This is a genomic window from Fuscovulum sp. (assembly GCA_035192965.1).
Classification (GTDB): Bacteria; Pseudomonadota; Alphaproteobacteria; order Rhodobacterales; family Rhodobacteraceae; genus Paragemmobacter.
In genome coordinates this window covers 2,694,011-2,751,055 of the sequence record CP136571.1, presented here as the reverse complement: position 1 = coordinate 2,751,055, position 57,045 = coordinate 2,694,011, and the positions used below count along the sequence as shown (strand labels likewise).

The window sequence follows — 57,045 nt, the reverse complement described above, 5'->3', positions numbered from 1 at the left end:
TTGGGCGCGGACAGCGCATGTGCTGTTGCCGCGTGACTGGATCGTGGCGCGGCTGACGGGTGTGCTGGCCTGTGATCCGATGTCATCGGTGGGGTTGGTGACGCCGGGGCTGGACTATGCGGCGGGGCTGATCGACCTCGTGCCAGGGGCGGCGGGGCGATTGGTGCCGCTGGCCGATCCGCAGACTGTCGTGGGGCAGGTGGGCGCGGCGTGGCCTTTTGCCGGGGTGCCAGTCGTGCTGGGGATGATGGATGCCTGGGCGAGCCTGTTCGGCCTTGGCGTCGCGCGGCAAGGCGAGGGGATGTATCTGTCGGGCACGTCTGAGGTGTTGGGCGTGGTGTCGGCGCAGGTGGTGGCGGAGCCGGGGGTGATCGTCTTTCCCGATTGGCGCGGGGTGCGCTTCCATGCGGGGCCGACGCAATCGGGCGGCGCATCGCTGGACTGGGTGGCGCGGATGGTGGGGCGGGAGCCGGACGCGGCGCTGGCGATGGCGGCAGAGGTGGCAGAAGATGCGCCGCTGTTCCTGCCGCATCTGGCTGGGGAGCGTGCGCCGATCTGGGATGCGGCCTCACGCGGGGGATTTGCTGGGCTGAGTGGGGGCACCGGGCCGGCCGAGATGGTGACAGCGGTGCTGGAAGGGGTGGCGTTTTCGGCGCGGCTGGCCTTTGAGGCGCTGGAACGGTCCGGCGCGGCGCGGGTGGCGGTGATCCGGGCGGGGGGCGGCGGGTTTGCGTCGGACTTGTGGGCGCAGATGCGGGCGGATGTGTTCGGACGGCCCCTGTGCCGGGTGGCGGGGCGCGATCCGGGCGCGGTGGGGGCTGCGGTGATGGCGGGGGCGGGCATCGGCCTGATGGCGGATCTGGCGACGGCGGCGGGCGCCCTTGTGCAGACGGACCGGGTGTTCGAGCCGCGCGAGGAAGCGGCAGCGCGGGCCGAGCGGCGCTATGCGATCTGGCGCGGGATGTATGGGGCGCTGCGGCCCATCAACCATGCTTTGGTGGGGTGAAGTGCGCGGGCAGAAGGCCGGATCAATCGGAGGTACGGGCGTCTGCTGAACCGCGCAGATGGAAGAAGAAGCCGGTGACCACTTCGGGGCTGGCGCGGTCGATGGCATCATCGGCCACCTCGGCCTGTGTCCAAATCCAGGTGGCGGCGGGATCGTGTAGCATGGCCCAATCGGCGAAGATGCGGTCCTGCGCCGGTTCCGACACATGCAGCTTTACCTCAAGGTGGCGGTCGTCGCGGGCGATGCGGCCCAGCGTGTTGCGGACCTTTTCTTCGGGGCCTTCGAGCCATTGAAGATAGATGTCGGCCCGGCAGATCAGCGCGCCGGTGATACCGTCGCGCTGGTTCAGGCGGCGGGCCTGGTCGAGGATGCCGTGCAGAACCCCGGCGTCAAAGCCGAAGGGGCGCGAGCTGTAGATGGCCCGGAACAGGGTCATGGTGTCGCCTCTTTTGAAAAGGGTGGGGTCGGCGCGAAGGGTCTTGCGTCGGGAAGGATGGATCAGTCCCGCAGGCGGATGAGGCGATCCAGTTCGCGGTAGGCCGAGGGGGCATCGGTGAAGATCAGGTCGATATCGGCAAGGGTGCGCAGGCGTTTGGCGTCGACCGTGGCGGAGGGGGCCACGCCGATGATCGCCTCGGGCACAACAAGGCGCATGGCCACGACGAGCCGCACCAGCGCATCAAGCCGCTGTTCGGTGCTGAGCGAGAGGCCGATGATCAGGGGATGGGTGCGTTCCACATGGGCCATGAGCGCGTCATGGTTGGTGGCGGTTTGAAGGTCGATCTCCCATCCCGCGTCGCGGAAGATGTCGGCGGCGACGGTGATGCCGATGCCGTGGTCTTCGCCGGGGACGGTGGCGAAAAGGGCAGAACGGCGGATGTCGAACCGGACTCGCTGGGCCGATCCTTCGGCGCGCAGGGCGCGCATCAGGGCGTAAAGGTGGCCGGTGCCAATGGTGACCTGAAGGAAGGAGAAGCGGTCTTCTTCCCAGCCTTGGCCAAGATGGCGCGCGGCCCCGGTGATGTAGCCAAGATAGACGGCCTGGCGCGTGACGCCTTCGTCCCGGCGATCCTGAATGAAGCGGAGCGAGGCGTCGGAGCCGGGTTTGACCAGCGCGTCGCAAAAGGCGGCGATGCTGTCTTCGGCGATGACGGGGGCATCGAAGAGGGGGTCCTGCGACCGGAAATCTGCCAGTCGGCGCACGATATCCGTGGCCAGCGCGCCCACCGCATCCGGGGCGAAGGCACCGCGTTTCGCCGCAAAGAGCGACGCGGTGCGCGTGAATACCTCGGGGTCGAGTGACGCTTGCCGTCGTGCCATCGCAATTCTCCCCTAGGGGTTGAACATACCGAGGCAGGCCAACCGTTCAAGCGATTTTATGCCATCGCGGTGGTTCTTTTGGCGGAGGGTTGCAGGCGGCGCGGGGGGCGCCGCCTGTTGCTGCGGGGAAGGGAAATGGCGGGTCAGGCGGCGAGGCTGGCCGTCGGACCCTGGGGTTCCCAGTCAAGCCCCGGGCGGTAGCGGGCGGTGATCTGCCCGTCGGTGAGGGCAAAGAGGTGGAGCCAGCCGTTATCGAACAGCTGACGCAGGCCGTCATGCTTGCGCAGGATGGCGGTGATGGCGTCGGCGGGGGCTTCGACCATCACCGACAGGCGCAGCGCGTCATGGGCGGGGGCGTTGCCATCGTGGATGGTCTGGAACGGCAGGCCGGGGCGGAGGAGGCCGCCATTGCCTTCGACCACGCCGATGCCGCCCACGACATTGTGGATCAGCTTGTTGCCGCCGCCAAAGACCTGCGGCGCGACGGTGGAGCCGTAGTATTGCAGGCTGATCCAGCTGGCCACCACCACCGGGGCAGTAAGGATCAGTTCCAGCGTGGCGAAGCCCTGATCGGTGGTCCAGTCATAGCTGTGCAGGAAGGCGCGGCCGCCCAGATCGCGCCCAGTGGTGGCGCTGCGGGGGGCGGCGATGAAGGCGGCGCAACCGGCAAGGCCCCATTCGGGGCGCAGCTCGGCCCAGTCAGCGGCGCGTTTGGCGATGCTCTGCGCTGTGGCACCGGGCAGCCGCAGGGCGCGTTCGGCGCGGGCGAGGTGGCCAGCAGTGGCGAGCCAGCTTTCGGCCTGCGCCAGATCGGCGGTGTGATCGGGGGCGGGGGTGTCGCGATAGAGCGTGACCTTGTCCGTCACCGTATCATGCAGGCCTGCCACGAAAAGCGTGTCGGCGGGCAAGGTCAGCCCCAGTGCGGGCAGGCCTGCGCGGGTTTCGGGATCGTTGAGGAGGCAGGCCAACAGCCGGGCCGACACCTCGCCCGTCTGGCCGCAGCACGCGCCGCAGTGATAGGCGCTTTCATGCGGGTTGTTGGTCAGTTGTGCGCCGTGGCCGATGAGCAGGACAAGCCGGGCATGGCCTGTGGTCAGGCTCATGGCGCGCAGGACGGTGGCGGCGGTTTGCGCCTTTTGATCGGCGGTCAGGCCACCTTCGATTTGCGGCAGGGGGCCGGGGGGCAGCCCCTCTGCCCCCAGACCCAGCGCGTCGCGGACAAGCTTGCCGCCGTAAAGCGGACCGGCGGCTTCGACAAAGGCGAAGGAGGAGACAGCGGCCTGCCGGAACCGGCCCCAGGCACGTTTTGCCCGCGCGGTGATGCGGGTGGCGGATTCGCTGGCTGCGCCGGAGTGGCTGGTGGAGGTGAGGGCGGGGTTCAGAAGGGCGGGCAGATGGGCCTGCACCTCATCCGTGCCTTGCGGGCGGTGGGCGACGGGCAGGCCGAAGAACCCGGCGAAGCCGAGGGTTTCGGTGCCGCCATCGAGCGATTCCAGCGCGCGGCGCAGCACTTCGGACCGGACGTCGATGCAGAGGGCGGCTTGCAGTGCGGGGCGACCCGTTTGCAGGACCGGCCCCGACAGGAGCGCGGCAAGCTTGCGCTGATGCGCGCGTTCGGCGGCGTCTTGCAGGATGGCATCGACGGCCTGATCGGGGGTGGCGGCAACCTCGGCCGCATGGGCGGCGACGGTGGCGGCCCAGTCGGTGGCCACAATGGGGGCGTGGGCGAGCAGCGCCTCATCCCAGAGAAGGCGGATGGCCAGAAGATCGGTCAGCGTGGCATCGGTGCCGCCTTTCAACTCGGCCTGCCACAAGAGCCAGCGCGCGTGCTGCGGCCAGCCGCCCAGATCGACGAGCAGACGGTGGAAGGCGGTTTCAGCGGCGGGAAGGGTGAGGCCAAGCCGTTCGGCAGCGCGCAGGACGGCGCGTTCGGCGGTGTCGGGGGCCTCTGCCACGAAGGCGCTGAAGCCCGTCAGGCCTGCGATTTCGGGGGTGAGGTCATGGGTGGCCCATTCCCGCCATGCGGCAAAGGCGCCTTGGCCCGAGCGCGGCGTCCAGAGCGCCTGACCGCGATCGAAATAGCCTGCCGCCCAGAGGCCGAAGCTGCGGGCGAGGATGGCGGGCCAATCGGTGCTGGTGGCGCGGGCGGCCAGATCGGCGACGGTGGGCAGGGCATCCTGTGGGGGGGCGGGCAGGTGCATCCGGGCCTTGAGCCATGCCAGATCGAGCGGCTTGACCGGCGAGGGCGAGGCGATCAGGGCGGCGGCCAGATCGTCATCGGTGATCTCGCCCGCGGTGACCCGCGCGGCGAGGGCGGCACGGGGCAGCGTGAGGGGTGCGCCTGACACCCGCGCCAGCCGCGCAGATGCGGTGGCGAGATCGGTGTGGGTCTGGCCGAGGAAGGGGTTGACCGCCACGGTGGCATCCAGCGGAAAGGCCGGGGGGATGGCGCGGGCGGCGGATTCTGCCGCCGTGAGGAACTGTGAGGCGAGGGAGGGGGCAATCGCGGTATGCTTGAGGAACATGTCGGGTTTCCTTGATCGGTGTGTCCGAGGTGCAGAGATGTGGGGATCAGGATTTGGGGGCCGTGCGGAAGCCGCCGATCAGGCGATCCAGCAAGGCGTTGAGGTACAGGCCATTGGCCAGATGCACCCGCAGCCCGGCGGTGGCGGGGTGATGCGCCCAGAGCGGGAACAGCGCCTGCGCAAAGGCCACGAGGCCGAAGGTCAGGATCGCCAGCACGATGAGCGCCCATTCCAGCGCCCCGGCGACGGGGGTGGCGGGCAGCGACGCGCCCCAGATGGTTTGCGCCACGACCTGAAAGCCAAAATAGGCCAGTGCCGTGGCGACAGACGCCGCCATGGTGCGTTGCGTCAGGGCGGCGGGGGCGGCATCGGCCAGACCTTGCGCGATGAGGTAGGACACGCCGAAGATCAGCATGGCCCCGAGCGCCAGAGCCTGCGGTGATTTATCCCCGACCAGCAGGGTGAAGCCCGTGGCCACGACCCCATAGAGCACCAGTGCCAGCGCGAAGGAGCGTGCGACAGCGGCCAGTCCCGGCACGGCGACCGGCCCCGGTTTGCGGATGGCGTTCACCGCCTGCACCGCGCCGCCCGAGGACAGGAAGGCATGTGCCTTGTAGAGCGAATGCGCCACGATGTGCAGCAGCGCCAGCGCCCAGAGGCCAAGCCCACATTGCAGCAGCATGAAGCCCATCTGCGCCACGGTGGACCATGCCAGCGCCGTTTTCACCGCGCTTTGCGTGAGCATGACAAGGCCGCCAAACAGCGCGGTGAAGCCGCCGATAATCACCAGCGCCGCCATGGCGCCGGGGCTGTGCTGCACCAGCCCGGCGAGGGTGATCAGGAGCACGCCGCCGGAGTTGATGATACCTGCGTGGAGCAGGGCGGAGACGGGGGTGGGGGCCTCCATCACCTCGGTCAGCCAGCCGTGGAGGGGGAAGGCGGCGGTTTTCAGCGCAGCGGCAAGGACAAGAAGGGCTGCGGCGAGCTGCGCGGCGGGGGGAAGGCTGCCCATCTGGGTAAGTGCGGCGATGTTGAGCGTGCCGAAGCTGTTCCACAGCAGAAGTGAGGCGAGGATGAGGGCAAGGTCACCCGCGCCCCAGACGCGGATGAATTTGGCGGCGGCGCGCTGCGCCTCGGCCCGGTCGGGGTAGAAGAGCAGAAGTTGCCGCAGGACCAGCCCGGTGGCGATGAAGCTTGCCACCAGAACCGGCAGGCTGGCCGCGGTGACGAGCACGAGGACGGCGGAGATGGCGGCCAGCGTGAGGCCGTGGAAGCGGCCTTCGCGCGCCTCGCCATCCAGATAGCGGCGGGCGTAGCGGACCACGACCCAACCGACAAAGGACACAAGGAGTGCCATGGTGACGCTGATGGCGTCGAGCCGCAGGAGGGCGGTATCGCCCAGGGCCAAGACCTGCGCGCCGCCGGCCCAGAGCTGCGCCAGACCGGCAAGGGAAAGGGCGAGGGTGGCGAGGGTTGCGGCCTCGGCCAGTGCGGGCAGGTGGCCGGGGCGGCGGCCGGGACGGGCGAGGAAGGGCAGAACGGCCGCAAGCAGGATGAGCGGGGCGAGAGAGGTGAGGGGAAGGGATGTCATGGCAGGCTCCGGGTCAGGGATCATGGCGCCTGATCTAACGCTTGCCAAATATTTATAAAATTACATATATTATGGCTTAACGTTCGATAGGATAGAACAATGAGCCAATTGAACCTGCACCATTTGCGCCTGTTCCGGGCGATTGCCGGGGATGGCACGCTGACCGGGGCGGCGCGGGGGTTGAACCTGTCGCAATCGGCGCTGTCGACGCAGTTGCGCGCGCTGGAGGCGTCGCTGGGGCAGGATTTGTTTGAGCGGCGGGGGCGGGGGTTGGTGCTGACCGAGGCGGGGCGGATCGCGCTGGACCATGCCGAGGCGATCTTTCGCACGGTGGATGATCTGACGGCGACCTTGCGCGAAACCGGGCGGGCGCGGCGGGCGTTGCGGGTGGGGGCGCTGGCCACGCTGTCGCGCAATTTCCAGATGCAGTTCCTGCGGCCCCTGATCGGGCGGGGCGATGTGGAAGTGGTGCTGCGGTCGGGGTCGCAGGATGAATTGCTGCGCGGGTTGGAGGGGTTGGCGCTGGATGTGGTGCTGACGAACCTTGCTCCGGCTCGGGATGCGGCGAGCCAGTGGTTGGTTCACCGGATTGATGAGCAACCTGTCAGCCTGATCGGGACGCCGGGGCGGTTGGGGGCAGATCGTTTGGGGCTGCGCGAGTTGCTGGCCACGCAGCCATTGATCGCGCCGACGCGCGAGACGGGGTTGCGCGCGGCCTTTGACGCGCTGGCGGCGCGGCTGGAGGTGACGCCGATTCTGGCCGCAGAGGTGGACGACATGGCGATGATCCGTCTGCTGGCGCGGGCGGATGCGGGGCTGGCGATCATCCCGCCGATCGTGGTGCGCGATGAGTTGCAATCGGGCGCGCTGGTCGAGGCGGCGCGGCTGGACGGGATCAGCGAGACCTTCTTTGCTGTCACGCAGGAGCGGCGGTTTCCCAATCCCCTGCTGGCCGAGGTGTTGCATCGGTAAGGGATGTGTTTGCGCGGGCTTAGGCGCGCCGTCACCCTTCGTAGCGCTGTTGCAGGGAGCCTTCGACCTGGGCCGCGAATTTGGCGGCGGCGACGGGGAGGGTCCGGCCTCGGAGTTGGCACAGATAGAGGCGGCCTTCGGGAATGTCGCGGGTATCGACGGGGCGGGAGGTGACGCCTTCGGCGGAGGCGTCATCGGGCAGGCCGATGGGGATCTGGAAGGAGATGAGCTGTTCCTGCGCGGGGTAGCGGCGCAGGAAATCGAAATTGTCGGATTCCAGCATCGCGCGCAGGCGGATGGAAAAGCGCACGAGGGCGAGGTCGATCAGCGCACGCACGCCGTATTGCGCGGTCGGCAGCCCCACCGGAAAGGCTGCGCAGTCGCGCAGGCGGACAGTGTCGCGCGTGGCAAGCGGGTGATCGGCGGCCATCACGGCGTGGATCTGCTGGCGGACGGAGGCGAGGATCTGCACCTCGGACAGACGGATGGGTTCAAAGATGAGTGCGAGGTCGGCGTCATGGGCGACGAGCGCCGCCTCGGCGGCGGCGCGGTCGCGCAGGTGGACGGCGAAGGTGACGCCGGGATGATCGCGCCGGTAGCGGCCGATCTGTTCGGGCAGGAAGAAGGGCAGCAGCGCCTGTGAACAGGCGATGGAGACATGGCCGCGCCGGGCGCCGGCGAGATCGGCTAGCTGGCTGCGCAGGCGTTCGAAATCCGAAGCCTGATGGCGCAGGTGGGTGACGAGAAGCTCTCCCGCCGTGGAGAGGCGCACGCCGCGCGGTAGGCGTTCGAAGATGGGAACGCCCAGCTCCTCTTCCAGCGCCAGCACGCGGCGGTTGAGGGCTGTGGAGGTGATGGCCAGCGCCTCGGCCGCCTTTCGGATGGAGCCCGCGCGGGCGATCACGTCGATGAATTGATGGGGCGTGAGGTTGCGCATGAGTGATGCATTTCTTGCAGCGGTTAAGTGCAAACTTAGCACAAGACGGCATCGGTGCAATTCCGCATTCTGCATTGCAGAAACAATGGATAGGGCGAGTCGCGGTGGGAAACAGCCGGGACAGCACGCCCCCGAACCCCAACATGGAGAGTGCGAATGACCGATTTCCGCCTGACCTCCCGTCACCTTGCCACACCTGCGCTGCTGTCGCGGCGCGATCTGTTGCGCGGCACTGCTGCGCTGGGCGGGATGGCCGCCCTGTCCATGGCGCTGCCGGGGGCGGCGCGGGCGCAATCAGGGCTGACTGTGGGGTTCATCTATGTCGGCCCGCGGGATGATTTCGGCTATAACCAGTCGCATGCCATCGGCGCTGCGGCGGTGAAGGCGATGGAAGGCGTGACTGTGGTCGAGGAGGAGAATGTCCCCGAGACACAGGACGTGCAGAAGTCGATGGAATCCATGATCAATCTGGACGGCGCGACGCTGCTGTTTCCCACGTCTTTCGGCTATTTCGACCCCCATATCCTGACGCTGGCGCCGAATAACCCGGATGTGCGGTTCCAGCATTGCGGCGGCCTGTGGTCGGCCGACAAGCATCCGGCCAATGCGGGCAGCTATTTCGGCTATATCGGGATGGGGCAGTATCTGAACGGGATCGCGGCGGGGCATGCGTCGGTTTCAAAGAAGATCGGCTTTGTCGCGGCCAAGCCCATTCCGCAGGTGCTGTTGAACATCAACTCCTTCCTGCTGGGGGCGCGGTCGGTGGATCCGTCGATCACCTGTCAGGTGATCTTTACCGGTGAATGGTCGCTGGCAGTGAAAGAGGCCGAGGCCACGAACGCGCTGGTGGATGCGGGTTGCGACGTCATCACCTGCCATGTGGACGGGCCGAAGGTTGTGGTGGAGACGGCGGCGGGGCGTGGGGCGTTCGTTTGCGGCTATCACGCGGATCAGTCGTCGCTGGCACCCGAGAAGTATTTGACCGGGGCGGAATGGAACTGGGCCAAGGTCTATACGGATATGGTGACGGCCACGCTGGCGGGTGAGGCGATCCCGAATTTCGTGCGCGGTGGTCTGGCAGATGGATTCATCAAGATGTCGCCGCTGGGTCCGGCCGTACCGGAGGCGGGACGCGCGCAGTTCGAGGCGGTGAAGGCCGAGATCGAGAAGGGCGGGTTCAGCGTGATCAAAGGGCCGCTGAAGGACAATCAGGGCAATGTGGTGGCGGCCGATGGCGAGGCCTTCCTTGAGACGGATCCGGTGCTGGAGGGCATGGGATACCTTGTCGAGGGTGTGATCGGGTCGACGTCGTAAGGGGCCGGGGCGATGGCGATGGTCGAGGCGCAGGTGACAGGGGGCGGGGCCATGGCGGCCCTGCGCCGTGCGGAACCGGTGGTGATCCCGGTTCTGGCGCTTCTGGCGGGGCTGGCGGTGTTTGCGCTTTTCCTGCTGACGCAGGGCCGGTCGCCCATCGCGTTTTTCGGCTATGTCTGGCAGGGGGCCTTTGGTTCGGCCTTTTCCTGGATGAACACGCTGTCACGGGCGGCGCCGCTGTTGCTGGCGGCGCTGTGCGTGGCTTTGCCTGCACGGCTGGGCCTTGTGGTGATCGGGGGCGAGGGCGCCATCGTTCTGGGCGGGTTGGCCGCCGGGGCGGTGGCCCTGCCGCTCGCGGGGGTGCCTGCGGTGATCGGGCTGCCGCTGATGGCGGCAAGTGCGATGGCGGTGGGCGCGGTCTGGATCGGGATGGCCGGGGCGCTGCGCCATTACCGGGGGGTGAACGAGACGATTTCAAGCCTTCTGCTGGCCTATATCGCGATTGCGCTGATGAACCATCTGGTCGAAGGGCCGCTGCGCGACCCAGAAAGCCTGAACAAGCCATCGACTGCGCCGCTGGATGAGGCGCTGCGGGTGGGCATGATCCCCGCAATGGATGTGCATTGGGGCCTTGTTTTCGGGGCTATAGCCTGCGTCGTGGCCTGGGTTTTGGTGGAGCGGACGCGGTGGGGCTTTGCAGCGCGGATCGCGGGCGGGAACGTGCGCGCGGCAGAGGTGCAGGGCCTGCCCGTGGGGCGGCTGATCCTTGGGTTTACCGCGCTGGGCGGGGCCTGTGCAGGGTTGGCGGGGTTTTTCGAGGTGGCGGCGGTGCATGGGTCGGCCAATGCGTCGCTGGCGGCGGGATATGGCTATACGGGCATCCTGATCGCCTTTTTGGCGCGGCATAACGGGATGGCGATCCTTCCGGTGGCAATTCTGCTTGCAGGGTTTGATGCGTCATCGGGCCTAATCCAGCGGCGGATGGACCTGCCCGATGCCACGATGCAGGTGCTGCAAGGGATCGTGTTCATGGCGATCCTGATGTCGGACGCGGCCTATGGGCGGTTGGCGTTCTTCAAGGCAAAGGGGTAGGGCGATGGAGTATGACCTTGGCCTTTGGGCCGTGCCCCTGGCCGTGCTGGGCGGGGCGATCCGGGTGTCGACGCCGATCCTGTTCGTATCGCTGGGCGAGATGCTGACGGAACGGTCGGGGCGGATCAATCTGGGGTTGGAAGGCACGCTCGTCTTTGGCGCGATGGCGGGCTATGCGACCGCCGTGGTGACGGGTGACCCGTGGGCCGGGGTGGTGCTGGCGGCGCTGGCGGGCGCAGTGTTCGGGCTGGTGCATGGGCTGATCTGTTCGATGGCGAAGGTGAACGACATCGCCATCGGGATTGCGATGATGCTGCTGGGAACGGGGCTGGCCTTCTATTTCGGCAAGCCCTTCATCCAGCCGGTGGCGCCTGACCTGCCGTCGATCCCGTTCGGCTGGTGGTCGGAGGTGCCGCAGGTGCAGGCGGCGCTGAATGTGAATGTGCTGTTTCTGGTGGGCATCGCGGCGGCGCTGGTGCTGCATTGGGGGCTGCGGTCCACCAAGCCGGGGCTGATCCTGCGGGTGGTGGGCGACAGCACCGATGCGGCGCGGGCGATGGGGCTGCGGCCTGCGGTGATCCGGACGATGGCGACCGCGCTGGGCGGGGCCTTTGCGGGGGTGGGCGGGGCCTATCTGTCGCTGTTCTATCCGGGCAGCTGGAATGAAGGGATTTCGAGCGGGCAAGGGTTGATGGCGGTGGCGCTGGTCATCTTTGCGCGCTGGCAGCCGATGAACTGCTTCTGGGCGGCGCTTCTGTTCGGCGGGGCGGGGGCGCTGGGCCCGGCGCTGCAATCGGTTGGGGTGACCGAGGGGTATTACCTGTTCTACGCCGCGCCATACGTTCTGACGCTGGGCGTGCTGATCGCCACGTCTTCGCCCAACCGTGCGCTGGCGGGTGCGCCGGGCGAGCTTTCCATCACAAAATGAGGGGCAGGATGACCACGATAGACGCCAATCCCTATGCCTGGCCGTGGAACGGCGATCTGCGGCCGGAGAATACCGCGCTGGTCATCATCGACATGCAGACCGATTTCTGCGGCAAGGGCGGTTATGTGGACATGATGGGCTATGACCTGTCGATGACACAGGCCCCGATTGCGCCGATCAAGGCGGTGCTGGAGGCGATGCGGGCCAAGGGATACCACATCATCCACACGCGTGAGGGGCATCGGCCCGATCTGGCCGACCTGCCGCCCAACAAGCGGTGGCGCAGCCAGCAGATCGGGGCGGGGATCGGCGATCCGGGGCCGTGTGGCAAGATCCTGATCCGGGGGGAGCCGGGGTGGGATATCATCCCCGAGCTTTACCCCCTGCCGGGAGAGGCGATCATCGACAAGCCGGGGAAGGGGTCGTTCTGCGCCACCGACCTTGAGCTGATCCTTCGGACGCGGGGCATCGACAACCTGATCCTGACCGGGATCACCACGGATGTCTGCGTGTCCACCACCATGCGCGAGGCGAATGATCGGGGCTTTGAATGCCTTGTGTTGGCCGATTGCTGCGGGGCGACGGATGCGGGCAACCATGCGGCGGCGTTGAAGATGGTCACCATGCAGGGCGGTGTCTTTGGCGCGGTGAGCGACAGCGCCACATTGATCGGGGCGCTGGCATGAGGCCGCCTGTTACCGGCATCGGGGCCGAGCCACACGCCCCCGGCGCGCTGGAGGTGGAAACGGTGGGAATGACCATGCGTTTCGGGGCCTTTACCGCGCTGGAGGATGTGTCGATCCGGGTGGCGCCCGGCACGTTTCACGCGTTGCTGGGTGAAAATGGCGCGGGCAAATCCACGCTCGTGAAGTGCATCATGGGGTTCTACCACGCCACGGCGGGGCAATTGCTGGTGGGGCGGCGCGAGGCAGAGATTGGCGATCCGCGCGATGCGCGCGCGCTGGGCATGGGGATGGTTTATCAGCATTTCACGCTGGTGCCGTCGCTGAGCGTGGCCGAAAACCTTGTCATCTCGCGCGCGGATGCGCCGGTGGTGATCGACTGGGCGAAAGAGCGGGCGGGGCTGGAGGCGTTCATGGCGGCCATGCCCTTTCGCGTGCCGCTGGATCAGCCAGTGGCGCGGCTGGCGGCAGGGGAAAAGCAGAAGCTGGAGATCTTGAAGCAGCTTTATCTGGGCAGCCGGTTCCTGATCCTGGACGAGCCCACGTCCGTGTTGACGCCCGATGAGGCGGATGAGGTGCTGGGCCATGTGCGTGGGCTGTGCGAGGCGGGGCAGATTTCGGTGCTGATGATCACCCACAAGTTCCGCGAGGTGACGGCCTTTGCCGATGAGGTATCGGTGCTGCGGCGCGGGCGGTTGGTGGGGCAGGGGCATGTGGCCGATCTGAGCCATGCACAGATGGCGGCGATGATGATCGGGGCGGAAAAGGAACAGCGCCCGATGTCGCGCAGCGGCGCGCGCGGCGCACCCGTGCTGGAGGTGCGGGGGGTCAAGGCGGCGGATCGGTCGGGATTGAAGGAGATCGCCATTGAAAGCCTGACCGTGCATGCCGGAGAGATCGCGGGCATCGCCGGGATTTCAGGCAACGGGCAGATGGAATTGATGGAGGTTTTGACCGGGCAGCGCGCGCCACGGGCGGGCGAGATCCGGGTACAGGGTGTGCCTTACGGCGCGACGCGGGCCGAGGCGCAGGCTCATGCGGTGCGCTATCTGCCGGAAGAGCCGCTGCGCAATGCCTGCGCGCCGCGGATGAGCGTGATCGAGAATATCGCCTTTCGCAGTTTCGACCGGGATGGTGCGGGGCGGCGGTTCTGGCTTTCGGCCAACCAGATGCGGGCGGCGGCGCGCGATCTGATCGGGGCGTTCAAGGTGAAGGTGGCCGATCCGGACGGGCCGATTGCGGCGCTGTCGGGCGGGAATGTTCAACGCGCGGTGCTGGCGCGGGAATTGACCGGCGAGGTGAAGCTGCTGGTCATTTCCAACCCCTGTTTCGGGCTGGACTTTGCCGCCGTGTCCGAAATTCGCGCGCGGATCGTGGCGGCGCGCAATGCGGGGGCGGCGGTTCTGCTGATGAGCGAGGATCTGGACGAGGTGCTGGAACTGTCGGACCGGGTGCTGGTGATGTCGGAGGGGCGGATCACCTATGAGGTGCCCGCCGCCGAGGCGAAGATTGCCGAGATCGGGCATTACATGGGCGGGCATGCGGCATGAGCGGGATGCGGGTGATTGCGGCGGCGCAGCCGTTCCCTTTTGCCTTTGACCGGGCGAAGACGGCGGTGATCGTCATCGACATGCAGCGTGATTTCGTCGAGCCGGGCGGTTTTGGCGAGACGCTGGGCAATGACGTGACGCGGTTGCAGGCGATCATCCCCACGGTTGCCGCTTTGATCGGGGGGGCGCGGGCGGCGGGGGTGCCGGTGATCCATACGCGGGAATGCCACCGCCCCGATCTTTCCGACCTGCCGCCCGCCAAGCGGGACCGGGGCAATCCGCGCCTGCGGATTGGCGACGAAGGGCCGATGGGGCGTATCCTGATCGCGGGCGAGCCGGGGGCGGATATCGTGCCGGAATTGTACCCCGTGGCGGGCGAGGTGGTGATCGACAAGCCGGGGAAGGGGGCGTTTTACGCCACTGACCTTGGCGCGATCCTGGCGCGGCTGGGGGTGACGACGCTGATCTTTGCCGGGGTGACGACCGAGGTTTGCGTGCAAACCACCATGCGCGAGGCGAATGATCGCGGGTTTCAGTGCCTGCTGGCCGAGGATTCGACCGAAAGTTACTTCCCCGAGTTCAAGGCGGCGGCCATTGCCATGATCCGGGCGCAGGGGGCCATTGTCGGCTGGACGGCCACCACCGCCGAGATCGTCGAGGCGCTGCATGGATGATCCGCAGGCCTTTGCCGCGCTGTTGATGGACTGGCGGCGGCAAGAGTTCCTTCCCTTTCGCGAGGGTGTGGAAATCGCCGTCCTGCGTGCGGGGGCGCCGGGGGTGGCGCTTTTGCGCTATGCGCCGGGGGCGGGGGTGCCGCGCCATCGGCATCCGGCGCTGGAGACGATCCTTGTGCTGGAGGGGGTGCAGAGCGACGAGCGGGGGGATTATCCTGCCGGGTCGCTGATCCTGAACCCCGAGGGGACGGAGCATTCGGTGTGGTCCGAGACGGGCTGCACGGTGCTGATCCAGTGGAACCTGCCTGTGGAATTCGTGACCTGAGAATGATGATGACAAAGACAGACCTTTCCGACCTGCCGTTCGACATCGCGCGGCTGCATGAGGCCTATGCTGCGGGCCTGTCGCCTGTGGCGGTGATGGAGGAGGTCTTTGCCCGCATCGCGGCGGCAGAGGACCCGGCCATGTTCCTGCATCTGCGGGACAGGGATGAGGCGCTGGCCGAGGTGGCCGGGTTGCCGCCGTTTGATCCTGTTGCCCAACCGCTTTGGGGGGTGCCGTTTGCGGTGAAGGACAATATCGATGTGGGCGACGTGCCGACGACGGCGGGCTGTCCGGCCTTTGCCTATGTGCCGGGGGAGGATGCCTTTGTGGTGGCGCGGCTGCGCGCGGCGGGGGCGGTGTGGATCGGCAAGACCAACCTTGACCAGTTCGCGACGGGGCTGGTGGGCGTGCGGTCGCCCTATGGGGTGCCGCGCAACGCGCTGGACCCCGAGATTGTTCCCGGCGGATCGTCAAGCGGATCGGCGGTATCCGTGGCGCGGGGGTTGGTGTCGTTTTCGTTGGGGACGGATACGGCGGGATCGGGGCGGGTGCCAGCGGCGCTGAACAATATCGTGGGGTTGAAGCCATCGCTGGGCGCGCTGTCGGGAACGGGTATGGTGCCGGCCTGCCGGACGCTGGACACGATTTCCATCTTCGGGCTGACAGTGGCGGATGCCTGGGCGGCGTATCGGGTGGCCTGTGCCTTTGACGGTGTTGATCCATGGTCGCGGGTGATGCCAGCGCCCGCGCTGGCCGCAGTGCCGGTGGGGATGCGGCTGGGCGTGCCGGATGCGACAAGCATCGAGTTTTTTGGCGATGCGGTGCAGGCCGCGGCGTTTGCGGGGCAGGTGGCGGCGCTGCGGGCCATGGGATGCCATGTGGAGGAGGTGGATTTCACGCCGTTCTACGACGTGGCGAAGATGCTGTATGAAGGGGCCTGGGTGGCCGAGCGGATGGCAGCGGTGGAGCCGCTGTTCCGCGCGCAGCCGGAAGCTTTTCATCCGGTGACGGCCAAGATCATCGGGGGGGCGGATCGCCTGACGGCGGCGGATGCGTTTCGGGGCATCTATCGGCTTGCGGCGTTGAAGCGGCAGGCGATGGCGGCGATGGCGGGGCTGGACCTGCTGGCGGTGCCGACGATCCCGACCTTTTACACCCTCGCCGATCTGGAGGCCGATCCCATCGGGCCGAACAGCCGGTTGGGGACCTATACGAATTTCGTGAACCTGCTGGACATGTGCGGCATCGCCGTGCCGACCGGGCCACGCAGCGATGGGCGACCCGGCAGCGTGACGTTGCTGGCGCGGGCGGGGGAGGATGCGAAAATTGCGGCGCTGGGCGCGGCGATCCAGTGGGATACGGGTGGTCGGCTGGGGGCGACGGGATGGAGCATTCCGGCCACGCCTGCGCCGGTGGCAGAGGCGTTGCCGGGCGAGATGGCGGTGGTGCTGGTGGGCGCGCATATGACCGGGCTGCCGCTGAATGGGCAAGTTGCGGGGCTTGGCGGGCGGTTTCTGGAACGGACGGCGACGGCCCCCAAGTATCGACTGTTTCGGCTGCCGGGGCCGCCCCCGGCCCGACCAGGGATGATCCGGGCCGACGGTGGGGCCGCGATCGAGGTGGAGGTCTGGGCGCTGCCTTTGGCGCAGGTAGGGGCGTTTCTGGCGCTGATCCCCGCGCCGCTGGGGCTTGGGAAGGTCGAACTGGCGGATGGTCGGCTTGCTGTGGGTTTTCTGGCCGAGGCGGCAGGGGTGGAAGGCGCGCAGGAGATCACCCATCTGGGCGGTTGGCGGGGCTTTCTTGCCGCGCAAGGATAGGGACCGGGCGGGCGGGTTGTTGGGGTCTGGCCCCGGCTTTCGTTGCGCTATGCTGGTTCCTGTCCTGTGGTGAGACAGAGGACGTGTCGCGGGCCGTGGCCGTTCCGGTTCGGGGTGGTTTCCCTATCGCAAAGAGATCGGATATAGAGGCTGCAAATTCACCGAAGCCTTGCAGGGCGCGTTGGGGCGATCTGTGGGGCAGAAGCCTTGATCGATCACCGCCTCGGCCCTGAATGGGGCCAGTGTTTGCGCGTTGCACGGCACAGGGGCGCGCGCGGGGCGAACAGACGGAAGACGCTACACGAATGACGACGGACCAACCGCATAAACTGTCTGTTGCGCCCATGATGGATTGGACGGATCGGCATTGCCGGTACTTCCACCGCCTGATGACGCGGCGGGCGATGCTGTATACCGAGATGGTGACAGCGCCTGCGGTGGTGCATGGCGACCGGGAGCGGCTGCTGGGGTATCACCGGGCGGAACATCCGGTGGCGCTGCAACTGGGCGGGTCGGACCCCGCGGAGTTGCATGCGGCGGTGCGGTTGGCCGCGCCCTTTGGCTATGACGAGATCAACCTGAATGTCGGCTGCCCGTCGGACCGGGTGCAATCTGGCTGTTTCGGCGCCGTGCTGATGGAGCGGCCGCAGCTTGTGGCTGATTGCGTGGCGGCGATGCTGGAGGCCAGCCCTGTGCCGGTGACGGTGAAATGCCGGATCGGGGTGGATGACCAAAGGCCCGAGGAGGTGCTGCCCGATTTCCTGGACCGCGTGTCGGCGGCGGGGGTGCGGCATTTCGTGATTCATGCGCGGAAGGCCTGGCTCAAGGGGCTTTCTCCCAAGGAAAACCGTGAGATACCGCCGCTTGATTATGTTTTGGTTCAACAGATGAAGGCGCAGTTCCCGCATCTGACGATCTGCATCAATGGTGGGATCACGACACTGGATCAGGCAAAGGCCCTGCTGGCGGCAGGGCTGGACGGGGTGATGATCGGGCGCGCGGCCTATCACGACCCCGGCGCGGTGCTGATCGGGGCGGATGCGCTGTGGGGCGATGGGCCGGGGCTGGATGCAGTGGGAGCGGTTGAGGCGATGCGGCCCTATATCGCCGATCATCTGGCGCAGGGGGGGCGACTGCATCAGATCACGCGGCACATGCTGGGCCTGTTCCACGCCCGCCCCGGTGCGCGGGGCTGGCGGCGTGTTCTGTCCGAGGGTGCGTCGCGCCCCGGGGCAGGGTTGGAGGTGCTGGAGGCAGCCTTGGCCGAGGTGACGGGTCAGACCGTCGATCAGGCGGCCGTTGGCTGAGGCCGGGCGAGGGCGAGGCGCGACAGGATCAGCGCCAGCACCCCGCACAGCGCAATGGCTGCCAGCATGGGCGTGGCAGTGCCATCGAAGAACGGCCCTGTGGCGGCGATCATCAGACCGCCCGCAAGCATTTGCAGCGTGCCGCCCAGCGATGAGGCCAGACCTGCGCTGTCGCCGTGATCCTCTAGCGCCATGACCATGGTCGTTGGGATGATCAGGCCGAGGAAGGCATTGGCCAGAAACAGCCCCGCCACGCAGACGATCAGGCTGGCAAAGCCCAGCAGAGCAAGGGCAAGAAGCGCAGCCGTGGTGACGGCAAAGCCGAGCGTGGCCCAAGCCATCACCTTACGCGCGCCAAGCCGCAGGCCCAGCGGACCGGCCGCCTGCGATGCGGCGAAGAAGCCGATGGCGTTGATGGCGAAGGCGATGGAAAAGCCGGTCGGGGTTAGCCCGAAGCTTTCGGTATACACAAAGCTGGCCGAGGCGATGAAGACGAAGAAGCTGGCCATGCCGAAGCCGCCAAGGAACGTCAGACCCATGAAGACACGGTCCGTCAGCAAGCGGCGCGTTCCGCGCAAAGTGGACGCCATGTCAAAGGGTTGGCGGTCCTCAGCACGGAGCGTTTCCTGCTGCGCGAAGACGAGGACGGCAAGGCTGACCAGCCCGGCCACGACCAATGTAGCGAAAATCCCCCGCCAGCCGGTGACGGCCATCAGGCCGGAGCCCACCAGCGGGGCCAGCATGGGCGAGACCGAGATCACCAGCATGACCGCCGCCATGAGGCGGGTTGCGGCGTGGCCGGTATACATGTCGCGGATGATGGCGCGGGGAACCACCATCATCGCTGCGCCGCCCAACCCTTGCACAAAGCGCCCGGCGATCAGCCATTCCACGCTGGGGGCAAAAGTGCAAAGCACGGAACCAGCAAGGAAAATCGCAATGCCCGCGTAAAGCGGCGGTTTGCGTCCGGCCTGATCGGCCCAGGGGCCATAGATCAGTTGCGCCAGACCGAAGGCAATGAAATAGGCGGTGATCGTGGTCTGCATCGCGGGTACGGTGGTTCCCAGCGCCGTGCCGATATCGGGCAGGGCGGGGAGATACATGTCGATGGCGAAGGGGCCGATGCAGGAGAGCAGCCCAAGGATGAGGGCGGGGCGGAGGATACGATCAGACATGAAAAGGCCTGTGGCTGAAATGAAGGGGGTGGCATACGCCTTTTCGCCGGGCAGGTCCAGACTGCGTGGGTCGTTTTGGGCCGTTGGGTCTGGAATGGATTTGAAATTAGGGGCTTGTGCCATTGAATTGGAGTCCTGACGTGGCGGATCTGGGATGGCGGCGGGTGCAATCATCGGCCATTGCGCGTTGGGCAGCGGCAGCAGAGCCGGTGGCGCGGCGGATTGTGATGGAAAGCCAAGAGCCGTGGCGTTGCGGGGGGACGTGGTTCGTGGGGTTGGATGCCCTGCCGAGCGGGGTGGATGGTTCGGTCAGCAATGTGGAATTGCCGTGGGATGACATAGGCTTGTCGCCCGTTCCTCTGCACCCGGCGCAGATTTCGGTGACCCGGGCGGGATATCCCCGGCGCGATGAAGGTGAGAGTGAAAAAGCCTTCGATTTCCGTAGGGTGCGCGACGCGGCGCATCTTGATGGGCTGCTGCCCATGGGGCCGCAGAAACGGCGGATGGTGCAGGAACCGCATGGTTGGATCCTTGGGCTGCCGCTGAACCGGGCGGATGCGGGGGCATCGCCGCTTGTGGTGTGGGAAGGCAGCCATATCGTGATGGGCGCGGCGCTGCGTGCGGCCTTTGCGGGGCGGGCGGATGATCTGGAAAACTTCGATATCACAGAGGCTTATCAGGCGGCGCGCAAGCAGGTGTTTGACAATTGCCCGCGGGTTGAACTGCCGGGCCAACCGGGGGAGGCGGTCATCCTGCACCGCCACATGATCCATGGCGTGGCGCCTTGGGCGGATGGGGCGACTGCAGGGGCGCCGGGGCGGATGGTGGCCTATTTCCGGCCATTGCTGCCAACGGTAACGGCGTGGTTGCAGGACGACGCCTAACTCTTTGCGGGCGTTGGTTTAAACATCTGTTTTTCGGTCAAATGTCGGTGCAGCGCGTGGTGCAGATGGCTGTGCAGACGGGCGTATGCACGCAGCGAACGGTCAGGAAGCATTAAGGTTAACGCCCGGCGTGTGAGTCGCGGCAAGGGATCGGCGCGCGGCCCATGGGGGCCGCGCATTCCTTTTGTCTCGCCTGCGCGCCTTCGCGCTTGGCTCGGGGTTCAAGGGGCGTGTTGCCCCCTCTGTCGGCGCGTGCCGCGCCGCCATTCACCCCCGCTTGGGTATTTGGGCCAAGATGAAAGGACAGGCCATGAAAACGGAATGCTGCGCCTGCCCATTCACCTTGGCAAAAATACCCATCTTGCGACGCAAGCCAAAGGTGCTGTCTTCTGACGGCGACGAAAACGGGGGATCGGAGGGCCTGCTGGCCCCCTGCCATCGAGGAAATTGGTCAGGTCAGTCTTGCAACCGGCCCATGCGGCCGCCGCGGCGTTTGGCAAGGCGGGGGGCGCGGGTGGGAAGGTCGGCCATGATGGCGTGGCGGGCCTCATGCGTAAGGCGCGACCAAGAGGAGATTTCGTCGATGGTGCGGAAGCAGCCGACGCAGATGCGCTCAGCCGGGTGGATCGTGCAAAGCTTGACGCAGGGCGATTGCACCTCATCCCGCTGCCAGACATCATCCTTCACGTCTGCACCCCGTTTCCCATATGCCCCATGCGATCCAAGGCGCCTTGCAGGATATAGCCTGCGGCGACGGCATCGATCACCTCTTTCCGACGTTTTCGCGACGTATCCGCCTCGAGCAGTGCCCTTTCTGCCGCAACGGTGGACAGGCGTTCATCCCAGAAGGTGATGGGCAGGTCGGTCATCCGGGCCAGATTGCGGGCGAAGGCTTGCGTCGCTTGCACGCGGGGGCCGGTGGAGCCGTCCATGTTCAGGGGCAGGCCCAGCACGATGCCATGTGCGCCGCGGGTGGTGAGCAGGGCCAGAAGGCGGGTGGCGTCTTCGGTGAATTTCACGCGGCGCAGGGTTTCAACCGGGGTGGCCACCATGCGGCGCAGGTCGGAGATGGCGATGCCAATGGTCTTGTCGCCGAAATCCAGCCCCGCAATGGCGCGGTTGGGGGGCAGGGTGGCGGCGAAGGTGTCGAAGCTGTCGCAGATCACGGGGTAAGGCCCGCGTTCAGCGCCGCTTCGCGCAGGAAGCTTTGCTGCGAGGGGGAGCCGTCGAAGACCTCCAACGCCTCGGCATAGATTTCCTGTGCCTCGTCCGTGCGGTTGAGTGTGGCGAGGGAGGAAATCAGGCGGGCCCATTCTTCGACTGTGCCACCTTCGGTCGCGAGGCGGCTTCCCAACTGGGCGACCATGCCTTCGATCATGGCTTGGCGATCCTCTTCGCTCATCTCGCCTGCGGCGGTGAGTGCGTCGGCATCGGGGCCGGGGAGCGCGTCGGGCAGGGTATATTCGATCCCGGCGCGGGCGGCGACATCGGCGATCTGGGCGCGGATTGGGGCGATCCAGGGCGCATCGGGCGGGCTGTCGCGCAGAAGTGGTTCCCATAGGCCGAAGGTGCGATCAAACCGGCCCACCTGCGCGGCCATCAGGCCGTAGTAATAGCGGGCGGTGCCGTTGGTGGCATCGAGGGTGAGGGCCTGGGCCAGTTCGGCCTCGGCCTCTGCCGAGACAAGGCCGCCTGCGGCCATGATCATCAGTTCGGCCAAGGCGGCGTGGTCCCCGGCGGTGGCCGTGTCGCCCTTCAGGCGGATCAGCTGTTCCTGGGCGATCCGGGCCTCGGGCAGGTTGCCAAGGCGCGCCTCGTTCGTTGCGAGGAGTTCGAGGCCGCGCTGGTCATCGGGGCGTTCGGCCACGGCGGCGCGAAGCTGGTCCATCAACTGGGCGAAATCGGCATCGGGTGCTGCGGGGGCGGGGCGGGCGGCGGCGGCCTGCGCCTCCATTTCCGCCTGCGGGGCACGGTTGGCGCGCAGTTCATCCGACATGGCGAGGCGGGTTGCGAGGGGTAGGTCGGGGTAGCCCGGTGCGCCGAGGCGGATATAGACCCAATAGCTGCTGCCGATCAGGGCAAGGATCAGAACACCCGCCACGAGGATGCCGCGCGTGCTGGCGCTGCGGTCGCCGCTGTGCAGGGCGCGGTCAGCCTCGAGCAGGCGGCGGGACACTTCGGTGCGCTGGCGGTCGGCCTCATCGGCGGGAAGGGTGCCGCGGGCGAGGTCGCGGTCGATCTCGGCCAGTTGGTCGCGATAGACCTTGAGATCGTATTCGGCGGCGGAGGCGATCTCGGCCCGGGCGCGGATCAGAGCGAGCAGGAAGAGCGCCAGAATGGCGAGGCCCATGCCGCCTGCGGCGATCCAGAAGGCGATCATCTCCATGTCATCGGGCCCGTTTGTGGTTGGCGGTTGGGCGCGATGTAATCCTTCGGCGGGGCTGGCGGAAGGCGGAAACGCGAAAGTGACGGCTGCGACGCTGTCGCAGGGCGGTTCTGTCGCAAATTTCCCGATTGTGCCGCTTGTGGGTGGGGGATTATCTGCACGGCATATGAGAAGGACGGCACAGCGCTGTGCCGCGCGTCACGGGGGTTTGGCCATGAAACGCTATTCGGTCTTTGCGATTGCCCGCGAGGCGCTGCGTCACCACACGGGGTGGGAGCGGGCGTGGAAAAGCCCGGCCCCCAAGGCCGCCTATGATGCGATCATCGTGGGCGCCGGCGGGCATGGGTTGGCGACGGCCTATTACCTGGGCAAGAATTACGGCATCACCAATGTGGCGATCCTTGAAAAGGGGTGGTTGGGTGGTGGCAATACGGGCCGGAACACGACGATCATCCGGTCGAATTACCTGCAGGATTCCTCGGCTGCGATCTATGAGAAATCCCGCTCGCTGTATGAAACGCTGAGCCAGGACCTGAACTACAACGTGATGTTCAGCCCGCGCGGCGTGATGATGCTGGCGCAGACGCATCACGAGGTGCGGGGCTATCTGCGCACGGCGCATGCGAACGCCTTGCAGGGCGTGCAGACGGAGTTCATCACGCCGCAGCGGGTGAAGGAGCTGTGCCCGATCCTGAATATCGACGGGCCGCGCTATCCGGTGCTGGGCGCGCTGTGGCAGGCGCGGGGCGGCACGGGGCGGCATGACGCGGTGGCCTGGGGCTATGCGCGGGCGTGCAGCGACATGGGCATGGACATCATCCAGCAATGTGAGGTGACGGGGGTCCGGTCCGAGGGGGGCAAGGTCGTGGGGGTGGAAACCTCCAAGGGCTATATCGGGACCAAGAAGCTGGGCATCGTGGTGGCGGGGCATTCGGGACAGGTGGCCGAGATGGCCGGGTTCCGCCTGCCGGTGGAAGCGGTGGCGTTGCAGGCGCTGGTGAGTGAGCCGATCAAGCCCTGCATGGACATCGTGGTGATGGCCAATACGGTGCATGGTTATATGAGCCAGTCCGACAAGGGCGAGATGGTTATTGGCGGCGGGACGGACGGGTTCAACAACTATACCCAGCGCGGGTCTTTCCATCATATCGAGGAAACGCTGCGGGCGCTGATCGAGACCTTCCCGATCATCAGCCGGTTGAAGATGCTGCGGCAGTGGGGCGGGATCGTGGACATGACGGGGGATCGGTCGCCGATCATCTCGAAAACGCCCTTGGGGAATTGCTTTATCAACTGCGGCTGGGGGACGGGCGGGTTCAAGGCGATTCCGGGTTCCGGCTGGGCGATGGCCGAGCTGATGGCCAAGGGCGAGCCGGGGCCGCTGGCCGCTGAGTTCGACATGTGGCGGTTCAAGGAAGGGCGGTTCATCGACGAATCCGTGGCCGCCGGGGTGGCGCATTGATGGGCTGCGCGGGCGTGATGGGGAACCGGAGCGGGGATTTAGGCGTTGGGCTGTTGAACACGGCCTTAACGGAGACTGTCCCATGTCTGACTCACGCCAATCTGCCCCGCCGCCGCCGCCCAAATCCAACGGCATGCTTATCTTCATCGTCGGCGGTCTTGTCGTCGCGGTGGGGGTTGTCGCCTATATCATCACGGGCGGTTCCATGTCCGATGGGGATGCCGGATCGCCCGCTGTCAGCATCGAGAACAACACAACCGCGCCTGCGCCAGCCGAGCCGGCCGCACCTGCGCCCACGCCAGAGCCTGCCGCGCCTGCCGAGCCTGCACCAGCTGAGCCTGTCGCGCCTGCGCCTGCCCCGGCAGCGCCCGCTACGCCCTGATACCACCCTATCCTTTCTGATCACCGCCAGCGGCGGGCACAGTGTTGTGCCCGCCGTTTGCATGTCTGGAGATTGCCCGTGCTGACCCTGACCTGCCCCTATTGCGGCGTTGCCGCCGAGGAAACCGAGCTTTCGCCGGGATATGAGGCGCATTTGAAGCGGTTCGGTCCCGGTTCCTCGGATGAGGAATTCGAGGCCTATATGTTCGCCCGCAAGAACCCCAAGGGGGTGCATTTCGAGCGGTGGCGGCATTCCTATGGCTGTGGGAAGTGGTTTCTGGCCGCGCGTTGCACGGCGACGCTGGAGGTGTTCGGCACCTATCCCGCGCAGGTGGGCGAGCCGCCCGCCGATATCATCGAGAAGATCAAGGCCCGCAGGCCGGAGTGGAAGGGTTACAAATGAGCACCCGTCTTGCAAAAGGGGGCCGGTTGATCGACCGGTCGGCGGCGCTTGATTTCAGCTTCAACGGCAAGCGGATGAAGGGCTTTCGCGGCGATACGCTGTCGGCGGCGCTGCTGGCCAATGACCAAATGCTGGTGGGCCGGTCGTTCAAGTATCACCGTCCGCGCGGGATCGTGGCGGCGGGGGCGGAGGAGCCCAATGCGCTGGTCAATCTGGGGTCCGGCGCGCGGCTGGAGCCGAACCAGCGGACCACGGTGACAGAGTTGTTCGACGGGCTTGAGGCGACGAGCCAGAACCATTGGCCGAGCCTTGAGTATGATGTGGGTGTGCTGAACAACACGGCCGCGCGGTTTTTGCCTGCCGGGTTCTATTACAAGACCTTCATCCATCCGCGCCCGTTCTGGAAACATGTGTTCGAGCCGATCATCCGGCAGTCGGCGGGCCTTGGCAAAGCGCCGAAGGACCGGGATGCGGATCGCTATGAGCAGGCCTATGCCTTTTGCGACCTGCTGGTCGTGGGTGGCGGTATTGCCGGGTTGCAGGCGGCGCTGGTGGCGGGCCGTGCGGGGGCGCGGGTTCTGCTGCTGGAACAGAACGCCCATTGGGGCGGGCGCGCGCCGGTGGATGGCGATGTGATCGACGGTCAGCCTGCGGGCGCATGGGTCGATACGGCCGTGGCGGCGCTGGAGGGGATGGAGAACGTCACCCTGCGGGCGCGCTGCATGGCGGCGGGGGTCTATGACCATGGCTATGTGCTGGCCGATGAGAAGGTGGCCGATCACACGCCCGGCGACGGGCGGCCAAAGCATCGGCTGTGGCGTATCCGGGCGGGCAAGATCCTGACGGCCACGGGGGCGATTGAACGGCCCTTGAGCTTTGCTGGCAATGACATTCCCGGCGTGATGCTGGCGGCGGCGGTGCGCGACTATGTGGTGAACTGGGCGGTGTCGCCGGGGGATCGCACGGTTGTGGTGACGAACAACGATGACGGCTATCGTACGGCGATTGCGCTGCGCGAGGCTGGGTTGGCGGTTCCGGCGATTGTGGATGCGCGGTCTGCGCCTTCGGGGGCGCTGATCGACAAGGCGCGGGCTTTGGGGCTGCGGATCGAGGCGGGGCGCGGGATTGCCAAGGTGAAGGGGGGCAAGCGGGTGACCTCTGTCGCCATTTGCTTGCAGGCCGGTGAGGGCGCGGTGATCGAAGAGATCGCCTGCGACGCGGTGGCCATGTCGGGTGGGTGGTCGCCTGTGGTGCATCTGTGGAGCCATTGCGGCGGCAAGCTGATCTGGGACGCGGCGCATGCGCATTTCCGGCCGGATGCGGCGCGCCCGCCGCTGAACCATGATGGCGGGGCGATGGTCTATGCGGCAGGGGCTGCCAATGGCGCGATGAGTGCTGCGGCGGCGCTGGCGGATGCGGATGCGCAGGCCGGGGCGGTGCTGGCGGCGCTTGGGGTGAAGGCCAAGAAGGGCAAGGCTCCGGTTGCTGATGCGGTGGTTGAGGGGCCGATGGAGGCCGTCTGGATCATGCCGCAGGGGGCATCGATCGAGCTGAAGTCGAAGATGTGGCTGGATTATCAGAACGACGTGAAAGTGTCCGACGTGCAGTTGGCGGCGCGGGAAGGGTATGAATCGGTTGAGCATACCAAGCGCTACACCACGCTGGGGATGGCGACGGATCAGGGCAAGCTGTCCAATATCAACGGGCTGGCCGTGCTGGCGGGGGCGTTGAATGCGGATATTCCGCAGGTTGGCACCACCACTTTCCGCCCGCCTTATACGCCTGTGACGCTGGGCGCGTTGGCGGGTGAGGCGCGCGATGAGATATTCCAGCCGCTGCGGCGCACGCCGATGCATGAATGGCATGAGCGGAACGGGGCTTATTTCGAGCCGGTCGGTCTGTGGCGGCGGCCCTATTGCTTCCCCCGTGCCGGGGAGACGCATGAACAGGCGGTGCATCGCGAGGTTCTGAATACGCGCAACGCGCTGGGGCTGTTGGATGCGTCGACGCTGGGCAAGATCATCGTGAAGGGTCCGGATGCGGGGAAATTCCTCGACATGCTGTACACGGGCGTGATGAGCACTTTGCCCGTGGGCAAGTGCCGTTATGGGCTGATGTGCAACGAGCAGGGCTTCCTGTCGGATGACGGCGTGGTGGCGCGGATCGATGAGGAGACGTGGCTGTGCCACACCACTTCGGGCGGGGCAGACCGCATCCATGCGTGGATGGAGGACTGGCTGCAATGCGAGTGGTGGGATTGGCAGGTCTATACCGCCAATGTGACCGAGCAATATGCGCAGGTCGCCGTGGTGGGGCCGAATGCGCGCAAAGTGCTGGAGAAACTGGGCGGGATGGATGTGTCCAAGGAGGCGCTGCCCTTCATGCAATGGGCGGATGGCACCTTGGGCGGGTTTGGCTGCCGGGTCTATCGCATCAGTTTCTCGGGTGAGTTGTCCTACGAGATCGCGGTGCCAGCGAGCCATGGTGCGGCCTTCTGGGAGGCGCTGCACGCGGCGGGGGCGGAGTTTGGGGCGATGCCCTATGGCACCGAGGCGCTGCACATCATGCGGGCCGAGAAGGGCTTTATCATGATCGGGGATGAAACCGATGGCACGGTGATCCCGCAGGATTTGGGCCTTGACTGGGCGATTTCGAAGAAGAAGGCGGACTATCTGGGCAAGCGGGGGCAGGCGCGGAACTTCCTCGCCTCGGCTGAACGGTGGAAGCTGGTCGGGTTCGAAACGCTGGACGGGTCGGTGATCCCGGACGGGGCCTATATCATTGCGTCTGGTGTGAATGCGAACGGGCAGGGCAATACGCAAGGGCGCGTGACGTCGACCTATTATTCGCCCACGCTGAAGAAGGGGATTGCGATGGGCTTGCTGCATCGCGGGCCGGAGCGGATGGGCGAGGTGGTAGAGTTCAACACCGTCAAGGGCGGCACCGTGAAGGCGCGGGTCGTGGACGCCGTCTTCTATGACAAGGATGGGGAGAAGCCGAATGTCTGAACCCAAAAGCGCATTGGGCGGGGCTGTGGCGGGGGGCTTTGCCTCGGTCCGTGAAATCGGGCCGGTGGGGATGATCACCCTGCGCGCCAAGCCGGACGCGGCGGGGCTGGCCAAGGCGGTGAAGGCCGCTGTGGGGACGGGCTTGCCGGGGGTGCGGGGGATCGTGACGGAAGGTGATCGCGCCTGCGGCTGGATGAGCCCGGACGAATATCTGCTGGTCATGCCCTATGCGGCGGTGGCGGGGGCGCTGGAGGCCATCGGCAAGGCCATGGCGGGCGCGCATCACCTTGCGGTGGATGTGTCGGACGCACGGGCGGTGTTCCGGGTGGAGGGCGCAAAGGCCGAACAGGTGCTGGCCAAGCTGTCGCCAGTGGATTTCGCGAAGCTGGAACCTGGCGAGTTGCGCCGGACGCGGGCGGCGCAGGTGGCGGCGGCGCTGTGGCGCGAGGGGGACGGGTTTACTGTCGTCTGCTTCCGGTCGGTGGCGCGCTATGTGTTCGACCTGCTGGCATCTGGCGCGAAGCCGGGGTCGGAACTGCACTGACGCAGCAGGGTTGCGGAACGGATTGGGCCGGTTCCTGCGGGGGCCGGCCTTTCGTTTTGGCGATGGCTTGGGGCGGGCGCGGACCGCCGCTCTTGGCCCAACAGTCGCAAGCGGGAGAGGCGCGCGCCGGGATTGCAACCGGGGGTGAGGATTGCCTTGTTTGCCTTGCGATTAAGGCCGGAGCGATGGCGCGGGCGGCAAGGCGGTTTCCGGCGTGTGGGCCGCCAAAAGCGTTGCTGCGGTGCAACATTGTCTTGTGCCGCAGCACTGTCTGAGGGCGCGGCGGGGTGCTGGCCGAAGTCCCGGGTTGCCAAGTTGAGGCCTCAAGTTCTTAACGTAGATTAAGTTTTGCATTTTGAGGGTGTCAGATGGCGCGTTTCGGGGTTCTGGGTGTTGTTGCCGCATTTGCCTTGATCTTCGGATTCCTGTTCCGGGTCTTTCCGCTGGCTTTGGGGGAAGAGTGGATCACGCAGTTCTTTGTCACCGAGGACGGCTATCTGATGCTGACGCTGGCGCGCAATCTGGCCATCGGGCTGGGGTTGAGCGTGTCGGAGGGGACCATCGCATCGAACGGGGTGCAGCCGCTGGCGACGCTGATGTATTCGGCGGGGTTCTGGCTGGTGGACGGCGACAAGCTGGGCGGGGTGGCGATCGTTCTGGTGTTGATGGTGCTGTTCTGGGTGGCGTCGGTGCTGGCGGTGAAGCGGTTTGCCGCGTCGCTGATGGGGCCGGAGGCGGTGATTCTGCCCTGGGCCGTGGCGGCGCTGTGGGCTTCGGGGCCTTTGTCGGCGCGCCACAGCATGAACGCGCTGGAGACCGGGCTTTATGTGCTGGTCGTTGTGGTCTTTGTGCTGATCTTCGGGCGTATCGCGGTGCAGGCGCGGCGGTTGACGATGGGCGAGATGCTGACGCTTGGCGGGTTGGCGGGGCTGGCCTTCTGGGCGCGCAACGATGCGGTGTTCCTGATTGCCGCGCTGCTGTTCGTGCGCTTTGTCTTTGCGCTGCGGCTGCCCGAGGTGGGGTTTGTGCGCGCGGTGGTGGAAGGTGCGGTGCCGGGTGTGGTGTCGCTGGTGATCGGCCTGCCGTGGCTGCTGCATAACAAGATCTATTTCGGGTCGTTCGTGCCGATCAGCGGCACTTCGCAATCCTTTGCGGCCCCCATCGGTGGCAATTTCGACATTCTGCCCGGCAAGTTGTTCGAGACGATGTTCCCGATGCTGCCGGTTCCGGGGTCCATCGAGAGCCTGATTCCGGTGCAGGTGGTGTTGTGGCTGATCGTGCTGGTCATCTGGGTCAGCTTCGTGTGGCGGATCGTGCGCGAGGGGCATCCGATGCGGTTGGCCGTGCTGGGCTATTCGCTGTTTGCGGTGCTGCAATGCGTCTATTACGGCACCTTCTTTGGCGCGCCGCATTTCCTGTCGCGGTATCTGTTTCCGCTGAGCCCGTTGCTGGTGACGGCGGCAGTGGCGCAGGCGGCGTGGCTGGGCGCGCGGATGCGGGCGCCGCGCTTGGCCGAGATGGCGGTGGCCGGGGCGATCCTGCTGGGGGTGGTGACCACGGCGCGGCTGTTGCTGCCGGGGCATCATGATCAGGGGCATTTCCAGGTTGTGGACTGGGTTCAGGAAAATGTGCCGGACGAGGATTGGGTATCGGCGGTGCAGACCGGGACGCTGGGGTTCTGGCATGACCGCACGATCAATCTGGATGGCAAGGTGAACCCGCAGGCACTGCAGGCCCTGCTGACCGAGGGGCATTTCTACACCTATGTGGTGTCGAATCCACAGATCAGGTGGCTGGCGGACTGGTACGGCATGGCGGCCTTTGACACCGAAGAGCGCGCGGGATTTGGCGATCTGTTCGAGGTGGTGGTGGCGGATGAGGCGCGCAACCTTGCCGTGCTGCGCCGCATCGACGCGCCCTGACATGGGCGTTGACGCGCGTCGCGTTGCCGTTCAGGTCGGGGCCGGGTGCGGGGGCAATCTTTGCCGTTGCGGCGGCGGGATGGAACCAAAAGGGTGCTTTGGCCCTTGACCTTCTGGGCGGGAGGACCCTTATCTGCGCCATCCCGTGACACGCGAACCGAGAGGACTCTCCCATGGCTTTCACGCTTCCCGATCTTCCCTATGCACATGACGCGCTGGCGTCGCTGGGCATGTCGAAGGAAACCTTCGAGTATCACCACGACATCCACCACAAGGCCTATGTCGACAACGGCAACAAGCTGCTGGCCGCGTCGGAATATGAGGCGATGAGCCTGGAAGACATCATCACCAGCACCTATCAGGCTGGCGCGGTGGCGCAGAGCGGTCTGTTCAACAACGCCTCGCAGCATTGGAACCATGCCCTGTTCTGGGAGATCATGGGGCCGGGCGAGAACAAGAAGATGCCGAGCGAGCTGGAGCTTGCGCTGGCAGAGAGCTTTGGGTCGGTGGCCAAGTTCAAGGAAGATTTCGCGGCTGCCGGGGCCGGACAGTTCGGGTCGGGCTGGGCCTGGCTGGTGAAGGACAAGGACGGCGCGCTGAAGGTGACCAAGACCGAGAATGGCGTGAACCCGCTGTGCTTTGGCCAGACCGCGCTGCTGGGCTGCGATGTGTGGGAACATTCCTATTACATCGACTTCCGCAACAAGCGCCCGGCTTATCTGACCAACTTCCTGGACAAGCTGGTGAACTGGGAAGCGGTTGCGGCGAAGCTGTGATCGGTTCTGACGTTTGAAGGAAGGCCCGTCGCGGGGGACTGCGGCGGGCCTTTTCTTTTGGGCGGTGCGCTGGAGGGTAACCCCGGGGGCGCTTCGCCCCCCGGACCCCCCGAGGATATTTTTGCAGAGAAGATATAGGCAGGGGGGAAGCTGCCAGTTGGTCGGGAGATCGGCGTGCTTGGGAAGACGGGGCCGGGTTTTGTGCCGCCAGAGGTCACGTCAGGTGCTGTGGCCGGCCAGGGCTTGTTGGGCGGCTTGGCGGATAGCGGGATCGACACGGTCGGAGGCGATCACCCGATGCAATGCGTCGCTGATGCGGCCCGCCGCAATGATCCGGCGCGCATGGGTGGTGCGCGATGTTGCGGCCTTGGCGGTGTAGAATTGGCTGAGTTCGGCGGCGATGTCGGCAGCGCTGCGCCGACCGTCGCGGAACAGCGGCAGATAGGTGACGAAGCAGCCCATGCCGATGGAGCGCAGGGCGCGGTCGAGTTGATCATCTGTCACGGCGGTTACCCCATACGTGCACGGTGGGGGAAAATGCATCCTTGAGTTGTGGTGCGCAAGGCTGAGAGTGGAACTGTGCCGATCAGGCCAGCGCCTCGCGCAGGCGCAGGACGAGGCTGGGCACGTCGGGGACGGTGGTGAAGTAATCCTGTATGGTTTCTTCGGCGAAGCCTTCGTCGATGACGTGGCGGGTGAGGGCGACGAGGGGTTGCCAGTAGCCTTCGGTATCCAGAAGGAAGATCGGTTTGCGGTGCAGGCCGATCTGGCGCCAGGTGAGCACCTCGAAGAATTCGTCCAGGGATCCCGCGCCGCCCGGCAGGACGACGATGGCATCGGAATTCATGAACATCACCTTTTTGCGTTCGTGCATGTCTTCGGTGATGACGAGTTGCGACAGGTCGCGGCGGCCGCGTTCGCGGGTCATAAGATGGGTGGGGATGACGCCCATGGTGGTGGCCCCCGCCTCCTGTGCCGCGCGGGCCACTTCGCCCATCAACCCCACGTCGCCTGCGCCATAAACGAGGCGCCAGCCTTCGGTTGCGATGGCGCTGCCGAAGCTGCGGGCGGCCTGCGCATAGGCGGGGCGAAGGCCGGGACGTGAGCCACAGAAGACACAGACGGAACGAAGCGGGGTCATGCTGGGCGCTTTCGGGGATTGGGAGGTTGCCTGAACCTGTGTTATCGGGCTTTGGTATCTAAGGGAAGAAGGGGCCGGGAACAGGCCCTGCCAACCGGCGGAGATGGTTTTTCGCCCGGAATGGCCGCAGGGATATGGGGTAATGCAATGAAGCCTTGGGCAGAGATGTCGGTTGCCGGATGCGGTGGCGTGATCGGCGGGGTGGCCGCGGTGATCGCGGCGTTGTTCTATGGGGCGTGGAGCGTGAGCCGCCCGCCTGTGGAACCGGTAGGGGTGGTGACCGGGACGGGCACGGGCGAGGCCGCACCCGCCGAGGGTGAGGCTACTGGTGAGGCGGCGGCGGATGCCGGAGCGGCCGAGACTGCGGATGCGGAGGCTGCGCCTGAGGCGGGTGCCGATGTGGCCGGGGCAAAGGCGAGTGGGGCGGAGACTGCCGGCGCGGAGACTGCTGGGGCTGAGACTGCCGGAGCGGAGCCGCCGGCGGATGCGGCGGCTGGTGACGTTGCGGCGGATGCTGAGGCGGGGGCGGTTGCCGAGGCCGAGGCCGAGGCGGTGGCAGAGCCGGAAGCCGTTGCAGAGCCTGCGCCGGATGCGGCGGCGGAGGTGGTGCCCGAGGTGGTTATCGTGCCGCCGTCTTTTGATCTGGTGCGGGTGGAAAAGGATGGATCGGCGCTGGTGGCCGGGGCGGCGGTGCCCGAGGCTGTGTTGTCCTTGCGGGTGACGGGTGAAGAGATTGTCAGCGTTCCGGCGGATGGGCAGGGCAAGTTCGTGGCGATGTTCAACCTTGCTCCCAGCGTTGCGCCGCGTGTCTTGTCGCTGGTGATGCAGATGCCGGACGGGACGGAGGTAGCGGCGGAAGGGTCTGTCGTGATCGCGCCGACGGTGGCACCTGTGGCACCTGTTGCGGTGGCAGAGGCCCCGGTGGATGAGCCGCGGGAAGAAGCCATGGCGGAAGTGGGAACGCCCGAGGCGGAGCCGGCGCCGGAAGCCGTGGCAGAGGCTGAAGCCGCGCCTGCTGCGCCTGCGGCTTTGCTGGTGACGGATGAGGGGGCGAAGGTGTTGCAATCGGCGGAGGACATGCCGCCGGAACTGGTGGCCAATGTGACCATCGACACCATCACCTATACGCCCGAAGGGGCGGTGCAATTGGCCGGGCGGGGCAAGCCGGAGCGGGTGGTGCGGCTGTATCTGGACAATGCGCCGCTGAGCGAGGCGACCATTTCGGCGGCCGGGGACTGGGCGGTGACGCTGCCCGAGGTGGCGGCCGGGATCTATACCCTGCGCGCCGATCAGGTGGATGCGGCGGGGGCGGTGATCAGCCGCTTCGAGACGCCCTTCAAGCGCGAGACGGTCGAGGCGCTGGCGGCGGCATCTGCGGGAGAGGCAGAAGCTGAGGCAGGGGCTGCGGCTGGGGCTGCGGTTGGGGCCGAAACGGCCGGTGAGGTTGTGGCCGAGGCGGAACCTGCGGCAGAGGCTGTGGGTGCGGCAGAGGGCGAAGCTGTGGCCGAGGCGGTGGCACTAGTCACGGTGACAGTGCAGCCAGGCTTTACCCTGTGGCAGATCGCCAGCGAGCAGTTGGGGGCCGGGCCGCGCTATGTGCAGGTGTTCGAGGCCAACAAGGACCAGATCCGCGATCCCGACCTGATCTATCCCGGGCAGGTCTTTGCCATCCCCGAGGTGGAATAGACCCCGCAGGAATGCACAGGCGGGGCTGCGGACCGCCCTCTGGTGCTTTTGCGGCAAGGGGCATAGGTAGGTCCGGAAGAGGACCCGTTTATGCGCCAGATCAAACCCACGGACCAAGCGAACCGCCCGGCCAATGGCTGGGCGACCATCAAGCGTGTGCTGCCCTATCTGTGGCCGCCCGGCGAAGGATGGGTGAAGCGGCGGGTGGTGGCGGCGCTGCTGTTGCTGGTGGCGGCGAAGATCGTGTCGGTGTCGACGCCGTTCCTGTACAAGCAGGCGGTGGATGCGCTGGCGGGGGAAACGCCGGATACCGGGACGCTGCTGGGGCTGACGGCGGTGGGGCTGACCGTGGCCTATGGGATTGCGCGGTTGGGGACGGTGGCGTTTCAGGAATTGCGCGACGCGGTGTTCGTGCGGGTTGGGCAGCGGGCGCTGCGCAAGCTGGCGCTGGAGACGTTCACGCATATTCACCGCCTGTCGCTGCGCTATCACATCACGCGCAAGACGGGGGGGCTGAGCCGGATCATCGAACGGGGTGTGAAGGGCGTGGATTTCCTGCTGCGCTTCATGCTGTTTTCCATCGGGCCGCTGATCCTTGAACTGGCGATGGTGGCGGTGATCTTTGCGACGCTGTTCGGGTTTTCCTATATGGCGGTCGTGGTGGTGGTGATCACGCTGTACGTCATCTTCACGCTGAAGGTGACGGAGTGGCGGGTGAAGCTGCGCCGCGAGATGAATGATCAGGATACCGATGCCAACCAGAAGGCCATCGACAGCCTGCTGAATTATGAAACGGTCAAGTATTTCAACGCCGAAGAGCGCGAGGCGGGGCGTTATGACCGGGCGATGCAGTTCTATGAAGTGGCGGCGGTCAAGACCGGGCAGAGCCTTTCGTTCCTGAACGGGGGGCAGGCATTCCTGATTACCTCTGGTCTGGTCATCGTGATGTCGATGGCGGCGCTGGGGGTGCAGCGGGGCGAGTTGACGGTCGGCGATTTCGTGATGGTCAACGCCTATATGATCCAGATCACCATGCCGCTGAACTTCCTCGGTACGGTCTACCGCGAAATCCGGCAGGCACTGGTGGATATGGGCGAGATGTTCGGTCTGCTGGGCCAGCCTGCGGAGGTGGTCGACAAGCCGGGGGCGAAGGCGCTGGCGGTGACGGGGGGATCGGTCGAGTTTGACCGGGTGGAGTTCGGCTATGAGGAGACGCGGGCGATCCTGAAGGGGATCAGCCTGACGGTGCCTGCGGGGAACAAGGTGGCGCTGGTGGGGCCGTCGGGTTCGGGCAAGTCGACCATCGGGCGGCTGATGTTCCGGTTCTATGACGTGAATGGCGGGGCGATCCGGATTGATGGGCAGGATTTGCGGGATGTGACGCAAAGTTCCATCCACGCGCAGATCGGGGTGGTGCCGCAGGATACGGTGCTGTTCAACGATACGGTGCGATACAACATCGCCTATGGCCGCGCGGATGCGACCGAGGATGAGATCGTGGTGGCGGCGAAGGCGGCCAAGATCCATGATTTCATCATGTCGCTGCCGGAGGGGTATGAAACCACGGTGGGCGAGCGCGGGTTGAAGCTTTCGGGGGGCGAGAAGCAGCGCGTGGGCATTGCGCGGACGCTGCTGAAAAACCCGCCGATCCTGATTCTGGATGAGGCGACAAGTGCGCTGGACACGCAGACGGAGCGGGATATTCAGGACAGCCTGCGCGAGATGGGGCAGGGGCGGACGGTGATTACCATCGCGCACCGCCTTTCGACCATCGCGGATGCGGATCAGATCGTGGTGCTGGAGGCGGGCGAGATCGTCGAGCGCGGCACGCATGAGGACTTGCTGACACGTGGCGGGCGCTATGCCGCGATGTGGGCGCGGCAATCGTCGGAAGAGGAAGAGACGCTGGCGGCCGAGTGAGCCGCCAGCGAAGCGATGTGCATCACGTGATGCGGTTCAACGCGATCTGATCTGGCGTCAGCGTGGTGGTGCCCTGCACATAGGCCGTCAGCACGCCGTTGACATAGACTGCGGTGCGGTTGTTGGCCGTATCGGGGGTGGTGGTGACGGTCGGCGGCGTGGTGCCGGACCAATCGATCACGAGGCGATCATCGGCCCCGAAATCGGTGACGGTTGTCACGCCATCAGGTGTGCCGGGAGTATCGAGGACGAAGGAATCGGACCCGGTGCCGCCAGTCAGGGTATCGTTGCCCGAACCGCCGACCAGCGTGTCATTCTCATCCCCGCCGGAGAGGCTGTCATTGCCGGCGCCGCCGTCGAGCCGGTCATCGCCGCCATCGCCTGCGATCGTGTCATTGCCTTCGCCCCCGGTCAGCCGGTCGCTGCCGCCGCCACCTGCGAGGGAATCGTTGCCCAGTTCGCCGGAGAGCACGTCATCATCATTGCCGCCGAAGAGGCTGTCATTGCCGCTGCCGCCGGTCATGCTGTCATCGCCGTCGAAGCCGGTCAGCAGATCGTTGCCATCATCGCCGAGCACGGTATCGGCCCCGTCGCCGCCGATGACGGTGTCGTTGCCGCTTCCGGCGACGATGGAGTCATTCCCGGCATCGCCGTTCATGCTGTCATTACCGCTGCCGCCGACCATGGTGTCATAGCCTGCGCCGCCGAAGACGGTGTCATTGTCGGCGCCGCTGTCCAGGCTGTCATTGCCTGCGCCGCCATAGACGGCGTCATCACCGGCATCTGCGGTCAGTTGGTCATTGCCCGCGCCGCCATGCAGGCTGTCGGCCCCGGTGCCGCCATAGAGGCTGTCATCATTCAGGCCGCCATGCAGGAAATCGGCCCCGCTGTCGCCGATGAGGGTGTCGTTGCCCTCGCCGCCGAAGCCGAAGTCATCACCGCTGCCCATCGACAGGCTGTCATTGCCGGTTGCGCCCTGTGCCCAATCGTCATCGGCGCTGCCGGTGATCCTGTCATTGCCGGCACCGCCGTAGAAGACGACGTCGGTCGCGCCGGGAGCGGCGACCATCGTGTCATCATCGTCTGAGCCGGTCTGGGTATCGGCATAATCGGTGGTATCGAAGAGCGACCGCATGTCCGGATCGCCAGTCTGGCTTTTTGCGCCGCCGGTATCGAGCGTTGGGGTGTAGCCAGCATCAGGATTGATGGGGGGGGTGACGACAGGGTCAATGTCATCGTCATCTGCAGCGGAAATGACGTCATAGCCCACAAGCCCCAGCAGGAGGAGTGGCCACATCAGAAACTCGATACCCATTTCACACGATCCGATACTGGTTACAGAACTACCCCTTACCGCATGGCAGGCCGATGTGGAGAAAATTTGACGGAATACGGGTGAGACTGGGGCGAGAAGGACTGCGCGGGAAAGGGGGCGGAACAGGCGCGGGGCTTGGCAAGGGTTCCCGCTTGCGTGTAAGACGGTGGAAAAGGACTGGAGAGGCCCGTGAGCAATCCTGACAGCTTTATCGATGAGGTGACCGAGGAGGTCCGCCGCGACCGGCTGTTTGCGCTGTTCCGCAAATATGGCTGGATCGGGGTTGTCGTGGTGCTGGGCATCGTTGGCGGCGCGGGCTGGACCGAATGGCAGCGCACGCAGGCCGAGGCGAAGGCCGAAGCCTTTGGCGATGCGGTGCTGGATGCGCTGGATCTGGGCGCGCCCGAGGACCGTGTGGCGGCGCTGGGAGCGATCCCCACGGATGGGGCCCAGAGTTCCGTTCTGCAATTGCTGCTGGCATCAGACCCGGTCGGCGACCGGGAGGCGACGCTGACCGCGCTTGAGGCGCTGGCCAATGACGCGACGCAACCGGCGAGCTATCGCGATCTGGCGGTGTTGCGGCGGGTGGTCGTGGCCGGGGCAGACCTGCCGCTGGCGGAACGGCGCGCGGCGCTGGACCCGATCGCGGCGCCGGGGCGGCCCTACCGGACCATGGCGCTGGAGCAGATGGCCTATCTGCTGGTGGAAGAAAACCGGACGGATGAGGCGATCACGGCGCTGACCGCGCTGCTGACCGATCAGGAAGCCCCCGGTGGCGTGCGGTCGCGGGCGCAGGAAACGATTATCGCTTTGGGTGGCGAGGTGGCACCGGCTGCGCCCGCCCCGGCACTGGCACCAGAAGCGGACGCTGATGATGCGGGCTGAAGCAGCAGGGCCGGTTGGCCGGGACGCAAAGCGGACGCATGGCGACATTCGGGGCGACATTCGGGGCAACATGGGGGCCGGAACGGTGAAGCGCAGGTTTTGGGTGACGATCTCGGGGCTCGCCATGGCGACGGCCCTGGCCGGATGCGAACGCGAACTGATCCTGTCGGGCGAACGCTTTTCGGTGCGTGAACCGCTTGAAGCGTCGATCCCTGTCGAGGGGCAGCCCGCGCCGGTGGCTGCGCCGATCCGGCCGGAAAACCAGTCTGTGCCCATCTCGCTGCCATCGGCGGTGGCCAATGCCGATTGGTCGCAGCGCGGTGGCGCGGCGAACCACGCCCAGCCGCATGGCGCATTGTCAGCCGCGCCGCAACGGGTGTGGACGGTGAATGCAGGCAAGGGCAACAGCCGCAAGAACCGCGTAAGCGCGGCCCCTGTGGTGGCGGATGGCCGGGTCTATACGATGGATGCGGCGGCGGTTGTGCAGGCCACGGGGACGAATGGCGCGGTGCTGTGGCAATCCGATCTGACCGCCGAGTTTGACCGGGGCGGTGGTGTGTCGGGGGGCGGGCTGGCTGCAGGGCCGGGGCGCGTCTATGCGGCGACGGCCTATGGCGAGCTGGTCGCTCTGGATGCGGCAAGTGGCGCGGTGGTGTGGCGGCAGCGGCTGGATTCTGCGGTGACGGGTGCGCCGACGGTTTCGGGCGGCACGGTGTTCGTGTCGGGTCGCGACGGATCAGGCTGGGCGATTGCCGCCGATACGGGGCGCGTGCGCTGGACCGTGCCGGGGGCTGTCGGGTCCACGGGGATGATCGGGGCGGCTGGACCTTCGGTTGGTGACAACGTGGTGCTGTTCCCGTTCACCAACGGGTCGGTGACGGCGGCGCTGAAAGTATCGGGCGTGCAGGTCTGGCAGGCCCCGGTGACGGGGCAGCGCGTGGGCCGTGCCTTTGCGGGTGTGACGGATATCACGGGCGACGCGGTGGTGATGGGCGATGTGACCTATGTGGGCACCGCATCGGGCCGGACGGCGGCGCTGGATACATCCTCGGGCGAGCGGATCTGGACGGCTGTGGAAGGCGCGCTGAACCCACCACTGGTGGTGGGGGGATCGGTGTTCGTCGTGAATGACGAGAACCGTCTGGTGCGGCTGGATGCGGCGACGGGTGCGCCGATCTGGGCGGTGGACATGCCCTATTTCACCAAGGACAAGCCGAAGCGGCGCAAGGCCATTGTTCCGCATTTCGGCCCTGTGCTGGCAGGCGGACGGCTGGCGGTGGTGTCGGGTGACGGGCAGCTGCGGCTGTTCAATCCGGCGGATGGCGCGCTTGTCGGCGGTGCAGAGATCCCCGGTGGTGCCTCGGCCCCGCCGGCGCTGGCGGGTGGCACGCTGTATGTTGTCAGCGGGAATGGACAACTTCACGCTTTCCGTTGACGGGTTCCCCGTGTAAGGGGTTCCTCTTTCGGAATTCCGGAGTGGAAGATGAGCTTCACCCTTGCGATCGTGGGTCGCCCCAATGTGGGGAAATCCACGCTGTTCAACCGTCTGGTCGGGCGGAAGCTGGCGCTGGTCGATGACCAACCCGGCGTGACGCGCGACCTGCGCGAGGGGGATGCGCGTCTTTTTGACCTGCGGTTCACCGTGATCGACACGGCCGGTCTGGAAGAAGTGACCGATGACAGCCTTCAGGGACGGATGCGGCGTCTGACCGAACGCGCGGTGGAACTGGCCGATGTGTGCCTGATTCTGATCGACGGGCGGATGGGCGTGATGCCCACGGATGAGGTGTTTGCCGATATCCTGCGGAAAAAGAACGCGCGGGTGATCCTGGGGGTGAACAAGGCCGAGGGCGCAGCGGGGGATTCCGGCGCGCTTGAGGCGTGGTCGCTTGGCCTGGGTGAGCCGATCCGTCTTTCGGCGGAGCATGGCGAGGGGATGGACGATCTGTATCGTATCCTGCTGCCTTTCCGTGAGGAATTTGCCGAACGCGAGGCGATGAACACGCCCGATGTCGAGGTCGATGTTTCTGAGGAGTTGAGCGAGGAGGAGGCCGAAGCCACCGCCTATCGCCCGACTGCCAAGAAGCCGTTGCAGATTGCGGTGATCGGGCGGCCCAATGCAGGGAAATCGACGTTGATCAACAAGATCATCGGCGAGGACCGGTTGCTGACGGGGCCGGAGGCGGGGATCACGCGGGATGCGATTTCGGTCCGGTCGGACTGGCTGGGGACGCCGATCCGGATTTTCGACACGGCGGGGATGCGCAAGAAGGCGCGGGTGACCGAGAAGCTGGAAAAGCTGTCGGTGGCGGACGGGCTGCGCGCGGTGCGCTTTGCCGAGGTGGTCGTCGTGCTGCTGGATGTGGAGATCCCGTTCGAGGTGCAGGATCTGCGGATCGCGGATTATGCCGAGTCTGAGGGCCGGGGCGTGGTGATCGCGGTCAACAAATGGGATCTGGAAGACGAGAAGCAGGAAAAGCTGGCCGAGCTGAAGGAGATGTTCGAACGTCTTCTGCCGCAGTTGCGTGGGGCGCCGCTGATTACGGTGTCGGCCAAGACCGGGCGCGGGCTGGACCGGCTGCACGATGCGATCCGGCGGACGCATGACATCTGGAACAAGCGGATCACGACGGCGCGGCTGAACACTTGGCTGGGCGCGATGACCGAGGCGCACCCGCCGCCGGCACCGGGCGGGCACCGCATCAAGCTGCGGTACATGACGCAGGTGAAGGCGCGGCCGCCGGGGTTTGTGATCATGTGTTCGCGGCCTGATGAGATGCCGGAAAGCTATAAGCGCTATTTGGTGAACGGGTTGCGCGACCATTTCGAGATGCCGGGCGTGCCGATCCGGATCATGTTCCGGTCGCAAAGCGACAAGAACCCGTTCAAGGACCGCAAGTTCCACACACCCTCCCGCCTGCGCAAGCATAAGGAAGGGCGGAAGGACTGAGCTCCGCTGGAACCAGGCGACCAAAGACCCTTCCCGCAAAGGCGGGGTGGGTGCCCTTCGGTAACCCTTGGTTCTGGTGGCTTTCGTCGGATTTGGGTATTTTTGCCAAGATGAAGTGGCAGGGTTGGCTCTAACCCAGCCGCGTCGCGCGGAGCGTGAGCGCCATGAGCGCGATGCCGATGCCGGCGAGGATGGCGACGGTGGGGTTCAACCCGGCATTGGCGACCGTGATGCCGATGAGCGCCCAGATCACGGTGAGGCCGTAGACGGGCATGTGGGGTTTCTGCCGTTGCGTCCAGGTGGCGAGGGCCAGCGTGATGGCGATCATCACAGCGGCGGTGGCGGTATCCGAAAGCCAGCCATAACCGGCGATCACGACGCCCGTGGAGACGGAGGCGGCGGCGGAAAGCCAGCCTGCCAGAATGGCGATGGGGGCTGACAGGAGCCAACGGTCGGTTTCGGTATCGGCGCGCAGGAAGGCTGTGAGCGCGCTGGCGGCCATGATCCAGATGACGACGGTTGCCCAGATCGGGGCGACCGGCGCGATGGAGAGCCAGGCGGAGCCGAGGGCGATGGCGACAATCAGGGCCGGGCGCGTGCGATCCCAGACCGGATTGGTGCTCCGCTTCCACAGGCTGGTGACGGCATGGATGGCCAGCCAGAGGTAGATCACGCTCCAGATCGAAAAGGCGTAACCGGCGGGCTGGATCGAGGGGCGGGCGATCTGCACAGGGAAGAGGGCCGGATCATAGCCCGTGAAGGGAGGCGTGATGAACGGGGCCGCGCCGAAGGCTGCGGTCACGATCAGGAGGAGGAGGGCGCGGAGTTTCATATGTCTTCTACCTTCCGGCCCCGGAATTGGACCTGTTGTCGGGTTCAGGCGAGCGTCCCATCTGCGGCGATGCGGGTTTTGCCGCCGAGATAGGGGTGCAGGGCGGCGGGCAGATCGACAGAGCCGTCGGCCTGTTGCCCGTTTTCCAGCACCGCGATCAGGCAGCGGCCCACGGCAAGGCCGGAGCCGTTGAGGGTGTGGACAAACTCTGGCTTGCCGCCGCCAGTGGGGCGGAAGCGGGCGTTCATGCGGCGGGCCTGAAAATCGCCGCAGACGGAGACGGAGGAAATTTCGCGATAGCGGTTCTGACCGGGAAGCCAAACCTCAAGATCATGGGTTTTTTGCGCGCCAAAGCCCATGTCGCCGGTGCAAAGGACGATGGTGCGATAGGGCAGGCCCAGCTTTTCAAGGATGGCTTCGGCGCAGCGCGTCATGCGGTCATGTTCAGCGAGGCTGGTGTCGGGGGTGGTGATCGACACCATTTCCACCTTTTCGAACTGATGCTGGCGGAGCATCCCGGTGGTGTCCTTGCCTGCCGAACCTGCCTCGGACCGGAAGCACTGGGTGTGGGCGGTCATGCGGATGGGAAGATGGGCTTCGTCAAGAACGTCGCCTGCGACGGTGTTGGTGAGCGTGACCTCAGATGTGGGGACAAGCCACCAGCCATTGGTGGTTTGGTAGCTGTCTTCGGCGAATTTGGGCAGTTGGTTGGTGCCATACATCGCCTCTTCCTTCACCAGAACCGGGGTCCAGGTTTCGGTCAGGCCATGGTCGGTGATGTGGGTATCGAGCATCATCTGCGCCAGCGCGCGGTGGACGCGGATGACCGCGCCGCGCAGCACGACGAAACGCGCGCCGGAAAGTTTGGCGGCGGTTTCAAAGTCCATGCCGGGTTTGACGCCGGGAATATCGAAATGTTCCAGCGGTTTGAAATCGAAGGCGCGGGGGGTGCCCCAGCGGCGCAGTTCGACGTTGTCGTCTTCGTCCTTGCCCTCTGGCACCGCGGCGAGGGGTAGGTTGGGGATGCGCATCAGCATGTCGCGCAGGGCGGCATCCTGGGCGTCGGCCTCGGCCGTGAGGCGGGCGATTTCGGCCTTTTTATCCGAGACAAGCGCACGCAGACGTTCAAATTCGGCATCGTCACCGCGGGCTTTGGCGGCCCCCACATCCTTGGAGGCGCGGTTTTGTTCGGCGGTGGCGGTTTCAGCGGCGACGATGCGGGCGCGGCGGTCGGCATCGAGGGCGAGGATTTCGGGCGAGGCGGGGGGCAGGCCACGACGGCGCAGGCCTTCGTCGAAGGCGGCGGGATTCTCGCGGATGGCGCGAATGTCATGCATGGCAAACCTCGTGGTCTGTGAATCGGTGCTTGCTGCCTTATGCGTCATTGTGCGGCCCGGTGTAACCGGGGCCTTGCGAAAGGGGCGGCAGCTTGCGGCATGGCGAACACAGGCCGAGATCGGGTGGCTGGGCCGCAGGTTGTGCCGAATGCGGCAAAAGGGCAGTTAATAATCACTAATTTTCAGTGGCATGGGCGGGTCTTCTCGACTAGCTTCAGCCGCGCCCGGATCAGCGCTGTTTGATCACTTGCCCTTTGAAAAAGAAGATCATGGTCGCCATTGCCTATCGGCCCGAAATTGACGGTCTGCGCGCGGTCGCGGTGCTGTCTGTCGTATTGTACCATTTCGGGATTTCGGGACTCGACGGCGGGTTTGTCGGGGTGGACGTCTTTTTCGTCATTTCGGGATATCTGATCGGCGGCATCCTGTGGGCCGAGATGACACAGACGGGCCGGGTATCGCTGGTGCGGTTCTATATCCGGCGGTTCCGGCGGCTTGCGCCGGCCTTTTTCGCGATGGCGGCGGCTGTGTCGGTGGTGGGTTGGTTCGTGCTTTTGCCGGTGGAATACCGGGAGTTCGCGAAATCGCTGATCGCAGCAACGGTTTATCTGGCGAATGTGCAGTTCTGGCGGGATGCGGGATATTTTGACTTTGGAGCAGAGGAAAAGGTTCTTTTGCACACCTGGTCACTTTCGGTGGAAGAACAGTTCTATGTTGTCTTGCCGATTGCGATCCTGCTGCTGCGCCATCATCCGCGCGCGCTGCATCTGGTGTTGTGGCTGGGCTTTGCCGGATCGCTCGCGGCGAGCCTGTTGCTGACACCCCGGATGCCGGAGGCGGCGTTCTATCTGTTCCATTTCCGGGCCTGGGAAATGCTGGCGGGTGTGCTGCTGGCGATTGCACATTTGCAGGGGCGGCGGTTGCCGGATGCGGTGCAGGCGGGCGTGTCGGTGCTGGGTATGGGACTGGTGCTGGGATCGGTGGTGCTGGTGCAGGCGGGGCCGGGGTTTCCGGGCTGGCAGGCGGTGTTTCCGGTGCTGGGTACGGTGCTGATCCTGGCGGGAACGGGGCAGGTCAATCTGGTGAACCGGCTGCTGGCGATGCGCGGGCCGGTGTTCGTGGGGTTGATCTCCTATTCCCTTTATCTGTGGCACTGGCCGGTGTTCAGCCTGTCGACGACGTGGCGGGGCGGCTATGCCGGACCTGCGGAGGTGGCGTTCTGGATTGCGCTGTCCTTGGGGCTGGCGATGGTGAGCTGGCGGTTTGTGGAACGGCCGTTTCGTCGGGGGCCATCCTGGGGCGCGCGAGGGGAACAGGCAGGCGACGTGGCACCGTGGCGGTCGGTGTTTGGCGGGATGGCGCTGGCGTCGGCGGTCACGCTGGGCTTTGCGGCCTTTGTCTATGCGCGCGATGGGCTGGAGCAGCGGTTTGACGCAGCAACGCGTGCCCACATCGCCGCGACGCAGGATTTCAATCAGGACATAAGCCGCTGTTCGGTGGAGGCGGAGGGGCCGCTTACCGGCATCAGGCTGTGCCGGATCGGGCCCGAGGATGCTGGCCCGCCGGAGGTTTTGGTCTGGGGTGACAGCCATGTGCGTTCGATAATGGACGTGGTTTCGGAGACTGCGATAGAGGCGGGTGTGCCCGGCATCATCCTTTGGACGGCGGGATGCCCGCCGCTGTTCGGGGTGGTCAAGGACGAGACCGCCTCGACCGCCGCAGCGAACCGCGCCTGCCCGGAGATCAACGGCCAGCTGGAAGCAGCCTTGCCCGAGCTTTCGAGTGTGAAACGGGTTCTGGTCATCGCGCGGTGGAGCTATTACGCGGAGGGGCAGGGGTTCGGGCTGGACGTGCACAACAAGATCCGTCTGAATCCGGCACCGGGAAGCGGGCTGGAGGCTGCGCCCGACCTGATGGCAGCGGCGCTGGCGCGGACGGTAGACGCGCTTTCGGTGCTGGGGCCGGTGACGGTGCTGCGGCAGATGCCAGAGATTCCGGTCTATACATCGCTGCTGGCGGCGCGGGCCATGGCGCATGGCCGGGCTGAGACGGTGCCTGCCATGCTGAGCGTGCCGCGCGCCGAGGCCGAAGCGCGGGCGGCGCGGGCCGACGGGATGCTGCGCGCGCTGGAGGCGGAGGGGAAGATTGCGCTGATCGATGGCTGGGACAGGCTTTGCGACGCGGCGAATTGCAGTGTGATGCAAGGGGGCGGGCCGGTCTATTTCGACACCAACCATCTGACGAATGGCGGGGCGCTGCTGATACGTGATCTGCTGCTGCCGGCATTGACGGGGCGGGGCGCATGACGGGGATGACCACAGCGCCCCTGGATGCGGCGACGGGGCGGGTTTGGGACGCCATCGTCATCGGCACTGGCATGGGCGGGGGCAGCGCAGGGCGGGCGCTGGCCGAGGCCGGGCTGTCGGTGCTGTTTGTCGAGAAGGGGCCTGCGGGGTATCGGGCAGAGCAGAATCCGCTTTTGTCTGAAAGCCCCGACCCGGTGGCGCGGCAGATGCGGGGATGTTGGCCTGCGCCGATGGCGGCCCGGATCGACGGCATGGAAAGCGAGTTCTTTGCGCCGATTGGCAGCGGAGTGGGCGGATCATCGGTTTTCTACGCCGCGACGCTGGAACGGCCAGAGCCGCATGATCTGGATGATATGCCGGGGCGTCCGCATCCGGCGGGCGGCTGGCCGGTGCGCCATGCGGAGATGGCACCGTGGCTGTCGCGGGCGGAAAAGATGTTCCATGTGAGCGGCGAGCCGGATCCGCGCAGCGGGGCAGGGGCGGACAGCTTGCGCGCGCCGCCGCCCCTGGATGCGGGCGAAGTGGCGATGATGGCGCGGATGCGGAAGGCGGGGTTGAACCCCTATCAGTTGCATTCGGCCTTGAGGAATGTGGACGGGTGCATGAGTTGCCTTGGCCACAAATGCCCGCGTCCGTGCAAGATGGATGGCCGGTCGGCGGGGGTGGAACCCGCGCTGGCCACGGGGCGGGCGGCGCTGCTGGACAATTGCGTGGTCACGCGGATTTGCGGGGATGGCGGGGCGGTGACGCATCTTGAGGCGCGCCATCGCGGGCAGGCGATCACGCTGAAGGCGCGGACCTATGTGCTGGCCGGTGGGGCGCTGGCCTCGCCCCGGTTGCTGCTGGCCTCGGCCAGTGAGGCATGGCCGCAGGGCTGTGCCAATGGCAGCGGGCAGGTGGGGCGCAACCTGATGTTCCATCTGAACGAGATGCTGGCGATCTGGCCCGAGCGGGGCGCGCCGGCCTTTGACGGGCCGACCAAGGCGATCGGATTTCGTGACCTGTATCACGTGAACGGCGAGCGTTTTGGCATGGTGCAGGCCATGGGCGTGACGGCGAGCAGCGGGGTGATCGTGCATTTCCTGCGGCAGATGCTGGCGCGGTCGCGGTTTGGCCGGGTGAAAGGTCTGCAAAGCCTGGTGCGGTTGCCTGCGGAGATTGCGGCGCGGATGCTGGGCGAGGCGCAGATCTTCGTGGGTCTGCTGGAAGACCTGCCTTATGCGGAAAATCGGGTGACATGGGCGCCGGGCGATGGGGATACCCTTCGGCTGGATTATGCGTTCCACCCTGAGGTGCTGGCGCGGCGCAAGATGTTTCGCCGCGTGATCGGGCGGTCGCTGAAGGGGCAGCGGCATCTGTTCCTGACGCGGTGGCCGGAATTGAATTTCGGGCATCCGACGGGAACGCTGCGCTTTGGCCATGATCCGGCGACCAGTGTGCTGGACAGCGATTGCCGCGCGCATGGGATCGCCAATCTTTATGTCGCCGACGGGTCATTCATGCCCACGTCGATGGGGGTGAACCCCAGCCTGACCATCGCAGCGAATGCGCTGCGGGTGGCGGCAGGCCTTGCACAGGCGATGAAGGAGGGGCGGCATGAGTGATGCACAGGTATCCGAGCGGCTGCGGCAGGGTGTGGCGGTGGTCACCGGCGCGAACCGGGGGCTGGGGGAGGCGCTTGCGCTGGAACTGGCGGGGCTGGGGGTGACGGTCGCCGCAATCGGGCGAGATGAGGCAGGTTTGCGCGCCGTGGCGGCAAAAGCGACCAGTGGGCGCGTGCATCCGGTGGTGCTGGATCTGAAGGACGCGGCTGCCGTGCCAGAGGCCTTTGCCGGGATCGCGCGGGATCTGGGACCGGTGACGCTGTTGATCAACAATGCGGCCATCTATCCGCGGCGGGACTTTCTGGAGGAAGGCACGGCTGATTTCATGGCGACGGTCGCCATCAATCTGGGCGGGGTGGCGGCCTGCACCCATGCGGCGCTGATGGGCATGGTGGAGACGGGGTTTGGGCGCATCCTAAACGTGTCGACCTTTGCCGATATTCAGCCGGTGCCCGCGAGCGCGGGCTATGCCGTTTCAAAAGGGGCGGGCCGTATTCTGACCCGGGCGCTGGTGGCCGATATCGGCGACCGGTTTCCCGGCATTGTGATCAGTGAATGGATGCCCGGGATTCTGGCCACGCGGATGGGTGTGCCGGGGGGGCTGCCCGCGCGAGAGGCTGCAATCTGGGGCGCGCGGCTGGCGCTGTGGCATGACCGCAGCCTAAACGGCCGCAGCTTTGTGCTGGACCGTGAATTGCTTGAGACGCGCAGTCTGAAACGGCGGCTGCTGGACAAGCTGGCCCGGCGCAGCCCGGTGCCGCGGCGGCTTTGAACAGGGGGCGCGCAGGGTGGCAAGGGTTGCTGGTTGAACGCAGCGCACCATCCCCCCATATCGGGGCTGGAGCGCAGGTCAGACCGGTTCTTGGCTGCCTTGCCTTCCCATGCACCCGACTATAGGGTGCGCGCAAATTCGGCCGGGAGCCATTGCCCGGTGATGACAAACAGTGAGGATGCCCATGTTCGCTACTCCCGCCTATGCACAGGCCGCCGGTGCCGGTGCCGGTTCTGCCTTTGCTTCGTTCATTCCGCTGATCCTGATCTTTGCGATCATGTATTTCCTGCTGATCCGTCCGCAGCAGAAAAAGCTGAAGGAACACAAGGCCATGATCGAGGCGCTGCGCCGCGGGGATCAGGTGGTGACGCAGGGCGGTATCGTCGGCAAGGTGACGAAGGTGCAGGAAGACGGCATGGTCGAGGTGGAAATCGCCGAGAACGTGAAGGTCAAGGTGATCAAGGGCACCATTGCGCAGGTCATGAACAAGACCGAACCGGCCGCGGCCTGAGCCTGGCTGGACGCAGAACATGCTGACATTTCCCCTGTGGAAGCAGATCCTGACCTGGCTTGCTGTGGCGGCCGGTCTGCTGCTGGCGGTGCCCAACCTGTATTATGCGCAGGTGGAGGCGCATAATGATGCGGCCAAGGCGGTGGAGGCGGCAGGCTTTGCCACCACCGAACAACAGGCGGCGCTGGACCAATGGCCGGACTATCTTCCGTCTGGGGTGGTGAACCTGGGTCTGGACCTGCGGGGGGGCGCGCATCTGCTTGCTGAAGTGCAGGTGGTGGATGTCTATAAGGCGCGGATGGATGGCTGGTGGCCGGAAGTGCGCGATGCGCTGCGTGACGTGCGCGATCAGGTGGGCAGCGTGCGGCGGCAGCCGGGGCAGGTGCCCTATGAGCTGCGCGTGCAGATCGAGACCGAGGCCGGGATGGCCGCTGCGGTGCAGGCCGTTCGGGCGCTGGCGTCGAATGTTGTCACGCTGACCGGGGTCGGCCAGACGGATATCGACGTGACGGCTGAGGGCAATGTGCTGATCGTGCAGTTGTCCGAGCCGGAGCGCGAGGCGCTTGACCTGCGCACGATCCAGCAATCGCTGGAGATCATCCGCACGCGGGTGGATACGGCCGGGACGCGGGAGCCCACGATTCAGCGGCAAGGTGCGGACCGCATCCTGATTCAGGTGCCGGGCATCGGATCGGCCACGGAATTGAAGGCGCTGATCGGGACGACGGCAAAACTGACCTTCAACCCGGTGGTGCGGCGCGGCACGGCCGAGGATCAGACGCCGGGGCCGGGCAACATCAGCCTGCCGTCGATGGATGAAGAGGGTGTATGGTATACGGTTGAGGAAGTCCCCGTCGTTTCGGGCGAGGACCTGACCAATGCCAAGGGCGATTTTGACCAGAACGGGCGTCCTGCGGTGGCGTTCCAGTTCGACGTGCGCGGCGCGCGGGCCTTTGGCGATTACACGGCGCAAAATATCGGCGCGCCCTTTGCCATCGTTCTGGATGGCGAGGTGATTTCCGCCCCCGTGATTCAGAGCCATATTCCGGGCGGGTCAGGGATCATCACCGGCAACTTCACGGTCGAAGAGGCGAACCGCCTTGCGGTGCTGCTGTCTGCCGGGGCGCTGCCTGCGAGCATGACATTCCTCGAAGAGCGGACCATCGGGCCGGAGCTTGGGCAGGATTCGATTGATGCAGGCCGGGTGGCGACGCTGGTGGCGGCGGGGTCGGTCAGTCTGTTGATGATCGCATCTTATGGTTTGTTCGGGGTGTTTGCGGTGGTGGCGCTGGCCATCAACATGGGGCTGATCTTTGGCGTGATGTCGATGATCGGGGCCACGCTGACGCTGCCGGGGATTGCCGGTCTGGTGCTGACCATCGGGATGGCGGTGGATGCCAACGTTCTGATCTATGAACGTATCCGCGATGAATTGCGGGCAGGCGCGAAGAACGCGGCGCGGGCGATCGAGCTTGGCTTTGAGCGGGCGCTGTCGGCCATCGTGGACGCGAACGTGACGACGCTGATCACGGCAGGGGTGCTGTTTTTCCTTGGTGCCGGACCGGTGCGCGGTTTTGCGGTTACGCTGGCCATCGGGATCATCACATCCGTGTTCACGGCGATCAATGTGACGCGGTTGATCGTGACCTACTGGTACAACCGGCGCAAGCCGAAGACGCTTGTCGTATAAGGGGACCGGATCATGGCATGGCGTTTCAAGCTTGCACCCGACAAGACGAATTTCGACTTTTTCCGCTGGCAATGGGTGACCTTTGGCGGGTCGCTGATGCTGTCTGTGCTGGCCATTGTCGCCTGGGCGGTGATGGGGCTGAACTACGGGATCGACTTCAAGGGCGGCACGACAATCCGCACGGAATCCACCATCGCGGTGGATGTGGGCGCGTATCGGGATGCGTTGCAGGGGTTGCCGCTGGGTGATGTGTCGATCACCGAGGTGTTCGATCCGAATTTCACCGATGACCAGCATGTGACGATGATCCGCATCGCGGCCGAGGATGAAAGCCAGGCGGTGACGCCCGAGCAGATCATTCAGTTGGAAGAGGTGCTGCGCGCGGCGATTGATCCGGCGATGACCTTTCCCAGCGTGGAAAGCGTCGGGCCCAAGGTTTCGGGCGAGTTGGTCTTTACCTCTGTCCTGTCGCTGATCGTAACGAGCGTGGCGATCATGATCTATATGTGGCTGCGGTTTGAATGGCAGTTCGGGGTGGGGGCGGTGCTGGCACTGCTGCATGATGTGCTGATCACCATTGGCATATTCGCGCTGTTCCAGATCAAGTTCGACCTGACCATCGTGGCGGCCCTGCTGACCATTCTGGGCTATTCGATCAATGACACGGTGGTGGTGTTCGACCGGCTGCGCGAGAATTTGCAGAAGTACAAGCAGATGCCGTTGCGCGATGTGATGAACCTGTCGGTGAACGAGACGCTGGCGCGGACCTTGATGACAGCCTTGACCACGTTGATTGCCGTCGGAGCCATGCTGATTTTCGGCGGGGATGTGCTGCGTGGCTTCTCGCTGGCTATTTTCCTTGGGGTTCTGTTCGGCACCTATTCTTCGGTCTATGTGGCAAAGAACATCGTGCTTTTCATCGGGCTGGACCGGAGCGAAAAGCCGAAGAACCGGGGCACGCCGGATGATTTTGCGAACGTGGATGCCTGAGCCGCTCTTGGGCGGGGGCAGGCGTGAGGGGGGCGGATGCGCCTGACCGAGATCAGTTATGGCACGGCCCAGCCCATTGAGGGTTATGGGCCGGGGTTTTTCCGGGTCGGCGGCCATGTGCTGCGCGGGGCCTGCCTGATCACACCCTGGGATGCGGGGTTGTGGGGCGGGTTTGCGGATACCGAAACGCCGCTGTCGCTGGCGGGGCGGATCGATGTGCTGTTCGTGGGCATGGGGGGCGATATCGCCCATGCGCCGAAGGATTTCGTCGCCACTCTGGACGCGGCGGGGATCGGGGTCGAGGTGATGTCCTCCCCCGCCGCCTGCCGGACATATAATGTGCTGTTGAGCGAGGGCCGCCGGATCGCGGCGGCGCTGCTGCCGGTGGCTGGGCCGTGACGGTGACGCCGGCACAAATTTCTTGGGAGAAATTTGCAAATTCCTTTGAAGGAATTTGGTCATGGACCTGACGGTTGCCGATCTGGCGGTGGCGCGGGGCGGCATCGCGGTGCTGGAAGGGGTGACCTTCCGGCTGGCGGCGGGGCGGGCTTTGGTGCTGCGCGGGCCGAACGGGATTGGCAAGACAACGCTTTTACGGACGCTGGCCGGGTTGCAGCCGCCCTTGGCGGGGGAGATGTCGGTGCCACCCGAGAGCTTGGCCTATGCCGCCCATGCGGATGGGTTGAAGGCCGTGCTGACGGTGGAAGAGAACCTGCGGTTCTGGGCTGCGGTCAACGGCACCGATGGGGCCGAGGCGGCGATGGTGGCAATGAACCTGAGCGGTTTGCGCGACCGGCGGGCGGCCAACCTGTCTGCCGGGCAGAAGCGGCGGCTGGGGCTGGCGCGGATATTGGTGACGGGGCGGCCGATCTGGGTGCTGGATGAACCCACGGTGTCGCTGGATGCGGCATCTGTCGCGCTGTTTGCGGGCGTGGTGCGGGCGCATCTGGCGGCGGGGGGATCGGCGCTGATGGCCACGCATATCGATCTGGGGCTGGCAGAAGCGGAGGTGCTGGACCTGACGCCGTTCAAGGCGCAGCGGCCTGCGGCCGGGGGCCGGGTGGGCGCGTTCGACGAGGCCTTCGGATGAGGGGCGTGTGGCGCGGGTGGAGGGTGCGGACTGGGGGCTGTCTGCCCCCAGACCCCCGAGGATATTTTTCCAGAGAAGAGAGGGGCATGGCTGTGCTTCTGGCTGTGGCGGGCGCGATCAACGGGGGGGTGGCATGGGGGCGCTGCTGATCCGGGATCTGCGGCTGGCGATGCGGGCGGGTGGCGGCTTTGGGCTGGGGCTGGCGTTTTTCCTGCTGGTGGCGGTGCTGGTGCCTTTGGGCGTGGGGCCGGAGGGTGATGTGCTGGGCCGGATTGCGCCCGGCATCCTGTGGGTTGGGGCGCTGCTGGCCTGCCTGCTGAGCCTGGACCGTATCTTTGCGCTGGATTTCGAGGATGGGTCGCTGGACCTGCTGGCGACGGCGCCGATCCCGCTGGAGGGGGTGGTGGCAGTGAAGGCGTTGGCGCATTGGGTGGTGACGGGATTGCCGCTGACGATTGTGGCGCCCGTGCTGGGGGTGCTGTTGAACCTGCCTGTGGCTGGTTATGGGTGGCTGGTGCTGTCGCTGCTGTTGGGGACGCCGGCGCTGTCGGTCATCGGGGCTTTTGGGGCGTCGCTGGTGGTGGGGGTGAAGCGGGGCGGTTTGCTCTTGAGCCTGCTGGTGTTGCCGCTTTATGTGCCGACGCTGATCTTCGGGGCGGAGGTGGTCAAGCGCGGGGCGGCGGGGCAGGCGGTATCGGTTCCGGTGCTGCTGCTGGCCGGGATCACGCTGGCGGCGGCGGCGCTCTTGCCTTTTGCGGCGGCTGCGGCAATCCGCATCAATCTGCGCTGAGCGCACGCGTGATAGTGAATTGAGGCTTTGAGCCGGAGGACGTAAGGAGCCTGCATGTCGATCTGGGAATATGCCAATCCGAAGAAGTTCATGCAGACCTCGGCCTGGGTCTTGCCCTGGGTGACCGGGCTGGCGCTGGCCTGTCTGGTGGCAGGGCTGATCTGGGGGTTCTTCTTCACGCCGGATGATTTCCGGCAAGGGTCTACCGTCAAGATCATCTATCTGCATGTGCCAAGCGCGATGATGGCGATCAATGCCTGGGTGATGATGTTGGTGACCAGCCTGATCTGGCTGATCCGGCGGCATCATGTAAGCGCCTTGGCGGCCAAGGCGGCAGCGCCTGTGGGGTTGACCTTTACGGTGATCGCGCTGCTGACGGGGGCCTTCTGGGGGCAGCCGATGTGGGGAACCTGGTGGGCCTGGGACCCGCGGCTGACATCCTTTCTGATCCTGACGCTGTTCTATCTGGGTTATATCGCGCTGTGGCAGGCGATCGAGGACCCGGATACGGCGGCGGACCTGACGGCGGTGCTGTGTCTGGTGGGGTCGGTCTTTGCGCTGCTGTCGCGCTATGCGGTGCTGTTCTGGAATCAGGGGCTGCATCAGGGGGCGTCGCTGTCTTTGGACAAGGAGGAGAATGTGGCGGATGTGTTCTGGTTCCCGCTGCTGGTCTGTATTGCGGGTTTCGTGCTGCTGTTTGTGGCGCTGGTGTTGATGCGGACGCGGACGGAGATCCGGGCGCGGCGGTTGCAGGCGCTGTTGGCGCGGGAGCGGCTGGCATGATGCCGGATCTGGGGAAATATGCCTTTGCGGTGCTGGCATCCTATGGGGCGTCGCTGCTGTTGCTGGTGGCCATCGTGGGGCTGACCATGTGGCGTGGCGCGCGGGTGAAGGGGCAGTTGCGCGAGGTGGAACTGCGGCAGGAGCGTGAGGATGGCTAGATGGTTGATGGTGCTGCCGCCGGTGCTGTTCCTGGGGCTGGCGGGGATGTTCTATGTGGGGATGCAGCGGCAGAACCCCGATGACCTGCAATCGGTCTTTCTGGAGCGGCAGGCACCTGCGGTGCCGGTGGCACCTTTGCCGGGATTTCCCCTGTTGACGGATGCCGATCTGCGGACGGGAGAAGTTACGGTAGTGAACTTCTGGGCGAGCTGGTGCCCGCCCTGCCGGGCGGAGCATCCGGTTTTGTTGGAGATGGCGGAGAGGGGCATCCGGGTTGCGGGCATCAACATGCGCGACAAGGCGGAAGATGCGACTGCTTATCTTGAGGCGGACGGCAATCCTTTCTTCGCGCTTGGTTTCGATCCGAGTGGGCGGGACCGGGTGGAATGGGGTGTGACCGCACCGCCGGAGACGTTCATCATCCGGGGCGACGGGACGGTGGCGTTCCGTTTCATCGGGCCGCTGGTGGGCACGGATTACGAGGCGCGTTTCGTGCCGGCGCTGGAAGCGGCGCTGGCGGAGAATGCGGGAAGCTGAACCGGAAGCTCTGGGTTGAAACTGAAAAGGGGGGGCTGAGCGGGCCCCCCCTTTTCGATGTCCGCCCAAGGGTAAGCGTTCATCTTTTTCTGGTCGGTACGCCCGCTCAGAAACCAGTGAGCACAATGAACAGAAGCGCGAAGAGAAAGAGACCTTCGCCAAAAGGCAGGTAAGTGCCGGAAAGGACCGATCGGCTTGCAGCACGGGGAGGAGTGAAGTCGATCATTTGGCGTTCCCGGCGTGTGAACCATTCATACGCGACAGGATCATCATAGGCCCATGGTGCCGCGAAAGCAGCCCGGTTTGGTGGAAACAATGGGTTTCCACACCGGCACGGCACAAAGGGAACCGGCGCGGTGAGGCATGGCCCGGACCGCGCGAATAAGGCATCTTTTTACCGGGGATTGCGGCAGCTTTTGGGCCAAAACGCGGACGCCCCGCGGCATTTCGGCCGCGGGGCGTTCTGTACTGCAAGTGTCGTGCCGGGATCAGGCAGAGGCGAGATTGCGCAGCACGTAGTGCAGCACGCCGCCATGTTCGACATATTCGATCTCGATCTCTGTATCGATACGGCACTTGATCTGAATCGTCTTGGTGGTGCCGTCGGCATAGGTGATGTGGCACGGCACGAGGGAGAGCGGCTTGAGATCGCCTTCCAGACCTTCGATGCTGACGTGTTCGTCGCCTGTCAGGCCCAGCGACTTGCGCGTCATGCCTTCGGTGAATTCGAACGGAATGACACCCATGCCAACGAGGTTGGAGCGGTGGATGCGTTCGAAGGATTCGGCGATCACGGCCTTGACGCCCAGCAGGGCGGTGCCCTTGGCGGCCCAGTCGCGGCTGGAGCCTGCGCCGTATTCGATGCCGCCGAAGATCACGAGGGGCGTGCCCTGGTCCTGATAGGCCATGGACGCATCGAAGATCGAGGTTTGTGCGCCATCCGGGCCCTTGGTGTAGCCGCCTTCGACGCCATCGAGCATTTCGTTCTTGATGCGGATATTGGCGAAGGTGCCGCGCATCATCACTTCATGGTTGCCGCGACGTGCACCGTAGGAGTTGAACTCGGACACCGGGACCTGACGTTCGACAAGGTATTTCCCAGCAGGCGTGGTCGCTTTGAACGAGCCTGCGGGGGAGATGTGGTCGGTCGTGATCATGTCGCCCAAAAGGGCCAGAACGCGGGCGCCGGTGATGTTCTTGATGGTGCCGGGCGTTTTGGCCATGCCTTTGAAGTAAGGCGGGTTCTGGATGTAGGTCGAGGTGGGCGGCCAGTCATAGGTTTCCGCCTCGGTCACCTTGACCGCTTGCCACTTTTCATCGCCCTTGAAGACATCGGCATACTTCTTCTGGAAGGCCGCGCGGGTGACGGTGGCATGAACCAGATCGGCGATTTCCTTGTTGGTGGGCCAGACATCGCGCAGATAGACCGGGCCGTTGGTGCCCATGCCCAAGGGTTCCTTGGTCAGGTCGATGTTCATGTCACCTGCCAGCGCATAGGCCACCACGAGCGGGGGCGAGGCGAGGTAGTTGGCGCGGACGTCGGGCGAGATGCGGCCTTCAAAGTTGCGGTTGCCCGACAGGACGGCCGTGGCGACGAGGTCCCCTTCGTTGATGGCCGCCGAGATTTCGGGTTGCAGCGGGCCGGAGTTGCCGATGCAAGTGGTGCAGCCATAGCCCACGAGGTTAAAGCCGATGGCGTCGAGGTCTTCTTGCAGGCCTGCCGCGTTCAGGTATTCGGACACGACCTGCGATCCGGGGGCGAGCGAGGTTTTTACCCAAGGTTTCCGGTTCAGGCCAAGGGCGCGCGCCTTGCGGGCGACGAGACCGGCGCCGATCATCACATAGGGGTTTGAGGTGTTGGTGCAGGAGGTGATCGAGGCGATCACAACCGAGCCGTCACGCAGTTTGTAATCGGTGCCCGCAACAGCGGCCGAGGAGAAGCCGTCGAAATTGCCGGGCAGATCGGCCGGGGCGGGGTTGCCGCCTTCGCCCACGAGTTCGGCCTTTTGCGCATCCGACACGGCGGGCAGTTTGCGGGTGGTGCGGATGTAATCGCCAAAGGCCTGTTTGGCGGTATCCAGCGGCAGGAAATCCTGCGGGCGCTTCGGGCCGGAAATGGCGGGAACGATGCTGCCCATATCGAGATGCAGGGTGGAGGTGTAGACCGGATCGTAATCCGGGCCGCGCCACATGCCGTTGGCTTTGGCATAAGCCTCGACCAGCGCGATGCGCGCCTCATCCCGGCCCGTCATGTGCAGGTAACGCAGGGTTTCATCATCGATCGGGAAGAAGCCGCAGGTGGCGCCGTATTCGGGGGCCATGTTCGCGATGGTGGCGCGGTCGGCCAGCGGCAGGCGATCCAGACCGTCGCCGTAGAATTCGACGAACTTGTTCACCACGCCATGCTTGCGCAGCATCTGCACGACCTTCAGCACCAGATCGGTGGCGGTGGTGCCTTCCATCATCTGACCGGTCAGCTTGAAGCCCACGACTTCGGGGATCAGCATGGAAACGGGCTGACCCAGCATCGCGGCCTCGGCCTCGATCCCGCCGACGCCCCAGCCGAGGACGGCGAGGCCGTTGACCATGGTGGTGTGGCTGTCGGTGCCGACGAGGGTGTCGGGGTAGGCGACTTCGTTGCCGTGCTGGTCCTTGTCCGTCCAGACGGTCTGCGCCAGGTACTCAAGGTTGACCTGATGGCAGATGCCGGTGCCGGGCGGCACGACGCGGAAGTTGTTGAAGGCGTTCTGGCCCCATTTCAGGAA

51 protein-coding genes (2 of these 51 only partly in view) are annotated in these 57,045 nt (G+C 65.7%); 36 read left to right on the top strand and 15 right to left on the bottom strand.

The genetic code is table 11. The features are described from left to right. On the top strand, positions 1–1,006 hold the 3' portion of the coding sequence (locus RSE12_13490) for an FGGY-family carbohydrate kinase (GenBank protein WRH61391.1). 491 nt of this gene lie to the left of the window's left edge; the window shows 1,006 of its 1,497 coding nt (coding positions 492–1,497); its start codon lies off the left edge, out of view; the stop codon is at positions 1,004–1,006. Between the two features lie 22 nt (positions 1,007–1,028). Here RSE12_13490 and RSE12_13485 read toward each other — a convergent pair whose 3' ends face one another. The 4 genes from RSE12_13485 to RSE12_13470 form a co-directional block, all read right to left on the bottom strand. Beyond that, positions 1,029–1,442: a BLUF domain-containing protein gene (locus RSE12_13485; GenBank protein WRH61390.1), complete on the bottom strand. Its 414-nt coding sequence runs from the start codon at positions 1,440–1,442 to the stop codon at positions 1,029–1,031. Between the two features lie 62 nt (positions 1,443–1,504). Continuing rightward, positions 1,505–2,326: a cobalamin-dependent protein gene (locus RSE12_13480; protein WRH61389.1), complete on the bottom strand. Its 822-nt coding sequence runs from the start codon at positions 2,324–2,326 to the stop codon at positions 1,505–1,507. 143 nt (positions 2,327–2,469) lie between these two features. Then, positions 2,470–4,851 (bottom strand): DUF2309 domain-containing protein, encoded by a 2,382-nt coding sequence (locus tag RSE12_13475; protein ID WRH61388.1) that lies wholly within the window; start codon positions 4,849–4,851, stop codon positions 2,470–2,472. A gap of 46 nt (positions 4,852–4,897) precedes the next feature. After that, positions 4,898–6,442, bottom strand: a complete 1,545-nt coding sequence (locus RSE12_13470; GenBank protein WRH61387.1) for a proton-conducting transporter membrane subunit — start codon at positions 6,440–6,442, stop codon at positions 4,898–4,900. A 99-nt stretch (positions 6,443–6,541) separates the two neighbouring features. On the opposite strand from RSE12_13470, the gene RSE12_13465 reads away from it, so the two are divergent. Further along, positions 6,542–7,414 carry a LysR family transcriptional regulator gene (locus RSE12_13465; protein ID WRH61386.1) on the top strand — a complete coding sequence of 291 codons (873 nt, stop codon included), beginning with the start codon at positions 6,542–6,544 and terminating at the stop codon, positions 7,412–7,414. Between the two features lie 31 nt (positions 7,415–7,445). Here the strand turns inward: RSE12_13465 and RSE12_13460 are convergent, their stop codons facing one another. Beyond that, a complete protein-coding gene (locus tag RSE12_13460; GenBank protein WRH61385.1) occupies positions 7,446–8,351 on the bottom strand; it encodes a LysR family transcriptional regulator in 906 nt (301 codons plus the stop codon). A 156-nt stretch (positions 8,352–8,507) separates the two neighbouring features. Here RSE12_13460 and RSE12_13455 point away from each other — a divergent pair, with 156 nt between their 5' ends. The 9 genes from RSE12_13455 (at position 8,508) to dusA (ending at position 18,041) form a co-directional block, all read left to right on the top strand. Beyond that, entirely contained in the window at positions 8,508–9,665 is a 1,158-nt protein-coding gene (locus RSE12_13455; protein ID WRH61384.1) for a BMP family ABC transporter substrate-binding protein, read from the top strand. A gap of 12 nt (positions 9,666–9,677) precedes the next feature. Beyond that, positions 9,678–10,757 (top strand): ABC transporter permease, encoded by a 1,080-nt coding sequence (locus RSE12_13450; protein WRH61383.1) that lies wholly within the window; start codon positions 9,678–9,680, stop codon positions 10,755–10,757. 4 nt (positions 10,758–10,761) lie between these two features. Further along, positions 10,762–11,685, top strand: a complete 924-nt coding sequence (locus tag RSE12_13445) for an ABC transporter permease (protein ID WRH61382.1) — start codon at positions 10,762–10,764, stop codon at positions 11,683–11,685. Between the two features lie 8 nt (positions 11,686–11,693). Next, on the top strand, positions 11,694–12,371 hold the full coding sequence (locus RSE12_13440) for an isochorismatase family cysteine hydrolase (protein WRH61381.1): 678 nt from the start codon (positions 11,694–11,696) through the stop codon (positions 12,369–12,371). Then, positions 12,368–13,918 (top strand): ABC transporter ATP-binding protein, encoded by a 1,551-nt coding sequence (locus tag RSE12_13435; protein WRH61380.1) that lies wholly within the window; start codon positions 12,368–12,370, stop codon positions 13,916–13,918. The genes RSE12_13440 and RSE12_13435 overlap by 4 nt, the downstream gene beginning before the upstream one ends. Continuing rightward, complete coding sequence (locus RSE12_13430) at positions 13,915–14,592, top strand: isochorismatase family cysteine hydrolase (protein ID WRH61379.1); 678 nt, start codon at positions 13,915–13,917, stop codon at positions 14,590–14,592. The genes RSE12_13435 and RSE12_13430 overlap by 4 nt, the downstream gene beginning before the upstream one ends. Beyond that, positions 14,585–14,917 (top strand): cupin domain-containing protein, encoded by a 333-nt coding sequence (locus RSE12_13425; protein WRH61378.1) that lies wholly within the window; start codon positions 14,585–14,587, stop codon positions 14,915–14,917. Before RSE12_13430 ends, RSE12_13425 begins: the two co-directional genes overlap by 8 nt. 8 nt (positions 14,918–14,925) lie before the next feature. Then, complete coding sequence (atzF, locus tag RSE12_13420) at positions 14,926–16,734, top strand: allophanate hydrolase (GenBank protein WRH61377.1); 1,809 nt, start codon at positions 14,926–14,928, stop codon at positions 16,732–16,734. A gap of 344 nt (positions 16,735–17,078) precedes the next feature. Beyond that, a complete protein-coding gene (dusA, locus tag RSE12_13415; protein ID WRH64823.1) occupies positions 17,079–18,041 on the top strand; it encodes a tRNA dihydrouridine(20/20a) synthase DusA in 963 nt (320 codons plus the stop codon). On the opposite strand, the gene RSE12_13410 is transcribed toward dusA, so the two are convergent. Beyond that, positions 18,023–19,216 (bottom strand): multidrug effflux MFS transporter, encoded by a 1,194-nt coding sequence (locus RSE12_13410; protein ID WRH61376.1) that lies wholly within the window; start codon positions 19,214–19,216, stop codon positions 18,023–18,025. The genes dusA and RSE12_13410 overlap by 19 nt on opposite strands. A 140-nt stretch (positions 19,217–19,356) precedes the next feature. On the opposite strand from RSE12_13410, the gene RSE12_13405 reads away from it, so the two are divergent. Next, on the top strand, positions 19,357–20,100 hold the full coding sequence (locus RSE12_13405) for a hypothetical protein (GenBank protein ID WRH61375.1): 744 nt from the start codon (positions 19,357–19,359) through the stop codon (positions 20,098–20,100). A 456-nt stretch (positions 20,101–20,556) separates the two neighbouring features. On the opposite strand, the gene RSE12_13400 is transcribed toward RSE12_13405, so the two are convergent. Genes RSE12_13400 through ccmI form a run of 3 tightly spaced genes read right to left on the bottom strand, consistent with a single transcriptional unit; the run spans position 20,557 to position 22,486 of the window. Then, a complete protein-coding gene (locus RSE12_13400) occupies positions 20,557–20,787 on the bottom strand; it encodes a DUF1289 domain-containing protein (protein ID WRH61374.1) in 231 nt (76 codons plus the stop codon). After that, complete coding sequence (gene ruvX / locus RSE12_13395; GenBank protein WRH61373.1) at positions 20,784–21,266, bottom strand: Holliday junction resolvase RuvX; 483 nt, start codon at positions 21,264–21,266, stop codon at positions 20,784–20,786. Before ruvX ends, RSE12_13400 begins: the two co-directional genes overlap by 4 nt. Continuing rightward, complete coding sequence (gene ccmI / locus RSE12_13390) at positions 21,263–22,486, bottom strand: c-type cytochrome biogenesis protein CcmI (protein ID WRH61372.1); 1,224 nt, start codon at positions 22,484–22,486, stop codon at positions 21,263–21,265. The genes ruvX and ccmI overlap by 4 nt, the downstream gene beginning before the upstream one ends. Before the next feature lie 214 nt (positions 22,487–22,700). On the opposite strand from ccmI, the gene RSE12_13385 reads away from it, so the two are divergent. The 7 genes from RSE12_13385 (at position 22,701) to RSE12_13355 (ending at position 30,982) form a co-directional block, all read left to right on the top strand. After that, positions 22,701–23,948 carry a sarcosine oxidase subunit beta family protein gene (locus RSE12_13385; protein ID WRH61371.1) on the top strand — a complete coding sequence of 416 codons (1,248 nt, stop codon included), beginning with the start codon at positions 22,701–22,703 and terminating at the stop codon, positions 23,946–23,948. 82 nt (positions 23,949–24,030) lie between these two features. Then, a complete protein-coding gene (locus RSE12_13380) occupies positions 24,031–24,330 on the top strand; it encodes a hypothetical protein (GenBank protein WRH61370.1) in 300 nt (99 codons plus the stop codon). 78 nt (positions 24,331–24,408) lie between these two features. Further along, positions 24,409–24,732, top strand: coding sequence for a sarcosine oxidase subunit delta (locus RSE12_13375; GenBank protein ID WRH61369.1), 324 nt, complete (start codon positions 24,409–24,411; stop codon positions 24,730–24,732). Continuing rightward, a complete protein-coding gene (locus tag RSE12_13370) occupies positions 24,729–27,740 on the top strand; it encodes a sarcosine oxidase subunit alpha family protein (protein ID WRH61368.1) in 3,012 nt (1,003 codons plus the stop codon). The genes RSE12_13375 and RSE12_13370 overlap by 4 nt, the downstream gene beginning before the upstream one ends. Next, on the top strand, positions 27,733–28,284 hold the full coding sequence (locus RSE12_13365) for a sarcosine oxidase subunit gamma family protein (protein WRH61367.1): 552 nt from the start codon (positions 27,733–27,735) through the stop codon (positions 28,282–28,284). Before RSE12_13370 ends, RSE12_13365 begins: the two co-directional genes overlap by 8 nt. Positions 28,285–28,652: 368 nt before the next feature. Continuing rightward, positions 28,653–30,206: a hypothetical protein gene (locus RSE12_13360; protein ID WRH61366.1), complete on the top strand. Its 1,554-nt coding sequence runs from the start codon at positions 28,653–28,655 to the stop codon at positions 30,204–30,206. A gap of 173 nt (positions 30,207–30,379) precedes the next feature. After that, positions 30,380–30,982, top strand: coding sequence for a superoxide dismutase (locus RSE12_13355; GenBank protein ID WRH61365.1), 603 nt, complete (start codon positions 30,380–30,382; stop codon positions 30,980–30,982). 219 nt (positions 30,983–31,201) lie between these two features. Here RSE12_13355 and RSE12_13350 read toward each other — a convergent pair whose 3' ends face one another. Both RSE12_13350 and RSE12_13345 read right to left on the bottom strand, forming a co-directional pair. After that, the gene (locus RSE12_13350) at positions 31,202–31,486 is read right to left on the bottom strand and encodes a hypothetical protein (protein ID WRH61364.1); all 285 of its coding nucleotides are present in this window, start codon (positions 31,484–31,486) and stop codon (positions 31,202–31,204) included. 82 nt (positions 31,487–31,568) lie between these two features. Further along, positions 31,569–32,123 carry a TIGR00730 family Rossman fold protein gene (locus tag RSE12_13345; protein ID WRH61363.1) on the bottom strand — a complete coding sequence of 185 codons (555 nt, stop codon included), beginning with the start codon at positions 32,121–32,123 and terminating at the stop codon, positions 31,569–31,571. A gap of 147 nt (positions 32,124–32,270) precedes the next feature. Between RSE12_13345 and RSE12_13340 the strand changes: the two genes are divergently transcribed. Both RSE12_13340 and RSE12_13335 read left to right on the top strand, forming a co-directional pair. Beyond that, complete coding sequence (locus RSE12_13340) at positions 32,271–33,809, top strand: LysM peptidoglycan-binding domain-containing protein (protein ID WRH61362.1); 1,539 nt, start codon at positions 32,271–32,273, stop codon at positions 33,807–33,809. 90 nt (positions 33,810–33,899) lie between these two features. Then, entirely contained in the window at positions 33,900–35,729 is a 1,830-nt protein-coding gene (locus RSE12_13335; GenBank protein WRH61361.1) for an ABC transporter ATP-binding protein/permease, read from the top strand. A 22-nt stretch (positions 35,730–35,751) separates the two neighbouring features. On the opposite strand, the gene RSE12_13330 is transcribed toward RSE12_13335, so the two are convergent. Continuing rightward, positions 35,752–37,044: a calcium-binding protein gene (locus RSE12_13330; protein WRH61360.1), complete on the bottom strand. Its 1,293-nt coding sequence runs from the start codon at positions 37,042–37,044 to the stop codon at positions 35,752–35,754. 189 nt (positions 37,045–37,233) lie between these two features. Between RSE12_13330 and RSE12_13325 the strand changes: the two genes are divergently transcribed. Genes RSE12_13325 through der form a run of 3 tightly spaced genes read left to right on the top strand, consistent with a single transcriptional unit; the run spans position 37,234 to position 40,879 of the window. After that, the gene (locus RSE12_13325; GenBank protein ID WRH61359.1) at positions 37,234–37,929 is read left to right on the top strand and encodes a hypothetical protein; all 696 of its coding nucleotides are present in this window, start codon (positions 37,234–37,236) and stop codon (positions 37,927–37,929) included. Next, positions 37,916–39,364 (top strand): PQQ-binding-like beta-propeller repeat protein, encoded by a 1,449-nt coding sequence (locus tag RSE12_13320; protein ID WRH61358.1) that lies wholly within the window; start codon positions 37,916–37,918, stop codon positions 39,362–39,364. The genes RSE12_13325 and RSE12_13320 overlap by 14 nt, the downstream gene beginning before the upstream one ends. A 48-nt stretch (positions 39,365–39,412) precedes the next feature. Then, positions 39,413–40,879, top strand: a complete 1,467-nt coding sequence (der, locus tag RSE12_13315) for a ribosome biogenesis GTPase Der (protein WRH61357.1) — start codon at positions 39,413–39,415, stop codon at positions 40,877–40,879. A 130-nt stretch (positions 40,880–41,009) separates the two neighbouring features. Here der and RSE12_13310 read toward each other — a convergent pair whose 3' ends face one another. Together RSE12_13310 and serS are read right to left on the bottom strand one after the other, a co-directional pair. Then, positions 41,010–41,711, bottom strand: coding sequence for a hypothetical protein (locus tag RSE12_13310; protein ID WRH61356.1), 702 nt, complete (start codon positions 41,709–41,711; stop codon positions 41,010–41,012). A gap of 44 nt (positions 41,712–41,755) precedes the next feature. Continuing rightward, a complete protein-coding gene (serS, locus tag RSE12_13305; GenBank protein WRH61355.1) occupies positions 41,756–43,048 on the bottom strand; it encodes a serine--tRNA ligase in 1,293 nt (430 codons plus the stop codon). A 269-nt stretch (positions 43,049–43,317) separates the two neighbouring features. On the opposite strand from serS, the gene RSE12_13300 reads away from it, so the two are divergent. The 12 genes from RSE12_13300 to RSE12_13245 all read left to right on the top strand — a co-directional run bounded on the left by RSE12_13300 (position 43,318) and on the right by RSE12_13245 (position 54,280). Next, entirely contained in the window at positions 43,318–45,354 is a 2,037-nt protein-coding gene (locus RSE12_13300) for an acyltransferase family protein (protein ID WRH61354.1), read from the top strand. 5 nt (positions 45,355–45,359) lie between these two features. Continuing rightward, positions 45,360–46,958, top strand: a complete 1,599-nt coding sequence (locus RSE12_13295) for a GMC family oxidoreductase (GenBank protein ID WRH61353.1) — start codon at positions 45,360–45,362, stop codon at positions 46,956–46,958. Then, positions 46,951–47,730: an SDR family NAD(P)-dependent oxidoreductase gene (locus RSE12_13290; GenBank protein ID WRH61352.1), complete on the top strand. Its 780-nt coding sequence runs from the start codon at positions 46,951–46,953 to the stop codon at positions 47,728–47,730. Before RSE12_13295 ends, RSE12_13290 begins: the two co-directional genes overlap by 8 nt. 184 nt (positions 47,731–47,914) lie before the next feature. After that, on the top strand, positions 47,915–48,241 hold the full coding sequence (yajC, locus tag RSE12_13285; protein WRH61351.1) for a preprotein translocase subunit YajC: 327 nt from the start codon (positions 47,915–47,917) through the stop codon (positions 48,239–48,241). Positions 48,242–48,260: 19 nt separating this feature from the next. After that, a complete protein-coding gene (gene secD / locus RSE12_13280; protein WRH61350.1) occupies positions 48,261–49,931 on the top strand; it encodes a protein translocase subunit SecD in 1,671 nt (556 codons plus the stop codon). A 12-nt stretch (positions 49,932–49,943) separates the two neighbouring features. Further along, a complete protein-coding gene (gene secF, locus RSE12_13275) occupies positions 49,944–50,921 on the top strand; it encodes a protein translocase subunit SecF (protein ID WRH61349.1) in 978 nt (325 codons plus the stop codon). 36 nt (positions 50,922–50,957) lie between these two features. Beyond that, the gene (locus RSE12_13270; protein ID WRH61348.1) at positions 50,958–51,320 is read left to right on the top strand and encodes an Mth938-like domain-containing protein; all 363 of its coding nucleotides are present in this window, start codon (positions 50,958–50,960) and stop codon (positions 51,318–51,320) included. Between the two features lie 61 nt (positions 51,321–51,381). Beyond that, complete coding sequence (ccmA, locus tag RSE12_13265) at positions 51,382–52,011, top strand: heme ABC exporter ATP-binding protein CcmA (GenBank protein ID WRH61347.1); 630 nt, start codon at positions 51,382–51,384, stop codon at positions 52,009–52,011. A gap of 133 nt (positions 52,012–52,144) precedes the next feature. Further along, positions 52,145–52,801 carry a heme exporter protein CcmB gene (gene ccmB / locus RSE12_13260; GenBank protein ID WRH61346.1) on the top strand — a complete coding sequence of 219 codons (657 nt, stop codon included), beginning with the start codon at positions 52,145–52,147 and terminating at the stop codon, positions 52,799–52,801. A gap of 54 nt (positions 52,802–52,855) precedes the next feature. Then, complete coding sequence (locus RSE12_13255; GenBank protein WRH61345.1) at positions 52,856–53,584, top strand: heme ABC transporter permease; 729 nt, start codon at positions 52,856–52,858, stop codon at positions 53,582–53,584. Next, a complete protein-coding gene (gene ccmD / locus RSE12_13250; protein ID WRH61344.1) occupies positions 53,581–53,742 on the top strand; it encodes a heme exporter protein CcmD in 162 nt (53 codons plus the stop codon). The genes RSE12_13255 and ccmD overlap by 4 nt, the downstream gene beginning before the upstream one ends. After that, positions 53,735–54,280, top strand: coding sequence for a DsbE family thiol:disulfide interchange protein (locus RSE12_13245; GenBank protein WRH61343.1), 546 nt, complete (start codon positions 53,735–53,737; stop codon positions 54,278–54,280). Before ccmD ends, RSE12_13245 begins: the two co-directional genes overlap by 8 nt. A 488-nt stretch (positions 54,281–54,768) precedes the next feature. Here RSE12_13245 and acnA read toward each other — a convergent pair whose 3' ends face one another. Beyond that, on the bottom strand, positions 54,769–57,045 hold the 3' portion of the coding sequence (gene acnA / locus RSE12_13240; protein WRH61342.1) for an aconitate hydratase AcnA. Its footprint extends 489 nt past the window's final position; 2,277 of the gene's 2,766 nt are visible here — the last part of the coding sequence; its start codon lies beyond the right edge, outside the window; its stop codon occupies positions 54,769–54,771.

Bases quoted from the DNA above. Each gene is read 5' to 3' on its own strand.
- RSE12_13340 (WRH61362.1), top strand. From the start codon at position 32,271: ATGAAGCCTTGGGCAGAGATGTCGGTTGCCGGATGCGGTGGCGTGATC.
- RSE12_13445 (WRH61382.1), top strand. From the start codon at position 10,762: ATGGAGTATGACCTTGGCCTTTGGGCCGTGCCCCTGGCCGTGCTGGGC.
- RSE12_13385 (WRH61371.1), top strand. From the start codon at position 22,701: ATGAAACGCTATTCGGTCTTTGCGATTGCCCGCGAGGCGCTGCGTCAC.
- secF (WRH61349.1), top strand. From the start codon at position 49,944: ATGGCATGGCGTTTCAAGCTTGCACCCGACAAGACGAATTTCGACTTT.
- RSE12_13345 (WRH61363.1), bottom strand. From the start codon at position 32,123: ATGACCCCGCTTCGTTCCGTCTGTGTCTTCTGTGGCTCACGTCCCGGC.
- RSE12_13450 (WRH61383.1), top strand. From the start codon at position 9,678: ATGGCGATGGTCGAGGCGCAGGTGACAGGGGGCGGGGCCATGGCGGCC.
- RSE12_13365 (WRH61367.1), top strand. From the start codon at position 27,733: ATGTCTGAACCCAAAAGCGCATTGGGCGGGGCTGTGGCGGGGGGCTTT.
- RSE12_13410 (WRH61376.1), bottom strand. From the start codon at position 19,216: ATGTCTGATCGTATCCTCCGCCCCGCCCTCATCCTTGGGCTGCTCTCC.
- ccmD (WRH61344.1), top strand. From the start codon at position 53,581: ATGATGCCGGATCTGGGGAAATATGCCTTTGCGGTGCTGGCATCCTAT.
- RSE12_13440 (WRH61381.1), top strand. From the start codon at position 11,694: ATGACCACGATAGACGCCAATCCCTATGCCTGGCCGTGGAACGGCGAT.
- ccmI (WRH61372.1), bottom strand. From the start codon at position 22,486: ATGGAGATGATCGCCTTCTGGATCGCCGCAGGCGGCATGGGCCTCGCC.
- RSE12_13255 (WRH61345.1), top strand. From the start codon at position 52,856: ATGTCGATCTGGGAATATGCCAATCCGAAGAAGTTCATGCAGACCTCG.
- RSE12_13335 (WRH61361.1), top strand. From the start codon at position 33,900: ATGCGCCAGATCAAACCCACGGACCAAGCGAACCGCCCGGCCAATGGC.
- ccmB (WRH61346.1), top strand. From the start codon at position 52,145: ATGGGGGCGCTGCTGATCCGGGATCTGCGGCTGGCGATGCGGGCGGGT.
- RSE12_13330 (WRH61360.1), bottom strand. From the start codon at position 37,044: ATGGGTATCGAGTTTCTGATGTGGCCACTCCTCCTGCTGGGGCTTGTG.
- RSE12_13300 (WRH61354.1), top strand. From the start codon at position 43,318: ATGGTCGCCATTGCCTATCGGCCCGAAATTGACGGTCTGCGCGCGGTC.
- RSE12_13320 (WRH61358.1), top strand. From the start codon at position 37,916: ATGATGCGGGCTGAAGCAGCAGGGCCGGTTGGCCGGGACGCAAAGCGG.
- RSE12_13470 (WRH61387.1), bottom strand. From the start codon at position 6,442: ATGACATCCCTTCCCCTCACCTCTCTCGCCCCGCTCATCCTGCTTGCG.
- yajC (WRH61351.1), top strand. From the start codon at position 47,915: ATGTTCGCTACTCCCGCCTATGCACAGGCCGCCGGTGCCGGTGCCGGT.
- dusA (WRH64823.1), top strand. From the start codon at position 17,079: ATGATGGATTGGACGGATCGGCATTGCCGGTACTTCCACCGCCTGATG.
- RSE12_13430 (WRH61379.1), top strand. From the start codon at position 13,915: ATGAGCGGGATGCGGGTGATTGCGGCGGCGCAGCCGTTCCCTTTTGCC.
- RSE12_13290 (WRH61352.1), top strand. From the start codon at position 46,951: ATGAGTGATGCACAGGTATCCGAGCGGCTGCGGCAGGGTGTGGCGGTG.
- RSE12_13475 (WRH61388.1), bottom strand. From the start codon at position 4,851: ATGTTCCTCAAGCATACCGCGATTGCCCCCTCCCTCGCCTCACAGTTC.
- serS (WRH61355.1), bottom strand. From the start codon at position 43,048: ATGCATGACATTCGCGCCATCCGCGAGAATCCCGCCGCCTTCGACGAA.
- RSE12_13310 (WRH61356.1), bottom strand. From the start codon at position 41,711: ATGAAACTCCGCGCCCTCCTCCTCCTGATCGTGACCGCAGCCTTCGGC.
- secD (WRH61350.1), top strand. From the start codon at position 48,261: ATGCTGACATTTCCCCTGTGGAAGCAGATCCTGACCTGGCTTGCTGTG.
- RSE12_13460 (WRH61385.1), bottom strand. From the start codon at position 8,351: ATGCGCAACCTCACGCCCCATCAATTCATCGACGTGATCGCCCGCGCG.
- RSE12_13425 (WRH61378.1), top strand. From the start codon at position 14,585: ATGGATGATCCGCAGGCCTTTGCCGCGCTGTTGATGGACTGGCGGCGG.
- RSE12_13455 (WRH61384.1), top strand. From the start codon at position 8,508: ATGACCGATTTCCGCCTGACCTCCCGTCACCTTGCCACACCTGCGCTG.
- RSE12_13380 (WRH61370.1), top strand. From the start codon at position 24,031: ATGTCTGACTCACGCCAATCTGCCCCGCCGCCGCCGCCCAAATCCAAC.
- RSE12_13355 (WRH61365.1), top strand. From the start codon at position 30,380: ATGGCTTTCACGCTTCCCGATCTTCCCTATGCACATGACGCGCTGGCG.
- ccmA (WRH61347.1), top strand. From the start codon at position 51,382: ATGGACCTGACGGTTGCCGATCTGGCGGTGGCGCGGGGCGGCATCGCG.
- RSE12_13480 (WRH61389.1), bottom strand. From the start codon at position 2,326: ATGGCACGACGGCAAGCGTCACTCGACCCCGAGGTATTCACGCGCACC.
- RSE12_13435 (WRH61380.1), top strand. From the start codon at position 12,368: ATGAGGCCGCCTGTTACCGGCATCGGGGCCGAGCCACACGCCCCCGGC.
- RSE12_13295 (WRH61353.1), top strand. From the start codon at position 45,360: ATGACCACAGCGCCCCTGGATGCGGCGACGGGGCGGGTTTGGGACGCC.
- RSE12_13270 (WRH61348.1), top strand. From the start codon at position 50,958: ATGCGCCTGACCGAGATCAGTTATGGCACGGCCCAGCCCATTGAGGGT.
- RSE12_13485 (WRH61390.1), bottom strand. From the start codon at position 1,442: ATGACCCTGTTCCGGGCCATCTACAGCTCGCGCCCCTTCGGCTTTGAC.
- RSE12_13370 (WRH61368.1), top strand. From the start codon at position 24,729: ATGAGCACCCGTCTTGCAAAAGGGGGCCGGTTGATCGACCGGTCGGCG.
- der (WRH61357.1), top strand. From the start codon at position 39,413: ATGAGCTTCACCCTTGCGATCGTGGGTCGCCCCAATGTGGGGAAATCC.
- RSE12_13245 (WRH61343.1), top strand. From the start codon at position 53,735: ATGGCTAGATGGTTGATGGTGCTGCCGCCGGTGCTGTTCCTGGGGCTG.
- RSE12_13360 (WRH61366.1), top strand. From the start codon at position 28,653: ATGGCGCGTTTCGGGGTTCTGGGTGTTGTTGCCGCATTTGCCTTGATC.
- RSE12_13465 (WRH61386.1), top strand. From the start codon at position 6,542: ATGAGCCAATTGAACCTGCACCATTTGCGCCTGTTCCGGGCGATTGCC.
- atzF (WRH61377.1), top strand. From the start codon at position 14,926: ATGACAAAGACAGACCTTTCCGACCTGCCGTTCGACATCGCGCGGCTG.